At 72.2% G+C, this 54,357-nt stretch carries 51 protein-coding genes and 4 pseudogenes; 31 read left to right on the top strand and 24 right to left on the bottom strand.

Annotated features, from left to right (window positions below; all coding sequences use genetic code 11):
* The first annotated feature begins 127 nt into the window (after positions 1-127).
* Together ABZ693_RS27515 and ABZ693_RS27520 are read left to right on the top strand one after the other, a co-directional pair.
* Positions 128-610: a hypothetical protein gene (locus tag ABZ693_RS27515; RefSeq protein WP_359882480.1), complete on the top strand. Its 483-nt coding sequence runs from the start codon at positions 128-130 to the stop codon at positions 608-610.
* Between the two features lie 143 nt (positions 611-753).
* Entirely contained in the window at positions 754-1,794 is a 1,041-nt protein-coding gene (locus ABZ693_RS27520) for a vWA domain-containing protein (RefSeq protein WP_359882482.1), read from the top strand.
* A gap of 95 nt (positions 1,795-1,889) precedes the next feature.
* Here the strand turns inward: ABZ693_RS27520 and ABZ693_RS27525 are convergent, their stop codons facing one another.
* Positions 1,890-2,426: a hypothetical protein gene (locus tag ABZ693_RS27525; RefSeq protein ID WP_359882485.1), complete on the bottom strand. Its 537-nt coding sequence runs from the start codon at positions 2,424-2,426 to the stop codon at positions 1,890-1,892.
* 400 nt (positions 2,427-2,826) lie between these two features.
* Here ABZ693_RS27525 and ABZ693_RS27530 point away from each other — a divergent pair, with 400 nt between their 5' ends.
* Together ABZ693_RS27530 and ABZ693_RS27535 are read left to right on the top strand one after the other, a co-directional pair.
* Positions 2,827-4,017 carry a cytochrome P450 gene (locus tag ABZ693_RS27530; RefSeq protein ID WP_359882488.1) on the top strand — a complete coding sequence of 397 codons (1,191 nt, stop codon included), beginning with the start codon at positions 2,827-2,829 and terminating at the stop codon, positions 4,015-4,017.
* Positions 4,018-4,031: 14 nt separating this feature from the next.
* The gene (locus ABZ693_RS27535; RefSeq protein WP_359882490.1) at positions 4,032-4,223 is read left to right on the top strand and encodes a ferredoxin; all 192 of its coding nucleotides are present in this window, start codon (positions 4,032-4,034) and stop codon (positions 4,221-4,223) included.
* Positions 4,224-4,311: 88 nt separating this feature from the next.
* On the opposite strand, the gene ABZ693_RS27540 is transcribed toward ABZ693_RS27535, so the two are convergent.
* On the bottom strand, positions 4,312-5,073 hold the full coding sequence (locus ABZ693_RS27540; RefSeq protein WP_359882493.1) for a 2-phosphosulfolactate phosphatase: 762 nt from the start codon (positions 5,071-5,073) through the stop codon (positions 4,312-4,314).
* Positions 5,074-5,166: 93 nt separating this feature from the next.
* Between ABZ693_RS27540 and ABZ693_RS27545 the strand changes: the two genes are divergently transcribed.
* Together ABZ693_RS27545 and ABZ693_RS27550 are read left to right on the top strand one after the other, a co-directional pair.
* Positions 5,167-5,532 carry a hypothetical protein gene (locus tag ABZ693_RS27545; RefSeq protein ID WP_359882494.1) on the top strand — a complete coding sequence of 122 codons (366 nt, stop codon included), beginning with the start codon at positions 5,167-5,169 and terminating at the stop codon, positions 5,530-5,532.
* A gap of 201 nt (positions 5,533-5,733) precedes the next feature.
* The gene (locus tag ABZ693_RS27550) at positions 5,734-6,096 is read left to right on the top strand and encodes a YrdB family protein (RefSeq protein WP_359882496.1); all 363 of its coding nucleotides are present in this window, start codon (positions 5,734-5,736) and stop codon (positions 6,094-6,096) included.
* A gap of 122 nt (positions 6,097-6,218) precedes the next feature.
* Here the strand turns inward: ABZ693_RS27550 and ABZ693_RS27555 are convergent, their stop codons facing one another.
* Positions 6,219-7,463 (bottom strand): MFS transporter, encoded by a 1,245-nt coding sequence (locus ABZ693_RS27555; protein WP_359882499.1) that lies wholly within the window; start codon positions 7,461-7,463, stop codon positions 6,219-6,221.
* A gap of 318 nt (positions 7,464-7,781) precedes the next feature.
* Positions 7,782-8,705: a dihydrodipicolinate synthase family protein gene (locus tag ABZ693_RS27560; protein ID WP_359882501.1), complete on the bottom strand. Its 924-nt coding sequence runs from the start codon at positions 8,703-8,705 to the stop codon at positions 7,782-7,784.
* A 72-nt stretch (positions 8,706-8,777) separates the two neighbouring features.
* On the opposite strand from ABZ693_RS27560, the gene ABZ693_RS27565 reads away from it, so the two are divergent.
* From ABZ693_RS27565 to ABZ693_RS27575, 3 genes are all read left to right on the top strand, one after another.
* Complete coding sequence (locus tag ABZ693_RS27565; protein ID WP_359882504.1) at positions 8,778-9,758, top strand: LysR family transcriptional regulator; 981 nt, start codon at positions 8,778-8,780, stop codon at positions 9,756-9,758.
* A 45-nt stretch (positions 9,759-9,803) separates the two neighbouring features.
* Complete coding sequence (locus tag ABZ693_RS27570) at positions 9,804-10,400, top strand: TetR/AcrR family transcriptional regulator (RefSeq protein ID WP_359882507.1); 597 nt, start codon at positions 9,804-9,806, stop codon at positions 10,398-10,400.
* A gap of 173 nt (positions 10,401-10,573) precedes the next feature.
* On the top strand, positions 10,574-11,773 hold the full coding sequence (locus tag ABZ693_RS27575) for an MFS transporter (RefSeq protein WP_359882509.1): 1,200 nt from the start codon (positions 10,574-10,576) through the stop codon (positions 11,771-11,773).
* 136 nt (positions 11,774-11,909) lie between these two features.
* Here ABZ693_RS27575 and lanL read toward each other — a convergent pair whose 3' ends face one another.
* From lanL to ABZ693_RS27600, 5 genes are all read right to left on the bottom strand, one after another.
* Positions 11,910-14,510 carry a class IV lanthionine synthetase LanL gene (lanL, locus tag ABZ693_RS27580; RefSeq protein ID WP_359882512.1) on the bottom strand — a complete coding sequence of 867 codons (2,601 nt, stop codon included), beginning with the start codon at positions 14,508-14,510 and terminating at the stop codon, positions 11,910-11,912.
* A gap of 2 nt (positions 14,511-14,512) precedes the next feature.
* Positions 14,513-14,695, bottom strand: coding sequence for an SflA family class IV lanthipeptide (locus tag ABZ693_RS27585; RefSeq protein WP_359882514.1), 183 nt, complete (start codon positions 14,693-14,695; stop codon positions 14,513-14,515).
* A 231-nt stretch (positions 14,696-14,926) separates the two neighbouring features.
* Positions 14,927-15,157, bottom strand: coding sequence for a hypothetical protein (locus ABZ693_RS27590; protein WP_359882517.1), 231 nt, complete (start codon positions 15,155-15,157; stop codon positions 14,927-14,929).
* 156 nt (positions 15,158-15,313) lie between these two features.
* Positions 15,314-16,876 (bottom strand): FAD-dependent monooxygenase, encoded by a 1,563-nt coding sequence (locus tag ABZ693_RS27595; RefSeq protein ID WP_359882519.1) that lies wholly within the window; start codon positions 16,874-16,876, stop codon positions 15,314-15,316.
* Between the two features lie 374 nt (positions 16,877-17,250).
* Complete coding sequence (locus ABZ693_RS27600; protein ID WP_359882521.1) at positions 17,251-17,802, bottom strand: LysM peptidoglycan-binding domain-containing protein; 552 nt, start codon at positions 17,800-17,802, stop codon at positions 17,251-17,253.
* 623 nt (positions 17,803-18,425) lie between these two features.
* Between ABZ693_RS27600 and ABZ693_RS27605 the strand changes: the two genes are divergently transcribed.
* Both ABZ693_RS27605 and ABZ693_RS27610 read left to right on the top strand, forming a co-directional pair.
* Positions 18,426-18,839 (top strand): BlaI/MecI/CopY family transcriptional regulator, encoded by a 414-nt coding sequence (locus ABZ693_RS27605; RefSeq protein ID WP_359882603.1) that lies wholly within the window; start codon positions 18,426-18,428, stop codon positions 18,837-18,839.
* 4 nt (positions 18,840-18,843) lie between these two features.
* Positions 18,844-19,776 (top strand): M56 family metallopeptidase, encoded by a 933-nt coding sequence (locus tag ABZ693_RS27610; RefSeq protein WP_359882523.1) that lies wholly within the window; start codon positions 18,844-18,846, stop codon positions 19,774-19,776.
* Between the two features lie 110 nt (positions 19,777-19,886).
* On the opposite strand, the pseudogene ABZ693_RS27615 reads toward ABZ693_RS27610, so the two are convergent.
* Together ABZ693_RS27615 and ABZ693_RS27620 are read right to left on the bottom strand one after the other, a co-directional pair.
* Positions 19,887-20,318 (bottom strand): annotated as a pseudogene (locus ABZ693_RS27615) (sporulation protein); the annotation flags it as partial.
* A 120-nt stretch (positions 20,319-20,438) separates the two neighbouring features.
* Entirely contained in the window at positions 20,439-20,657 is a 219-nt protein-coding gene (locus ABZ693_RS27620) for a hypothetical protein (RefSeq protein ID WP_359882526.1), read from the bottom strand.
* Between the two features lie 501 nt (positions 20,658-21,158).
* Here ABZ693_RS27620 and ABZ693_RS27625 point away from each other — a divergent pair.
* Both ABZ693_RS27625 and ABZ693_RS27630 read left to right on the top strand, forming a co-directional pair.
* Positions 21,159-21,469 (top strand): annotated as a pseudogene (locus ABZ693_RS27625) (CBS domain-containing protein); the annotation flags it as partial.
* Positions 21,470-21,562: 93 nt separating this feature from the next.
* Complete coding sequence (locus tag ABZ693_RS27630) at positions 21,563-22,033, top strand: ArsR/SmtB family transcription factor (protein ID WP_359882528.1); 471 nt, start codon at positions 21,563-21,565, stop codon at positions 22,031-22,033.
* 36 nt (positions 22,034-22,069) lie between these two features.
* On the opposite strand, the gene ABZ693_RS27635 is transcribed toward ABZ693_RS27630, so the two are convergent.
* A complete protein-coding gene (locus tag ABZ693_RS27635) occupies positions 22,070-22,213 on the bottom strand; it encodes a hypothetical protein (protein WP_359882531.1) in 144 nt (47 codons plus the stop codon).
* A 711-nt stretch (positions 22,214-22,924) separates the two neighbouring features.
* On the opposite strand from ABZ693_RS27635, the gene ABZ693_RS27640 reads away from it, so the two are divergent.
* From ABZ693_RS27640 to ABZ693_RS27650, 3 genes are all read left to right on the top strand, one after another.
* The gene (locus ABZ693_RS27640) at positions 22,925-24,196 is read left to right on the top strand and encodes a phage baseplate protein (protein WP_359882534.1); all 1,272 of its coding nucleotides are present in this window, start codon (positions 22,925-22,927) and stop codon (positions 24,194-24,196) included.
* Positions 24,197-24,291: 95 nt separating this feature from the next.
* The gene (locus ABZ693_RS27645; RefSeq protein WP_359882537.1) at positions 24,292-24,753 is read left to right on the top strand and encodes a hypothetical protein; all 462 of its coding nucleotides are present in this window, start codon (positions 24,292-24,294) and stop codon (positions 24,751-24,753) included.
* 39 nt (positions 24,754-24,792) lie between these two features.
* Positions 24,793-25,539: an oxygenase MpaB family protein gene (locus tag ABZ693_RS27650; protein WP_359882540.1), complete on the top strand. Its 747-nt coding sequence runs from the start codon at positions 24,793-24,795 to the stop codon at positions 25,537-25,539.
* 216 nt (positions 25,540-25,755) lie between these two features.
* Here the strand turns inward: ABZ693_RS27650 and ABZ693_RS27655 are convergent, their stop codons facing one another.
* Positions 25,756-27,030 (bottom strand): choice-of-anchor A family protein, encoded by a 1,275-nt coding sequence (locus tag ABZ693_RS27655; RefSeq protein ID WP_359882543.1) that lies wholly within the window; start codon positions 27,028-27,030, stop codon positions 25,756-25,758.
* Positions 27,031-27,447: 417 nt separating this feature from the next.
* Between ABZ693_RS27655 and ABZ693_RS27660 the strand changes: the two are divergent.
* Positions 27,448-27,717 (top strand): annotated as a pseudogene (locus ABZ693_RS27660) (protein-L-isoaspartate O-methyltransferase family protein); the annotation flags it as partial.
* Between the two features lie 83 nt (positions 27,718-27,800).
* Positions 27,801-28,208: a class I SAM-dependent methyltransferase gene (locus tag ABZ693_RS27665; protein ID WP_359882609.1), complete on the top strand. Its 408-nt coding sequence runs from the start codon at positions 27,801-27,803 to the stop codon at positions 28,206-28,208.
* A 186-nt stretch (positions 28,209-28,394) separates the two neighbouring features.
* Here the strand turns inward: ABZ693_RS27665 and ABZ693_RS27670 are convergent, their stop codons facing one another.
* Together ABZ693_RS27670 and ABZ693_RS27675 are read right to left on the bottom strand one after the other, a co-directional pair.
* Positions 28,395-30,923: an excinuclease ABC subunit UvrA gene (locus ABZ693_RS27670; RefSeq protein ID WP_359882545.1), complete on the bottom strand. Its 2,529-nt coding sequence runs from the start codon at positions 30,921-30,923 to the stop codon at positions 28,395-28,397.
* A 23-nt stretch (positions 30,924-30,946) separates the two neighbouring features.
* Positions 30,947-31,480: a pyridoxamine 5'-phosphate oxidase family protein gene (locus ABZ693_RS27675; protein ID WP_359882548.1), complete on the bottom strand. Its 534-nt coding sequence runs from the start codon at positions 31,478-31,480 to the stop codon at positions 30,947-30,949.
* A gap of 246 nt (positions 31,481-31,726) precedes the next feature.
* Between ABZ693_RS27675 and ABZ693_RS36190 the strand changes: the two genes are divergently transcribed.
* The 3 genes from ABZ693_RS36190 (at position 31,727) to ABZ693_RS27690 (ending at position 33,571) form a co-directional block, all read left to right on the top strand.
* A complete protein-coding gene (locus tag ABZ693_RS36190) occupies positions 31,727-32,008 on the top strand; it encodes a transposase (protein WP_435842562.1) in 282 nt (93 codons plus the stop codon).
* Between the two features lie 180 nt (positions 32,009-32,188).
* Complete coding sequence (locus ABZ693_RS27685; protein ID WP_359882606.1) at positions 32,189-32,869, top strand: class I SAM-dependent methyltransferase; 681 nt, start codon at positions 32,189-32,191, stop codon at positions 32,867-32,869.
* Positions 32,870-33,040: 171 nt separating this feature from the next.
* The gene (locus tag ABZ693_RS27690) at positions 33,041-33,571 is read left to right on the top strand and encodes an EF-hand domain-containing protein (RefSeq protein WP_359882550.1); all 531 of its coding nucleotides are present in this window, start codon (positions 33,041-33,043) and stop codon (positions 33,569-33,571) included.
* Positions 33,572-33,781: 210 nt separating this feature from the next.
* Here the strand turns inward: ABZ693_RS27690 and ABZ693_RS27695 are convergent, their stop codons facing one another.
* A complete protein-coding gene (locus tag ABZ693_RS27695) occupies positions 33,782-35,395 on the bottom strand; it encodes an FAD-dependent oxidoreductase (protein ID WP_359882552.1) in 1,614 nt (537 codons plus the stop codon).
* A 66-nt stretch (positions 35,396-35,461) separates the two neighbouring features.
* Here ABZ693_RS27695 and ABZ693_RS27700 point away from each other — a divergent pair, with 66 nt between their 5' ends.
* Both ABZ693_RS27700 and ABZ693_RS27705 read left to right on the top strand, forming a co-directional pair.
* Entirely contained in the window at positions 35,462-36,028 is a 567-nt protein-coding gene (locus tag ABZ693_RS27700) for a helix-turn-helix domain-containing protein (RefSeq protein WP_359882555.1), read from the top strand.
* Between the two features lie 166 nt (positions 36,029-36,194).
* Positions 36,195-36,472: pseudogene (locus ABZ693_RS27705) on the top strand (hypothetical protein); the annotation flags it as partial.
* Positions 36,473-36,503: 31 nt separating this feature from the next.
* Here ABZ693_RS27705 and ABZ693_RS27710 read toward each other — a convergent pair.
* Entirely contained in the window at positions 36,504-36,899 is a 396-nt protein-coding gene (locus ABZ693_RS27710; protein ID WP_359882558.1) for a cupin domain-containing protein, read from the bottom strand.
* A 52-nt stretch (positions 36,900-36,951) separates the two neighbouring features.
* On the opposite strand from ABZ693_RS27710, the gene ABZ693_RS27715 reads away from it, so the two are divergent.
* Complete coding sequence (locus tag ABZ693_RS27715) at positions 36,952-37,944, top strand: GlxA family transcriptional regulator (RefSeq protein WP_359882560.1); 993 nt, start codon at positions 36,952-36,954, stop codon at positions 37,942-37,944.
* A 333-nt stretch (positions 37,945-38,277) separates the two neighbouring features.
* Here ABZ693_RS27715 and ABZ693_RS27720 read toward each other — a convergent pair whose 3' ends face one another.
* Both ABZ693_RS27720 and ABZ693_RS27725 read right to left on the bottom strand, forming a co-directional pair.
* Positions 38,278-39,327 carry a phosphotransferase family protein gene (locus ABZ693_RS27720; RefSeq protein ID WP_359882563.1) on the bottom strand — a complete coding sequence of 350 codons (1,050 nt, stop codon included), beginning with the start codon at positions 39,325-39,327 and terminating at the stop codon, positions 38,278-38,280.
* Between the two features lie 140 nt (positions 39,328-39,467).
* Positions 39,468-39,878 carry a DUF5997 family protein gene (locus tag ABZ693_RS27725; RefSeq protein ID WP_359882566.1) on the bottom strand — a complete coding sequence of 137 codons (411 nt, stop codon included), beginning with the start codon at positions 39,876-39,878 and terminating at the stop codon, positions 39,468-39,470.
* A 235-nt stretch (positions 39,879-40,113) separates the two neighbouring features.
* Here ABZ693_RS27725 and ABZ693_RS27730 point away from each other — a divergent pair, with 235 nt between their 5' ends.
* Complete coding sequence (locus ABZ693_RS27730; protein ID WP_359882569.1) at positions 40,114-40,917, top strand: LysR family transcriptional regulator substrate-binding protein; 804 nt, start codon at positions 40,114-40,116, stop codon at positions 40,915-40,917.
* A gap of 135 nt (positions 40,918-41,052) precedes the next feature.
* Here ABZ693_RS27730 and ABZ693_RS27735 read toward each other — a convergent pair whose 3' ends face one another.
* Entirely contained in the window at positions 41,053-42,516 is a 1,464-nt protein-coding gene (locus ABZ693_RS27735; RefSeq protein ID WP_359882571.1) for an MFS transporter, read from the bottom strand.
* Between the two features lie 286 nt (positions 42,517-42,802).
* Between ABZ693_RS27735 and ABZ693_RS27740 the strand changes: the two genes are divergently transcribed.
* From ABZ693_RS27740 to ABZ693_RS27755, 4 genes are all read left to right on the top strand, one after another.
* On the top strand, positions 42,803-43,258 hold the full coding sequence (locus ABZ693_RS27740; protein ID WP_359882574.1) for a MarR family winged helix-turn-helix transcriptional regulator: 456 nt from the start codon (positions 42,803-42,805) through the stop codon (positions 43,256-43,258).
* Between the two features lie 81 nt (positions 43,259-43,339).
* Positions 43,340-44,062: a (Fe-S)-binding protein gene (locus ABZ693_RS27745; protein WP_359882577.1), complete on the top strand. Its 723-nt coding sequence runs from the start codon at positions 43,340-43,342 to the stop codon at positions 44,060-44,062.
* A complete protein-coding gene (locus tag ABZ693_RS27750) occupies positions 44,059-45,549 on the top strand; it encodes a lactate utilization protein B (RefSeq protein ID WP_359882579.1) in 1,491 nt (496 codons plus the stop codon). The genes ABZ693_RS27745 and ABZ693_RS27750 overlap by 4 nt, the downstream gene beginning before the upstream one ends.
* Positions 45,546-46,229 (top strand): LutC/YkgG family protein, encoded by a 684-nt coding sequence (locus ABZ693_RS27755; RefSeq protein ID WP_359882582.1) that lies wholly within the window; start codon positions 45,546-45,548, stop codon positions 46,227-46,229. Before ABZ693_RS27750 ends, ABZ693_RS27755 begins: the two co-directional genes overlap by 4 nt.
* Here ABZ693_RS27755 and xylB read toward each other — a convergent pair.
* Positions 46,222-47,808 (bottom strand): xylulokinase, encoded by a 1,587-nt coding sequence (xylB, locus tag ABZ693_RS27760; protein ID WP_359882586.1) that lies wholly within the window; start codon positions 47,806-47,808, stop codon positions 46,222-46,224. The genes ABZ693_RS27755 and xylB overlap by 8 nt on opposite strands.
* A gap of 135 nt (positions 47,809-47,943) precedes the next feature.
* Between xylB and xylA the strand changes: the two genes are divergently transcribed.
* Positions 47,944-49,113, top strand: a complete 1,170-nt coding sequence (gene xylA, locus ABZ693_RS27765; protein WP_359882589.1) for a xylose isomerase — start codon at positions 47,944-47,946, stop codon at positions 49,111-49,113.
* Between the two features lie 64 nt (positions 49,114-49,177).
* Here the strand turns inward: xylA and ABZ693_RS27770 are convergent, their stop codons facing one another.
* From ABZ693_RS27770 to ABZ693_RS27780, 3 genes are read right to left on the bottom strand one after another with little or no spacing between them, the layout of a single operon-like run.
* On the bottom strand, positions 49,178-50,554 hold the full coding sequence (locus ABZ693_RS27770) for a cryptochrome/photolyase family protein (RefSeq protein ID WP_359882592.1): 1,377 nt from the start codon (positions 50,552-50,554) through the stop codon (positions 49,178-49,180).
* A gap of 5 nt (positions 50,555-50,559) precedes the next feature.
* Entirely contained in the window at positions 50,560-52,233 is a 1,674-nt protein-coding gene (locus ABZ693_RS27775) for an SDR family oxidoreductase (RefSeq protein ID WP_359882595.1), read from the bottom strand.
* A gap of 25 nt (positions 52,234-52,258) precedes the next feature.
* Positions 52,259-52,957 carry an RNA polymerase sigma factor gene (locus ABZ693_RS27780; RefSeq protein ID WP_359882598.1) on the bottom strand — a complete coding sequence of 233 codons (699 nt, stop codon included), beginning with the start codon at positions 52,955-52,957 and terminating at the stop codon, positions 52,259-52,261.
* Between the two features lie 202 nt (positions 52,958-53,159).
* Here ABZ693_RS27780 and ABZ693_RS27785 point away from each other — a divergent pair, with 202 nt between their 5' ends.
* Positions 53,160-54,212: a MerR family transcriptional regulator gene (locus tag ABZ693_RS27785; RefSeq protein ID WP_359882601.1), complete on the top strand. Its 1,053-nt coding sequence runs from the start codon at positions 53,160-53,162 to the stop codon at positions 54,210-54,212.
* The last annotated feature ends 145 nt before the right edge of the window (positions 54,213-54,357 follow it).

The raw sequence follows: 54,357 nt of genomic DNA on the forward strand, positions 1-54,357 counted from the left end.
CCTCACCCTCTCCACCCTCACCCTCACCCTCATCACCACCCTCCGCCCCAAAATCGACCCCACCACCCCCACCTACCCCCAATACTGGTGGTAACCAGGCTCCGCGGCGTCTGCCAGACTGCGCCCCGTGGAGCTTCTCGACATCCTGACCGCCATGGCGAAGACGGGCCGTCTGGGACCGGTGTCCATCGGCACCGACTGGGACGAGGTGACCGCGGCACTCGGCGAGCCGTGGGACATCGGAACGCTGGGCCATGACGCAGAGTGGCCGCGGCTCTTCGCCTACGGAGACCTCGAGCTGAGTGTCTGTCAGTGCCGCAGGGTCGCCTTCGTCTTCGTCCAGACCTGGCGTGACACCGTCGAGCTCCCGCCGTCAGTCGCCGGAGGGGCCGGCGTGTTCCCCGGGCTCGTCTCGTACGCGGATGTCACGTCCGCCCTGGGCCAAGCCGACTGCCCCTGGCAACCCAACCCCGCCCTGACTTTCGCCGACCAGTGCTCGCTCACTGTCACCTCGTCAGGAGCGGGCTTCACCTTCGAGATTCCCGAGGGCGCAGATCCCCTGCTGAACATCGTGGATCTCCCCGGCGACGGCCACGACTGCGCCGGATAGCCCTCGTGCTCCCGCCCCTGACACACTCCCCCGTCCCCACCCCATCCCCACCCCATCCCAACCCCCAGTTCCCTGCGGCAAGGTCGATTGTCAGTGGTGGGTGAGACGGTAGGGGTGTCGAAACGGAATGAGGGGGAGTTCTCATGTCGGGGAACCAGAACTACATCAATCACGTCGCTCTCGTGCTGGACGCCAGTTCGTCCATGTCGCACCTGCGGAGCAAGGTCATCGAAGTCGCCGATCAGCAGATCGCCTATCTGGCGCGGCGTTCGGGAGAACTCGATCAGGAAACCCGAGTGACGGTGTACGTCTTCTCGGACAAGGTGGAATGCGTCGTCTACGACAAGGACGTCCTGCGGATGCCGTCGCTGAAGCAGTTGTACCGCGTCGGCGGAATGACGGCTCTTCTGGCGGCCACACTGAAGTCGCAGCGGGAACTGGCGCAGACGGCTCAGCTGTACGGTGACCACAGTTTCCTGACGTTCGTTCTCACCGACGGGCAGGAGAACGCGAGTCACCGCGGCCCGGACGCCCCCGCCAAGGATCCGCGGAAGCTGGTCGAGGCCGTCGCCGGGATGATCGAGACCCAGGAGGACAACTGGACGCTGGCCGTCCTGGTGCCCGACCAAATGGGCAAGCGCGAGGCCATGCGGTGCGGTTTCCCGAAGGACAACATCGCCATCTGGGACGCCACGAGCACCCAGGGTCTCGAAGAGGCCGGGCAGGTCATCCGGGCGGCCACCGAGAAGTTCATGGTGGGTCGCGCCCAGGGCATCCGGGGGTCGCGGGCCGTGTTCTCCACGGGCGGGGACGCGGTGAACAAGGACACCATCAAGGCGGCGGGCCTCACGCCGGCGAAGCCGTCGGAGTACGAGCTGATCCCGGTCACGCGGGACGCGGGGATCCGGGACTGGGTCATCGAATCCGGGCACACGTACCGTACGGGCGGTGCGTTCTACCAGCTGAGCAAGTCGGAGAAGATACAGGCGCGCAAGCAGATCGCGGTCCTGGAGAAGAAGACGGACCGGGTGTTCACCGGCCCGGAGGCCCGGGCCCTGCTCGGCCTGCCGGACGCGGAGGTCCGCATCAAGCCGGACCACAACGACGACTTCACCGTCTTCGTCCAGAGCACGAGCGTGAACCGGAAGCTCGTCGCGAACACCAGGCTGCTGCTCATGATCTGACCATTCGTGGCGGACCCGTGCCGGGCGGCTCGACGCCGTCCGGCACGGGTCCGCAGGGGTGTCACGGCGCCGCGTTCCCCGTACTCCGTCCCCGGTCAGTCCTCGTACGCCTCGGACAGAGCCGTGGCGATCAGCCGGGTGGCGAAGTCGGGGTCCTCGGTGATGTTGTTGATGTGCTCCGCGAGCAGGAAAGCGGTCGCTTCCAAGGGGGTCATCTCCTCCTTGGTCCAGTAGCCGTACTGCTTCCGCCACAGGTTGGGACTCAGGCCTGTGCCCGCCGCGATGACCAGGCCCGCCATGGTCGGAATGACCTCGCGTGGAATACTCATGGTCATCATGCGCATCGTCGCCACGAGGTTGGGCACCACGTATTCGATGACGTCCTTGTCGTGATCTTCGTACGCCATCCGCAGCCATTTCATGTACATGTAGATGAGCGTGCAGGCGCCGTCCAGGAGTTCGTCGATTCCCCCGGGGCCGAGAGACGCGGCGAACTGTTCGACCATCTTCTGCTGCTCACGATCGGGTTCCGTCTTACCGCCGTGAACGGCTCGGAGACGGGAATCGATCATCATGAGGGCCGCGCCGACATCACCAGTCGGAGCGTGTTCGGGACCGCAAGGCGATGACACGGAAAGATGCCTCCTCACGCGCCCCCTGACGGGGCGGCACGACATATTCCGTAACAGTAGACCGCCGATCCGGACGCCGGACCCGGAATGCGTTTCCTCCCCGAAGCCGGCAAACACGCACATTCGTTCAGGCCGCCACACCCGCCCCACCCCCTCACCCCCCTCACCCCCCTCACCCGAGAGTCCTCGCGCGGGGGCGAGCCGGTCCTGGGCCCCTTGGCGGCACGATCAACGCCGGCGGTCCGCCGATGAGTGGACCGACCGGCCCTTCCCTTCCGCTGGATGGACCCACTCGTTTCGGCGGTTTGGCCGAAGTGTGTGTAGACCGGATAGATGCCTGGGGCATGTAGTGGGGACGGCACCACGACCAAGACCGACGATCGCCTTCTGCGAGGTCCCCATGACCGAAGCCGTGGCTTTTCCCCAGAGTCGAACCTGCCCCTACCACCCGCCGGCCGCCTACGACACGTTGCGCGAGGAGCGCCCGCTGTCGCGGGTGACCCTGTGGAACGGGCGTGAGGTGTGGGTCGTCACCGGGCACCAGGCCGCACGCGCCCTGCTCGCCGACCAGCGGCTGTCCACCGATTCCACACAGGAGGGGTTCCCGCTGCTGGCCGAGCGGGCCGAAGCCGCGGCACGGCGGCGCAGAGCGGCGCTGCTGGGCTGGGACGACCCGGAGCACAACGTGCAACGGCGCATGCTGATCCCGAGTTTCACGCTACGCCGGGCCGAGGGCCTGCGTCCGCGGATCGAGGCGATCGTCGAGCGGCTGCTGGGCGAGCTGGAGGCCGCAGGGTCGTCGGCGGAGCTGGTGAGCGCGTTCGCGCTGCCGGTGCCGTCCATGGTGATCTGTGAGCTGCTGGGCGTCCCGTACGAGGATCACGAGTTCTTCGAGGAGCAGTCGCGGCGCTTGCTCCGTGGCCCCAAGGCCGCGGACATAGAGGCCGCGCGGCTCCGTCTCGAGGGCTATCTCGGCGAACTGATCGACGGCAAGCAGACGAAGCCGGGTGAGGGCGTCATCGACGATCTGATGACCCGGCAGCGCGAGGAGGGCCGGCCCGACCGCGACGAGCTGATCCAGCTGGCCCTGATACTGCTGGTCGCGGGGCACGAGACCACGGCGAACATGATCTCGCTGGGCACGTTCACCTTGCTGCGGCAGCCCGAGCGGCTGGCGGAGCTGCGGGCCGATCCGTCGCTGCTGCCCGCGGCCGTGGAGGAGCTGCTGCGCTTCCTGTCGATCGCGGACGGGATGGTGCGGGTGGCCCGGGAGGACATCGAGGTCGGGGACGTCGTGATCCGGGCGGGCGAGGGCGTGGTGTTCTCGACGTCGGTGATCAACCGGGACGGCTCGGTGTTCGCGGATCCGGACTCGCTGGATTGGTCGCGTTCCGCCCGCCACCATCTGGCGTTCGGGTTCGGCATCCATCAGTGTCTGGGGCAGAACCTGGCGCGGATGGAACTGGAGATCGCGCTGGGGGCGCTGCTGCGCAGGCTGCCGGGGCTGCGGCTGGCCGCGCCGGCCGAGGAGATCCCTTTCAAGCCGGGGGACACGATCCAGGGGATGCTCAAGCTCCCCGTCGCTTGGTGAGAGGAAGCTGCCGGATGCGTATTTCCGTCGACACGGGTGTGTGTATCGGCGCGGGCCAGTGCGCGCTGGTCGCCCCCGAGGTGTTCACGCAGGACGAGGACGGCTTCAGCATGGTCCTGCCGGGGCGCGAGGACGGGCCGGTCGGGCCGCTCGTGCGGGAGGCGGTGCGGGCCTGTCCCGTGCAGGCGATCACGGTGAACGAGTAGCTTCCCCGCGCACCGCTCCACGGGTCCGGCCGGGTCGATCACATCGACCCGGCCGGACCCGTGTCACCGCTTCACCGCGCCACCGCTCTCAGGTATGCGTCGAGTCCGCCGTGTCCGCGGGGTGCACCGGGCGCAGGACCGTCATGGTGTCCTCTTGTCGTGCCACCATCGCGTACGGGAATCGGTCCAGCTCCAGGCAGAGGGCGGCGTCGTCCTGGTGGATGCCCCGATGCCCGCGCCGCACGCCGTCGGCGAGTCGGGCGGCCCCGCGGGAGGTGCGGGCGCGGTGGAGATACGGCTCCGCGTGCTCGATCTCGCCGGGTTCCGCGTCGCCGCCCACCGGGCCGGCGAGGGCGCGGCGGCTGATGTACTGAGCGCAGGCCAGATCCTCCTCCGCCTGGCCGTCGTCGCCGGTGACCACGAAGGTCACCGGCCGGGTGCCTCCTTCGGCGCGCAGCAGGCGGGCCGTCGCGCCGGCCACCACGAAACTCGCGCACAGGACGAGCGGGGCGCCGGCGACCGCAAGTGCGCCGCGCGTACCGGCCGTCGTCCGCTGGATGAGGGTGCGACCGGTCAGGTCGGCGGAGCGGACGAGTCCGGGCGAGTTCACGAGGTCGAATCCGGGGGCCGGGGCACCGTCTTTCAGCGCGAGCCAGTCGGGATGCGCTTCCTTCCATTCCAGGGCGGACCGATCGGTCCCGGCCAGGACGATCCGTTCGGCGCCGCGCGCGAAGGCCCAGGCGGCGACCGTGAACGCGCGCATCACGTCGATGACGACGGCGACGCTCCCGGTGGTGGCCGTTCCCGGGGACTCGGCGGGGTCGGGGATGCCGGTGAAACGGTGCTTCATGCCGTCATCCTGCCGGTCACCTGCCGCTCGGCTCCAGAGGCCGTCACTATCCTGCTCGAAAAGCACATAAGCGTACGGGGAGAGGGACCTCTGATGGGGAACTGGGTTTGGATACCGCTTGTCCTGTTCTGGACCGGCGGGTTCGCCTGGGCCGCGGACAACGTCCGTACGGCACTGAGGAACCGGCACGAGCGCAAGATGGAGATGCTGGAGGCCCACCGCCAGGAGCGGCTGGCGCTGGACGCCTCGAACCGGACGCCCGAGCCGGTGTGCGGATGCACGCATCATCTGGCCAAGCACGACAAGCAGGGCCGGTGCCACGAGCGGGTGGAGATCCCGGTCGCCTGGGACGAGAACAAGAAGCCGCTGCGGTTCGAGGCCGGGCAGTGCAACTGTCAGCAGTACGTGGGGCCGCAGCCGTTGTCCACGGTCTACGCGGATGAGCTGACCGATCTCTAGACGGCCCCGGGCGACGGTAGCCCTGGCGACGGGACTGCGGGCAGGACTGCTGGGGTGCTCCTCGGCTGACGAGCACCCCATCGCCGTGGAGGACTCCGCGACGGAGGCACGCGTGGTCTCCTCCTGTTGGAGTGTCGAGGTCGGAAGTCCGACCCGCTGCCCCCTCACCTTCGAATGATCTTGTGATGCAGAATGGCCGGCATGAGACTCCCGGCCCCTCTGCATGTGCTCAACGAGGGCATCGCGTTCCTTTTGGAGCTCGCGGCACTCGCGTGCCTTGCCTGGTGGGGCTGGCACAGTGCGGAGAGCATCGCGCTACGGCTGGTTCTCGCCATCGCGGCACCCGTGGCGGCGGCTGTCGTGTGGGGGTTGTTCGCCTCCCCCAAGGCGACGTTCACGCTGCCCCTGGCCGGTGTCCTCGCGGTGAAGGCGCTGGTGTTCGGCGCCGCGGTGGCCGCCCTGTGGGCGGTCGAACGCCCCACGTGGGCCCTGGTGTTCGGAATCGTCGCCGTTGTGAACACGGGCCTCGCGGCCCTGGACTCCCAGGCCGCGATGCACCGCTGAACCCTGAGGCCTGCTGTACGGAGCGGACGTGACCGTGACCGCGTTCGCGACCGAACAGCAGGCCCTCGGTACGCCGCCCAGTCGGCGGGCCGGACGGAAGACGGCGTATCTCCGGCGATTCGCTACTCCCGCCCGCCGGACGCTCCCTCCCACCTGGCGCGCGCCCCGGTGACGTACGCACGGCCGGTCAGCGCCGCCGCCAGCGCCGACAGCACCACGCTGGTCCACAAAGCGCCACGTGGGTCGCCCGCATTGGCGGTCACGGCGGCCGCCAGCAACGGGCCGGCGAATGCTCCGATGTTGAGCGACACCGTTGCGAAGGCGCCCGAGAGGGACGGTGCTTCGGTCGCGAGTCGCAGCACGCGGTTGACGAGTGTCGTGCCGAGCGCGAAGGACAGTGTGCCCTGGACGGCCGCGAGGACGAACAGGGCCACGGGGTGCGCCGCGACCAGGGCGAACAAGGTCCACGCGGCGACGAGGACACCGAGAGCGAGGGGCACTCTGAGGGTGGTGCGGCCCGCGAGGGTGACGCCGGCGAACGCCCCCAGTCCGAAGGTCGCGAGCAGCGCGGGGACGATGCCGGACGGTAGGCGGGTGACGTCGGTGGCGACGAGGGCCAGGAACGCGAAGCCGGCGAAGGTGGCGCCGTTGACAAGGGCGCCGGAGACGAGGGCGGCCCGCAGCGGCCGCGAGCGGAGGGTCCTCAGTTCGTTCCTGAGAACGTGGTGGGCTGGACGCGAGCCGTCGCCGGATGAGGCAGCGGGCGGTGGGGTGGCCGGCACTTCCCCGGCTCCGGGCACGGGGTCGCCTTCCCGGTCGGCGAAGGTGGCGCGGGCCGGGCGCAGGAGCAGGGCGAGCGCCGGCAGGCACAGGGCGGCAACGGCCCGGAACACCCAGCGCCAGCCGAGGTGTTCGCCCAGCGCCGCGCCCGCCGGGACGCCGACGACGCAGGCCAGGGTGACGCCTGACAGGAGGACGGCGGTCGCGCGGGCCTGCCGCGCCGGGCCGGCCAGGGCGGCCGCATAGGGCAGGGCCACCGCGAGGAATCCGGCGTTCGCCATCGCGGCGGCGACCCGGGTCGCGTACAGGACGGCGACGTCCGTCGTCAGCGCCCCGACGACGTGGACGACGACGAAGGCCGTCAGGAATCCGGCCAGTGCGGGGCGCGGGCGTCCGCGCGCTCCGAGCACCGCCATGAGCGGTGCGCCGACGATCATTCCGATCGCGTACGCCGAGGTCAGACCGGCGGCGGTCGAAGGGGACACGGACAGGTCGCGGGCGAGGCCGGGGACCAGTCCGGAGAGCATGAACTCGGAGGTGCCCTGGGCGAAGACGGCGAGACCCAGGACATGGACGAAGAAGGGCACGGGTGTCGGCTCCGGTGACGAGAGTGCGGACCAGATGGATCCGTGGGCCGCGCGCCGCATCGCGCGCAGGTGCCCGTTCGGATCCGGGACGCGTCTGTGGTCACGCGTGGCGGAGCCGGCCGGGAACCTGGCGGTTCCGGCTCAGCTCGGGCTCCGCCGCCGGGTGACCGGCGGCTGGATTCTCTCCGACTCGGGGCTCGTCACGCCGCGAACGGTATCCGTCGTCCGGACGGCGGGACAACCGGTTTTCCGTGCGGAGCGTCCGGGCCGCGCCAAGGGGCCTCGGGCGCGCTCGCCCGTACCCCCGCGACACGGGCCTCAGCGGACGGCTTCCTCCCGTAGCGCCTGCTCCACGGCGGCCAGTTCCTTCAGCGCCCCCGTCACCGACTCCTCCGACGCGGCGACGTGCGGCAGCCGGACGTCCGGCGTGGGGATCCGCCCCTGGGCGTGGAGGACGCCCTTGATCACGGTCGGGTTCGGCTCGGCGAACAGGCGGGCCGACAGGCGCGCCAGGTGATGGCCGAGGGTGCGGGCACGGGGTACGTCGCCGGTACGCCAGGCGTCGACGAGTTCGACGAACCGGCCGGTGGCCAGGTGGGCGGAGGCGAGGATCCCACCGGCCGCGCCGAGCGCGAGCAGCGGCGAGGTGAACACGTCGTCGCCGGCCAGGACGGCGAAGCCGGGCGGCAGGTCGCCGAGGAGGTCGACGGTGTCCTGGTCGACGCCGCCGACGGCGTGCTTGACGCCGACGACGCCGGGGATCCGGCCGAGGGCGCGCAGGGTGGCGGCGTCGACCGGAAGCCCGGTGCGGTACGGGATGTGGTAGACGATCAGCGGTACGGGGCTGTCGGCGGCGAGCCGCGTGAAGTGGGCGATCACGCCGTCCCGGGCCGGGCGGACGAACGCGGGGACGGTCACCAGGGCCGCTCGGATCTCCGGTACGCGGGCCAGGGCGGCGAGTTCCCGGGCCGCCGCGGCCGTGGCGCCGTGGCCTGCGCCGACGACGAGCTGGGCGTCGCGTTCCCGGCAGACCCGGGCGCACGTGTCGACGACGGCCCGCCGTTCGTCGGGGTCGAGGGCGGCGGTCTCGCCGGTGGTGCCGAGCGCGACGAGTCCGGCGGCGCCGTCGTCGAGGGCGGTGTGCGCGAGTCCCGCCAGCGCGTCGAGGTCGGGGCGCCCGTCGGGGGCGAAGGGGGTGACGAGGGGTACGTGGATCCCGTACGGGAGGAAGTCCTGTGCCATGCCGTCGAGCCTGCGGGCGCGGCACCCTCCAGGTCCAGTTCGCATTTTCGACGGGAAGCGTAAGCTGAGCTGATGCTTGATGTACGACGTCTGCGGCTGCTGCGCGAACTGGCCCTGCGCGGAACCATCGCCGCCGTGGCCGAGGCCCTGGCGTTCACTCCGTCGGCGGTGTCGCAGCAGCTCGGCACTCTGGAGCGGGAGGCGGGAGTGGCGCTTCTGGAACGTTTCGGGCGCGGGGTACGGCTGACGCCGGCCGGGCGGAATCTCGTCCGTCACGCGGAGGCGGTCCTGGAGCGTCTCGAACAGGCGGAGGCCGAACTCGCCGAGGCGCGGCACGGCCCGGCGGGGCCGCTGCGGATCGGGGCCTTCCCGACGGCGACGCGGGCGCTCGTGCCGGAGGCGCTCGTGCTGCTCGCGGCCCGGTTTCCGGCGCTGGAGCCGATGGTGAGCGAGATGGATCCGGCCGGAGTGGCGCACGCGTTGCGCGCGGGGGACCTGGATGTGGCCCTCGTCCACGACTACGACCTGGTGCCGGCGCCGCCGGAGCCGGGGCTCGCCGCCGTGCCGCTGTGCGAGGAGGCGATGTACCTGGCCTGCCCCGGCGACGGGGGCGACGTCGATGACGCGGCGGTCGGCTCTGGCGGCCTGGAGTTGCTCGCGCCGCACCGGAGCGTGCCGTGGATCATGGCGGCGCCGGACACGCTGTGCCGGGCGGCGACCGAGCAGATGTGCCGGGCCGCGGGGTTCGTGCCGCGGGTACGGCACCAGGTGGACGAGTTCGCGACGGTGCTGGCGTTCGTGGCGGCGGGCCACGGCATCGCGGTCGTACCCCAGTTGGGGGCGGCGGACCCGCCCGCGGGGGTGCGTCTGACGGCTCTTCCGGTCCGGCGCAGGACCCGGGTCGCGTTCCGTGGCGGCGCCGGCGCCCACCCGGCGGTCGCCGCGCTCACCCGGGCCCTGCGGGACGCCGTACCGGAGTCTCTGCGGATGATCTCCTCCCCCGGCGCGGAGGTCCCCATGCCGTCCCCGCTCCCATCCCCGTCCGCACCCTGACGCGAGATATTGTAACGAGCGATCCAAAACATCTAGGGTGAGGCCATGGCGCGACCGAGGATGTTCGACGAGGAGCGCGCCCTGGGCGCGGCGATGCGCACGTTCTGGGAGAAGGGCTACGAGGCCACCTCCACCCAGGACCTGTGCGACGCCACCGGACTGGGGCGCAGCAGCATCTACAACACCTTCAAGAGCAAGCACGATCTGTTCGCGCGCGCGTTGACCCACTACATCGACACGACGACGGCCACCCAGCTGGTGATCCTGGGGGACAGCCGGCTCAGCGGGGCGGACCGGTTGCGCGCCCTGCTCGCCGTGATCGTGGACGCCGAGACCGAACACCGGACGGGCGGACGCAGTATGGGCTGCCTGACCGTGAACACCACGGTCGAGCTGGCCGGCCGGGACCCGATGGCCGCGAGCCTGCTGGAGCGGGACACGGCCCGCCGGCTGGCGGCCCTGCGCGCGGTGATCGAGGAAGGTCGCCGCGACGGCAGCATCACCTCGCCCCGGGAGGCCGGGGCGCTGGCACGGTTCGTCAACGCGGCCATCGGCGGCATGCGCGTGTCCGGGCAGGGCGGCGCCGACCGGGCCACGCTGGAATCGATCGCCGAGGTCACGCTGGACGCGCTGACGCGCTGACCCGCTCCCCCGCCCTCTCCTCCTTCCCTCTCGTCCGACTCCCCCGCGCTCCGCGCCCGCATCGCGCGATGCATCCGCATGCCCACTTTTTGAACTGATCGATCCAAAACTATCCGACAGCGTCGCCGGCCCGTCCCCGGCCGGCGACGCGTTCCTTTACAAGGAGACCGACCGTGCCCCGTGCCGTATACGTCCTGGCGCTCGGCATCTTCGCCATGGTGACCAGCGAGTTCGTGGTCGCCGGACTGATGCCGCAGATGGCCGACGGACTGAACGTGACTGTCGGTCAAGTCGGCTATCTCATCAGCGCGTTCGCCGTCGCGATGTCGGCGGGTGGGCCGTTCCTGACCGTCGCGTTGATGAGATTCTCGCCGCGTACGGCCCTGATGGTGCTGTTCGCGGTGTTCCTGGCGGGCAACGTGCTGGCCGCCACCGCGACCGGATACGCCACGATGATGGCCGCGCGTATCGTCACGGGCATCGCCTCCCAGGCCTTCTTCGGCGTGGCCGTCTCGCTGTGCGCCACGCTCACCCGCCCCGAGGTGCGCGGCCGCGCCATCGCCGTGGCGATGAACGGCCTCATGCTGGGCACCTTGCTCGGACTGCCGATGTCCACCCTGATCGGCGACCGCTTCGGCTGGCGCGCCGCCTTCTGGACCATCAACCTGATCACCGTGATCGCCGCGCCGGCCACGGCCTTCGGCATCCCGCGCACCGCACGCCCCGAGGCGGGCGTCGGCTTCCGCCGCGAACTGGTCGTCTTCCGCAAACCCCGGCTGTGGCTGACGCTGTCCACGAGCACCCTCGTCATCGGCGCCACGTTCTCCGCCTTCAGCTACGTCAACCCGATCCTCACCGAGGTCACCGGCTTCTCGACCGGCACCGTGCCCCTCCTGCTCATCGCCTACGGCGCCGCCACCCTCGTGGGCAACACCGTCGTCGGCCGGCTCGCCGACCGCCACACAGCGGTGGTCCTCACCGCCGGACTCGCCCTCAACGCGGTCTTCCTCACCGGCTTCGCCCTCTTCACCGACCTTCCCGGCCCGGCGGTGGCCTGCCTGATGGGCATCGGCCTGGTCGGCGTCACCATGAACCCGGCGATGGCGACCCGCGTCCAGCGCGCGGGCAACCCCGGGCCGCTGGTCAACACGGTCCACTCCTCGTTCATCACACTCGGCGTCATCATCGGCTCCTCGGTCGGCGCCGCCCTGATCGGCCGGTGGGGTCTGCGTGCCCCGCTGTGGCTCGGTGCCGCCCTGGCCCTGACCGGACTGGCCACCGTCCTGCCCGACCTGCTCCGCCGTCCCGCCTCCCCCGTACGACCGCTCCCCGCGCCCCGGCCTGAGGAGCACGCGCCGCGCGTCGACGCCTGAACCAGTGCCGGGCGGCTGCCCGCGTCCGCCAACACGCCGTCCCCGGCGCCGCGTTCGGAGCCGGGAACGGTGCCCACGCGGCCGACCGCGCCGGCGCCGCGGCGGGCGTTCCGGCTCAGGAAGCGGTCAGAAGCGGTCAGGAGGGGAGACCCAGTCGCGGGCCGCCCTGGTCGCGCAGTCGCCGAAAGAAGGCCAGCACACCCGCGGAACCGCCGGCCCACGTGGCACTCGGCCGGGCGAGACCGGGGTCCGGGAACACGGGCCGGGACCACGGGCCGCCGCTGCGGCTCAGGATGAGCAGGGCGACGGTCTCGGCGGCGGCCCGGAACTCCTCGGCCGAGGTCGCCTCCGCCGCGTCCACCATCAACTCGCCCACCCCGGCCAGGCCGCAGCACTGGGTGACCAGCGGCATCCGGGGCGCCAGCGCGGCGCAGGCGCGCGCGGCCCGCAGGCCGAGGTCAAGATACCCAGGCTCGTCCAGGAGGCCGCCGGCCCGGACGAGTACGGATCCGATCCCGGCCAGGCCACGGCACCACGAGCCGTAGCGACGCGTCGCCCCCGGCGCGGAGGCCGCCGCGATGATGCCCGGTGTCACGGCGGCCAGCCGGGCGACGGCCTTCCCGGAGCGGCTGATCGCGTCCGGGTCCCCGACCGCCCCGCCGTACTCCAGCAGGAAGCAGACGACACCCGCCTCGCCGTGCGCGATGCCCTCACGGAGCGCGGCGTCGCCGGCCGATTCCCCGCCGGTCGGGGTGAGTCGGGCGGTTCCCGACGCCAGCATCCGGTCGCAGTCGGCGGCGACGGCGAGGTGCCGGTCCGCGGCGTGCGGGTGACCGGACCGGAGGGCGTGGCGGGCGAGCAGCAGCCGGCCGAGGCCGATTCCGGCGGCGCCCGCGATCAGGTCCGCCTCCGGCGGGCCGCCGTCCGGTGCGCGGTCCGGCAGGACGGGGTAGCCGAAGCCGGCGTCCGGGCCCGTGTCCGTATCCGCGTCCAGGCCCGTTCTCGTATCCGCGTCCGGTCCCGCGTCCCACCCCGCCTCCGCGAGGAAGAGTTCGACGCCGGTGCGTCCGGTGTAGAAGCCGGGTGGCAGGTTCCTGGACTGTTCCGCCGTCCACCGCGCCAACGCGGCGACGGTCGCCCGCACCCGAGGCCGGTCCGCGTGATGAAGGAGTTCCAGTCCGAGCCCCGCGCTCCCGCCGTACACGTCGATCGGCGTCGGGACGTTCAGCCGCGCGGCCCGGACCGGGTCCATGATCGCGTGTGCTTCCCGCACGCAGTACGCGACCGTGTGCTCGACGATCTCGTCCAGCAGGTCGCTGTCGATCCGGGGACGCGCGGGCCGGAGTACGGGCCCGGGCACCGTGGTGGCCGCCGCACCGGTGCGCAGGCGGTCGGCGGCGGCATTCCGTACGGTCGGGTCGAAGCTCAGGAGGCCGGCGATCGACGACCGGATCCCCCGGTGGGCGCGCCCGGGCAGGGCCCATTCCAGGCAGGCCAGGGTCCGGTCCCGGTTGACCTCGTGGTCGGAGTCGACGATCACCGGGTCCAGGCCGGTGGCGGCGAAGAAGAGACTGGCGCCGAGGGCGTAGTGGTCGTCGGCGGGGGTGGCCGGGCCCGTCGCGCGCAGCACCGGCTCGCTGTATCCGGGGGTCGCGCCTCCCGGGCCGACGCCGTCTCGCTCGCTGATCCCGAAGTCGATCACATGGCAGTGGCCGGGGCCGGAGGCGTCGAGCACGACGTTGTCGGGCTTGAGATCGCGGACGACCACGCCCCGGTCGTGGATCGCGTCCAGTACCCGCACGAGCCGGGTGGCGAGGGCGGACAGGGCGCCCGCCTGCCGGGGGTCGTCGTCTCGGAAAGGCCCATTCCGCAGGACCTCCTTGCGCAGGTCCCGGTCGCCGCAGCTGCTCGTCACCAGGTACTCGTCCGACCGGTGGGCGAAGTAGTCCCGTACGTAGGGCACGCCCGTGACGCCGTCGAGCGCGGTGAGGACCGCGTGCTCGTTGCGGAGCCGGTGGCGGGCGTCCGCACCGGACGCGTCCTCGCCCACGTAGGCCCTCGCCTGTTTGACGACCACCGACTGCCCGACCGCGCGGTCGACCGCGCGGTAGACATTGCCTCCGGGGGCGCGGGTGATGCCGGCCGTGACCGCGTAGCGTCCACCGCCGAGACCTGGCGCGGACGGCTCGTCCCGGTGTCCGGGGCCGGTCGTGAAGGGGTCCTCGGCCCAGGGCGGGCACCGGTAGCGGCCGACGGCCAAGCCGTCGAAGATCCGGCCGTCCGGCCCGGTCATGACGGATTCGATCCGCCCGCTCCGGCCGGTCCGGTAGTCGCCCGTGAAGGGGCCGTAGCGGTAGTAGACCGGGGCCCTCGGGTCGACCCGCCGGTCGCTGACGATCCGTGGGCCCTCCCGGTCGCGGAGCGCGGCGGCGAGTTCCCGGGCGACCTCGACCACGGTGCCGGGCGGAGGGTAGACGGTGATCGCCTTGCCGACGGCTCCGGCGCTCACCACACCGGAGTTGAGGCGGTGCAGGATCTCCGGATCGCGGGCGAACTTCGCGTGGCAGACGTGCCGGGACAACACCGCCGCGACGAGCCGGATCACATCGTCGAGGTCTCCGGCACGCGCCGAGACATGCAGTTTCCAGCCGTGTTCCATCGCCGGCATCCGCGGATCGTTCTGGTAGACCCACGTGTCGTCCGACCAACCGCTGCGGCCGGCGATGGAGACGGCCACCGCTACGAGTTCAGGTCGCAGGCGAAGCGGGTGGTGGCGGTCACCCAGGGGTCGGCGAGACACGCCGTGTGCTCACGGTCGGCGCGGTCGTCGTCCTCGAACGCGATCGCGTCGTCGTCGATCTCCAGCGGACCCGCGTCGCGGAATCCGTCGGTTCTCGGAAGATCCTGCACGGCTACGGGCATGGGGTGCCTCCTTGGTCGGTCGTGCGCTGGGGGGTAGGCAGAAGCCGGCCCCGGGAGTGGTGAACCCACTCGGCCGGGGACTCGCTGCACAAAAGGTAGGGAGGGGTGCGGTCGCTGACAAGAGGGCCGGAGCCGCCACTCTCGGACACCGTCGTCACACTGGCCCCTGACCCCGACCTCGTACGCGGCCGGAGTCGGGGTCCAGGTCGACCGCGACGACGAACTGTGCGGTCACCTTCGGCCGACGAGTCCCGACCCCGTCTGTCCGCCTGGCCACGAGGAGGGGGAACGGGGCGCGGCCAGGGCCTTGTCCGCTTCGTCCGACACCACGAGCCGGTCGCCGCCGAGCAGCGCCACGCCGACGAGCGCGGCGACGAATCCCGCGGGCGCGCGGCCGTCGTGCGCGCCGCCCGCAGTGAGCGGCACGCCGAAGGACACTCCCAGGACCGAGACCTTGGACAAGCTCCGTATGCGGCCGCCGAGTTGCCCCGCTTCGACCTCTGGTGGCCGGGTGGTTCCGCCGGGCCCCCGAGACTGCGTGCGGCCGCTGCACCGGGTGGGTGCGGTGGCTGTGGGTGGGGTCGGCTCGTGGTTCGAGTCGGTCATCGGAGCGGCGGATCAGCCCGGCGTCACCGCACCCTCTGGCACGCCGAACCACTCGTCCAGCGCCTCCGCCAGCCCGGCCGTCGACATCGGCGCCCCCGCGTCGGCCGCCCAGGCCGTGAAGCCGTCCGGCCGGACGAGGACCGCCGCCAGGTCCGGGCGGTCCGGGCAGCCGGCCGTCAGGGTGTCGACGCGGCCCGCATACCCCGCGGCGAGGGCCCGGAGCTCCGGGTCGTCGGTGAGGTCGAGCAGGAGCGCCCGGCCGCCGTGGAGGTGGTCCGCGAGGCGGCTGCCGTCGGTGAGTTCGAGGTCCGGGACGCTGCGGCCGGTCAGAGGGTGCTCGCCCGGCAGTCCGTACCGCACCCCGCCACCGTTGAGCCGCGCGGTGAGGTACGTGGTGCCCACCACCGTCCCCGCCAGGTCGCTGACGATCCCGCGCAGGGCCCGGGACTGCGGGTCCGGGCGCATGGCCGCGACCTGGGAGCGGGTCCAGTCCAGGACCCACGCACCGACCGGGTGCCGTTCGGAGGTGTACGTGTCCAGCAGCCCTTGCGGCGCCCGGCCGCCGATCACCGCGGCGAGCTTCCAGCCGAGGTTCATCGCGTCCCCGATACCCAGGCTCAGACCCTGACTCCCGAACGCGGAGTGCACGTGCGCCGCGTCGCCGGCCAGCAGAACCCGGCCCTTGCGGTACTCGGTGACCTGGCGGGCGTGGTCGGTGAAGCGGGTCGCGGTCAGCACCCCGGTGATCGTGACGTCCACGCCGGATACGCGGCGCAGCCGAGCCTGGAGGTCCTCGGCGGTGACCGGAGCGTCCCGGTCGGCCGGCGGGCCGTCGAACTCCACGGTGACGACGCGGCCCGGCATCGGCCCGTAGGCGTACACCCCGGTGTCCGTGGCGGTCCAGCCGATCTTCAGGTCCTCGGCGCCGGTCATCTCCACGACCGCCTGGTGACAGGTGATCTCCGGGTCCGTACCGGGAAATTCGAACCCCGCGAGCTTGCGGACCGCACTGCGGCCACCGTCACAGCCGACGAGCCAGCCGGCACGTAAGGTCCCGTGGCTGGTCCGCACGGTGACGGCCCCGTCGTCCGCGGTGAAGCCGGTCAGCTCCACCCCCCGGCGCACGTCGACGCCGAGCTCGTCCGCCCTCCCGCCGAGCAGCCGCTCGATGTCCTGCTGCGCCACGAAGGCGACCTCGGCGGCGGGTCCGGCGTCGCCGAGGCCCGGTTCCGTATGGTCGACCAGGTCGGCGCGCAGCATGATTCCGGCGAAGTGCCCGACGATGCCGAGCCCTTGGCCCGCGGCCCCGCCTCCGTCCCCGCCGTTCCGCTCGCGCACGAATGCCTGGAAGCGGTCCGTCGCCTGCCGCTGCAGCTCGGCCAGGGCGGGCAGCATGCCCCTGCGGTAGAGCGCCTCGGCGCTGGGCGTGGTGATCGCCCCGCCCTTGATCGTCGGGTTCACTTCGGTGAGGCGCTCCAGGACGGCCACCCGCGCGCCTCCGAGCCGGAGCTCGCAGGCCAGCATCAGTCCGACCGGGCCGCCTCCGGCCACCACTACGTCCACGTCATAGTCCATGGCGCCGACTATGACCGAGGGCCGCAGAAGCCAAAAAGGCGCTGAGGTGTCAAGGGACCAGTCCCGCACGGAGAATGGGGCCGGCAACGACCCGAGCGGCGGGTGACTGTCCGGACGCGGAGCACGCAGGCACGGGCCCCGCCGCATCCGGGCCGGAAGGCCGACGAATGCCCGGCACCGCGCCCGGCTCGCACGGACCGGGGCAGGCCAAGGACGGACGGCCTGTCGGATCGGCGTTCCCGCAGGCCGCGGCCGTGACAGTTTCGGGCTTCGCGAGCAGCTGCATGAGGGCGGAGGCCGCCTCGTCCCGGTGGAGCACCCCGCGCGGCACCGGGGCGACGGTCTCGGTGTGCGCAGCCGCTGCCGCGATCAGGTCAGGGAATAGTCAGCACCTGGCCGACGTCCACCAGATCCGGGTTGTCGATGCCGCTGGCAGCAGCGATGTCGTGGTAACGGTTCCCGTCGCCGTAGAAGCGTTCGGCGATGTCCCACAGGGTGTCGCCGGGTTCCACGGCGTACGTGCGCGGCTCCGGCATGAACACCGATACCTCTTCATCGGCAGACGCAGCGGGCGGTTCCTCTACGTAGACGGGTGTGTCGGTGTTGGTGTCCGAGGCCCACAGTGCACTGCCGTCGCTGGCGTACAGCACCACATTGCGGTCAGCCTGTACGACGAGGTGGCTGACATCACTGCCGTCGGTATCGGTGGCCCACACGGGTCCGTCGTCGGTGTAGAGCACGAAGTTGCCGTCGTGCTGGAGTACGGCTCGCTGGACTCCCTGCTCGTGGGTGTCGGTCGCCCACACGACGCCGGTCGGCTCGGAGAGCACCAGGTTCCCATCGCTCTGCAGCGTCAGGATGTAGGCGCCGCCCTGCAGGGATTGGCCGAGACCGATTTCGTCACCCGGGTACAGGGTGTCACTCATGGACGTTCCTCTCGATGAAGGGGGGCCGATTCGCTGTGGACAGCGCAAAGGGGCCCTGACCAGCAGGCGCCCGAGGCGCCCCGACTTCTACAGTTCTGTAGAAGTTACCAGCAGGGGTGGGGAGTTGAGAAATTCGGCGAGGGCACACTCGCCGGGCGTCACAGTGCCGCTCTTGGCGCAGACCTTGCGTGCGACCCGCTCCCCGTCGCAGCCCCATGGCGGGGCCGCATCGACGGCGAGGGGCGGGTCCGAGGGCGGAGCCGGGAGCGGCCGGGCGGAGTACAGGCATGGCGGCGCCCGCGTGGCGGTGTTCGCTCCGGCGGCGGCCAAGACGCCGCCGATCCAGTTCGGGTGCGCCCCATCGGTGGCCCGCGAGGTGGGATGCCGGGGCTTGTGAGCTCTGGTGCGTGACCTCGCTTCCGAGGGTATGGCCGCCGACTTTTCTGGGGGCGGGCGAGTTCGGGGAGATCCCGGGCCCGGAGCGCCAGGATGACGGGATCTCACTGATGCCTGTCGCGCGGTCCCTCTCGCCGGCTTGGCCGGGATTGGCGCCCGGCGCCGTGAATCCACGCCACTGCAGAAGAGGTTGCGGTCAGTACGATGCGCTTGTTGTGAACAGGAGGTTGACGACGGCGAGAGACTACGTAAACGGCGGTGCCGGGCAGGCGTCCCGCCGTCGAGGCCAGGGCGAGCTGGAGGCTCGCGTGCTGGCCGCCCTGGTGCAGGAGGCAGGTCCGGTCACAGCCGGCTGTGTGCAGGAGCGCATCGGTGGCGGGATCACCTATACAACGGTGATGACGATCCTGACGCGGTTGCACGCCAAGGGCGCTGTGGCGAGGGAGCGAGTGGGACGTTCGTTCGCGTGGACGGCTGTCGCGGACGAATCGGGGCTGGCGGCGCTGCGGATGCGCAAGGTGCTGGACGCGGAGTCGGACCGGCAGGCCGTTCTGGCGAGCTTCGTGACGGCGCTGTCGCCGGGGGACGAGCAACTGTTGCGGGATCTGCTGGCGCAGGCGGCCGAAACGGGTGAAGGCTGACGGCATGGGGGTTTTCGTCTTCCTGCCGCTGGTGCTGCCGTTGACCGCCTGGCCTATTGCCCGGCTGCCCGAGCACCGGCTCCACCCGCGGACGGCCACCTGGCTGCTGACGTGGACGGCCGCGCTGCTCGCGGTGTGCAGCACGCTGTGCCTGGCTCTGCTGATGGTCGTGGGGACCGCGCAGTTGCCGGGCAATCCGCTGCCGGACGGCTGGTCGGATCCGGAGGTCCGCGAGGCGGTCCCGTACGACGAGGTCGCCGGGCGGGCGGCGATCCCCGCTCTGCTGTCCGTGCTGGTGTCGTGCCTGGCGGCGGGGTGGCGGCACTACCGGGTGCGCAAACAGGCCACACGTGCTGTGGCGGGGCTGGCCGGCAGGTCGGTTGCGGTGCTGCCCGATGAGGTTCCCTACGCGTACGCGCTGCCCGGCCGGCCAGACGGGGGGCAGGTCGTGGTCAGTACCGGCATGCTGTCCGGACTTACCCCGGGTGAGAGGCGGGCGCTGTTCGCCCACGAGCGGGCTCATCTGTCCTGCCGACACCACCGGTTTCTCCTGGCGGTGCAGTTCGCGGCGCGGGCGAACCCGTTCCTGCGTCCGTTGCGGACAGCGGTGGGGTTTACCACGGAGCGGTGGGCGGACGAGGAGGCGGCGGTCCGGACCGTCGACCGCCGCACCGTCGCTCTGGCAGTGGGCAGGGCTGCCCTGATTTCCAGGGGAGCTCCCGTCGCGTCCTTGGCGCACTTCGCCGCCGGGCCGGTGCCGCGCCGGGTGGCGGCCCTGCTGGGCCCGGCTCCTGTCGCCAGGAACTGGCTGTCGGTGTTCACGACATTGGGCCTTGCCATGTGGACTGCGACCGCCGGGATGACGGTGTCGGCCCTGTCGTCGGCCAACTCGGCCGTGACGCTGTTCTTCATCCTCCATGCCGCGCTCGACTCGTAGCCGAAGAGCACAGCTCCCGCCTGCGCATGGGCGGGTGAGGCGCACCCGCGCGCTGGGCGGATGCGCCTTCCGGGCCCGGGGCCGGGATCCACACCGCGGTAGAGGTCGGACACTTCGGCCGGAACGGACAGCGGGCGCACGGCCAGGGCATCGAGATCGCCCTTGTCCCCGGCACCCGCCACTCCGAGCTCGGCCCGCACTCCGAGCACGGCCCGCACCCCGAGCACGATGCCCAGCGGCTGTCCGTACAGCTCGATGATCGGGGTCTCCCACGGCAGAGCGACCGTGAAGGGCACGCTGCGATTCTCGCCCTCATGGAGGCGGAAGTCGCCGCCGATGGTGAAGCGTTCGAAGGCGATGGTGCCGTCGTGCTCTCCGTGCTCGGTCTCGGCCTCGACGCGGGCGACGAGTTCGAGCGTGATGTGCTCGATGCCGAAGTCCGCGCGCCCTCCGGTCAGGCGGACCTCGCCGGTCAGGCTGCCACCGGGGGTGACGCCCGCGGGGTCAAGGACCGAGTCCACGGCCGGGCCACCGACCTCCATCGAGCCGAGCAGTCACTTGAACACCGTCGTGGCGCTCACCCCTTCAGCCATGGTTCACAAAGGCAGTCGCCCCGGCGGTCCGCCGCCGGGGCGAAAGAGGCGCGCCAGCGGCGCGGGTTACTACTTCGCGGCGTCCAGCGCAGCGAGCGCCTGGGCCCAGCGGGCGAACTTCAGGTCGGCCAGGTCGGCGACGGTCTTGATCCCGAACGCCTCGTTCAGCAGCGCCCCCTGCCGCTCACTGACGCCCTTGAGCGCGTCCACGGGAGCCGCCAGGACCTCCGCCACACTCTTGTCCGCCCACGCCTTGTCCAGCACCTTGTCGAGATCGATCGAAGCCATGGAACAGTCCCTCCCAGAAGAACAAGCAACCAACACGCAGTCCGCCAACAGGTAGGACTCCACGCCCCGTTACAGGCATGCGGGCATACATGAGAACGGGCGCGTGAAGATCACCACTAGCGAAATCTACACACGCGTAGAAGTATAGGAGTAGCCGGGGCTGCCTCGAAGTGTCGTCACCGAAACGGCACATAAGGCTCCTCCGGCCGCCTCGCGCCGCCCCGCCAAGCGGGGGGGGCGACAAGCGAAGATTTACTTGCCGCTCGCCGAAGAGCGCGGACACTGTCCGTAGTCAAAGAACGTGTGCGAACTCGGACTCGCGGGTTCGCCAAGAAGGAAACGGAGCAGCAGACCCGCAAGGGGTGAACCCCCCAGTCCCTGCCGTGCCACGCCCTGCCCGAAGACGCTTGAGCCGGGAGCGGGGTGGCACGGTGACCGAGGTCCTGTTGCTGATCCTGGCGCCCGCCCTCACCTTGGCGTGCGCGGTGTTCGTCGCCGCCGGAGCGGGCCGCCTCCGAACACGGCTTCTCGCGCCTGGTCGTCACCGGCGTCGGCGGCGAGATCCTGGGCTTCCTGCACGTCAAGGACGCCTTGCCGCCACCGACCGCACCTCTCCGTTCCCGCGTACGGGCTTCCATACGGTCACCAGGGTCGGCAAGGACACGCCCCCGGACGACACGATGACCGCCATGCGTACCGCCGGCACCCACTTGGCCGCCGTCACCGGCGACAACGCTGCTGTCGTCCGCTTCGTCACCATGGAGGACGTACTCGAGGAACTCGTCGGCGAGGCCGCCGCCCCCGGCGCCTGACCAGCGGGCCCCGATCAGCACCGCCGTGACGGCCGCGCACGGCAGCGCGGGAGCCGGATACCGCAGTCCTCGCGCGCTGCAGGGATCGGCCGCGTGACCTTCTACAAACATGTAAAATCATTGGGATGGGATGCGCGGCGGAACATGCGCGGCGCCGGTCGAACGTATCCGGACAGCGGGCTGTGTTCGAAGAGGGATGAGCGGGTGGCGAGCACGGACGACCTCAACGATGCGGCCGACGACTCTCTGGACGAAGCGGCCCTGGCCTTCGGCTTGCTGGCTTCCCCAGTGCGTCTGCGCATCCTCCGAGTCCTGACACGGGGCGAGAGTAGCGTGGCGAGCATCGCGGACGAGGTGGGCGGAGCGCTGTCCACGATCAGTCAGCACCTGTCCGTCCTCAAGCGCTCCGGGCTGGTCGGCTCACGCAGGGACGGACGGCGACAGATGTACTTCGTCAAAGACCGTGACGCTGTCTCCGCGGTAAGCGTCATGATCGGAGCGCTCACCGCACGGACGAGAGCGTGGCCCGCGCGTTCGCACGGGCCGATCCAGGACGACCGCTGACCGCGCGGCGAGCGATGCCTGGCGCCGAACGATGCGTCAGCGGTCGGTGGCTTCCAACCCGACGAAGCGGATGTGCTCGCCCGCGGTGCGGAAGGCGGGGGTGAGGCCGTCGACCGTGAAGCCCATGAAGCGGCACGATGCTCGTGCGGAGCAGGGGTACCAGCGGGCGTAGTCGACCATGAGCCGCACGCCTTCCACCGGTGTGAGAAACCATGCGTGACCGCGTGGTATCGGCGGCCCCACTGGACCGTTGCCGGAGGAGTGCTGCGGAGGTTCCGGTACCACTGGGAATCCGGGCCGAAGCCGTGCGCGACGATCCAGGCGTCGCGGGGCGGGTGCGCCGTTCCGGGCAGGAGGACCGCGCGCTGAAGGCTGATCCCGGGATCAGGCGCTGTGGCGCACTCATGTCCGCTCCGGGCCGTGAGCACCCGCTCCAAGACGAAGCCGAACCCCCTGCCTCCGAACATGCCGCGCTACTGTCGAACAACCCTGCCGTCGCGGCGCCTTGGACCGCCCAGCTCCGCGTCCGTCTCCTCTCACGGTGTGAAATGATCTCCAAAGCCGCAGGGACGGCAGCCCCAACACCACGTAGAAGTCGCTGGTCAGAGGATCGAGTCGGTGGGCCGCGGCCGACAAGGCCGGTGGTCTCGGTGCGCGAGACGGCGAACCAGCGGCTGTGGGACACCCTGTAAGGGCTGCTGAACGCCGGGCAGCGGGCGGTGCATTCTCGAAAGATCGGTGCCTGGCTGACAGGAGGGCATCCCCCGCCAGGTGACCGTCGGCCCCGTATCCGTACGGCGGGGGCTTTGGCAGACTGGCGCGGTCCGGTCCCGTACCGGCCGCGCGCGCCGAAGGGACATTGTGCCCGAATCCTCCCGAGGAGTCGCTCCGTTGAGCGTCATCGTCCCAGGACACATCGACATTGCGGGTCCGGTGGGCAAGCTGCTCCACCGGCGCCCGCTCCACAACATCACCGTCATGCAGTCGTTCGGCCTCGACCCGGTCGGCGGCGACATCTTCGTGCTGCAGATCATGGGCGGCGGCATCCGGCTCGGCGGCGAGGCCGCCGCCTTGGACTACCTCACTCGCAAGGCCCACGGCGATCTGTGCCTGACCCGGCTCAACGAGGCCGGGACGATCACCGGGCACATGTATCTACGCGGATTCGGACACGGCGTCAACCTCGGGGTGGAAAACCGCGCCGGGAAGATCTGGCTGTGGACCGAGACCGCCTCCAGGCCCAACGGCAGCAACCAGGGCTATGGCACCGCGGTGACCAGCTTCACGTACGCCGACGGCGATGTCGTCGACTACGGCACCACGCGCCACACCCCGCCCCACACCCCGGACAAGGACGCCCTCTTCGTCACCCCCACCATCGACCAGGGTGCTGGCGAGCTCATCGTGCGCTTCTACTTGAACGGCGCCACGCACTGGGAGCGATACGACCTGGCCAAGGCAACGGCCGGGGTGTGGGAGCCGATCCAGCGGATGACCCCCGCCCTGCCGGCCGCCACCTTCCAGGGGTACGCCTCGCACGCCGGGGTGCTGTACACGCTCCAGGGCGACGCCTACGGCCCCACCAACCCCGAGCCCGGCAACACGTACATCACCGCCATCTCGTGGGAAACCGGTGAGCTGCTGGACCGCCGGCTGATCACCGCCGCTCCCGGCCTGTCCTGGCGCGAGCCCGAGGGCATGGCCGTCTCCGTCCGCTCCGGGGTGCCGTCCCTGCACTTCGGCTTCGCCTGCGAGGAACCCGGTCCCCGGACCTGCACCCTCATGACGCTGCCCGGGGATCCGGAGACCGACGGCGTGAAGGTCCTCACCGACTGGCGGGCCATCACGCTCGCCGCCGGGGTGAGAGCGGATCAGAACGCCCCGCGCGGCCGGCTGATCAGCCTCGCCGGCACCACATTTCTCCAGCTCTCCGGCGGCGTCGCCGGCCCTTTCACCGCGGACGCCGTGCTCGGCACCCTGCCCGACGCGCTCACCCCGAGCATCCCGGCCCGCGCCACCGTCCCCCGCGACACCGCCGGTGGCGGACCCGCCGTCGCCCGGGTCGAGGTGGGCAGCGACCGTGTCCTACGGCTCTTCGGCGCGCGTACCACCAGCCCGATCGCCTGGGCGCAGCTCGACAACTTCAGCGCGGTCTGGCGCTGACCACCGCCGCCGGACCCGACCTCGCTCTCCCCGGCCCCCGGGGCCCTTCTCCGAGTCCCCACGAATCCGCCCCTGACCCAAGGAGCCGACCGCCCATGTCCCACGACCGCCGCAGCGTCCTCGGCGCAGCCCTCGCCCTGCCCGCCGCCCTCACCGTCGGCGGCCTCGCCGCCGCCACCCCGGCGTCCGCCGCCGCCGGTGCTGCCACCGTCGACGCCGGCGCCTGGACCGCGCTCGTCCTGGAGCCCGGGATCACCCCGCTCGCGGGCGCGACCCCCGAGGTCCGGCTCGTGACCATCGCCGGCACCGTCTTCCTCCAGGGCCGCGGCCTGGTCTCCTGCGATCTCACCGCCGACAGCAGGATCGGCCGACTGCCCGACGGCTTCCCGCTGCCGACCGGCTATGTGCGGGCCGCCGCTCCCCGTAACAACAGCCAGGGCATCAACGCCTGCCGCTTCGAGATCAACCCCAGTGGCGCCGTCAGCGTCTACGGCGGCAACGCCGGCAACCCGATCACCTGGTTGCAGTTCGACCCGGTCCAGACGATCTGGCGCTGAACGTTTCCCCCGGGCAGGACGGCTACTGGCCTGTGAGGCATGCGGACCCCGGACGGCGGTGCGACGGGTCACCAGCCCGGCGATCCGGGGCTCTTCGGCCCCGGATCCGTCACCTGGCAGCTCCACGGCGACCCCGTCATGTGGATCGGCGGGGTGTGCGCCCTGTACCTCCAGGCGCTGCACCCCGCCGCCGACCGCAATGTCGTGATCAACAGCGACTTCCGCCGGGACGCGTGGAGCCGTCTGATGCGCACCGCGCGCCTCGTCGGCACCCTCACCTACGGCACTGCCGAGGCCGCCGGCGCCCGGGTCCGCCGGATCCACCGGCTGCTCGGCATCGACGACCCCGTGCTGCTGTGGGTGCACTGCGCCGAGATCGGCTCCCCCACTGTGTACGGCTTCGACGCGGCGAAGCTGCGGGCCGCCCGCACGGCCGCCGGTGCCTCGGTCGCCCACATGGCCCGCGAGGTCCGCGTCGCGGAGCGGGCGGTGAGCCTCTACCTGGCCGGGACGCGCGTGCCGAAGCCGGAGGTGCTACCGCGCCTGGCGAAGGCGGTCGGCGTCTCCCCGGCGGATCTGTGCACCGTCGAGCACGAGCGCCTGGTCCGCCTGCGAGTGTTCGCCGCCGCAGCCGCGCCGAGATGGCACAGCGGCTCGGCGTCGCCGAAAAAAACGTACCGGCAGCTGGAGACCACCGGGCGCCGCGGAACCCTCGCCCACTACGACCGTGCGCGCGATGAGTGGATCGCCTGGGACGACTGGGCCGCGTCCTCCGCCGCCGGCTGACCGGGGCCGGGCGCCAGGATCCGTCTGTGCCACCGCGATCCGCCGCGCCCGCGCCGAACGCCGCGCTGCCCAGACCGTGGCAGCTCCAGCGCTTGCCGTGCCCGGGCCCACCGGGCAGGTCCGGGCACGGGGTTCGGCCCGGAGTCCAGGAACGTCGGCGTCTGTCGAACGCCCTGTCACACCACGAGGGTGCGGCGGATCGGGGTGGACCCGGTGTCAGGCTCGTCCGGAGCGGCGGCGGGCCGCGATGACGAGGCCGGCGCCTGCGGCGAGGACCACGACGGTGCCGATCACCAGCGGGACGGTGCCGCTGCTGCCGGTGGAGGCGAGATCTCCGTCCTTCTTGCCGGGCGGGGTGCTGTCGGCGGGGGCGGGGGTGCCCGGCGCGGCGGGGGTGGAGGTGCTCGTGTCCGGGGTGTCGCTCGCCGACGGCGTCGCGGGGGTGGAGGGCGTGGCGGTGGTGGGAGGCGGGGTCGTGGGGGTGCTGGACGGCGTGGTGGGAGGCGGGGTCTCGCCGGTCTCCGGGAGGCAGCCGGTGAACGGGAAGTGGTGCGTCTCGGCGCCGCCCGAGCCGCGCAGCGAGGCGACCCACACCGATCCGTTGACCGGGGCGCCAGTGCCCAGGTCCAGGTGCGCCTTGGGGGCCAGCACGCTGCCGGGCCAGGCGGCCTTGCTGCTCTTGGTGACCGTGGTGGCCTCGGGGAAGTTCCACAGCAGGCGGGCGCGGACCTTGCCGTCGGAGGCACTCTGGAGTTTGTCGTCGAGTACGTAGTCCTGGCCGCCGGAGAGGAAGAAGCCGGTGGTGCCGGCCTTGGCCATGTCGTACGTCGTGCCGCTGACGTTGACGATCGCGGTGGCGCCGGCGGGGACCTTGAGGTAGATGTCCTTGGCCTTCTCCAGTTGGTCGGCCGTCACCTTGAAGACGTTGCGGGTGGTGTTCCCGCCCTCCAGGGTGAGTTTGCTGCCGCTCGGGGTCACTTCGGTGCCGGCAGACGCCGGTTGCTTCGCCAGTGCGGCGGAGTAGGACCGGAGCTTGCGGAACTCGGCGTCGAAGTCGATCAGGTCGGCGTTCTTGCCGAAGGTGCCGGAGTGCATTTCGAGGGCTCGGTCCTTGACCCTGCCGCCGACGACCGCGTTGCCCTTCATCACCGCGGTGACCGAGTCGTCGTTGAGCAGTTCGCCCCGGACGACGAGTGACGCCCGGCCGGGCAGGGCGTCGACCTCTGCGGTCGTCAGTTCGTTGGCGACGCTGAAGCCGCCGCGGAAGTCGGCGTTGCCGCCTACGGCCACCGCGCCTTCCGCGTCGGGGGTGTGGGCGTTGTCACCGAGGACGAACTCGCCGTACTTTCCGGCGATCCCGAAGACGTCGGTGGTGCAGCCCGCCGTGTCGGCGGCGGGTGTGGCCTGTGCGGCGGGGACGGCCGCGAGGCCGAGGACGAGGGCTCCGCCGAGCGCTGCGGACGCGGCAGCGGCGGTTGCGGATATGCGCATAGGGGGTGTCTCTCCAACGGAGGCGCTTACGAAGATTCCGTGGTAATTCCGGTCATAGTCTTCACGAAATCACGCATTGGTCAAGACCAATCCGCAGGGTAATCCTTTGTCCCGTTGTCGGTACCTGCCCGCGCGGTGTCGCCACGGGCGCGGTCGTGACGGTCCGGCAGCACCGTGGACCACGCCGCGAACACGTGTGCCGCGCATCCCGTGCCGAAGAAGCAGACCACCGTCTCGAAGAAGGCCCGGACCGACGCCCGCGAGGGCGAGAAGTTCACCACGGCCTACCGCCGCCACGACCGGCCCCAGCTGTCTCCTGCCGAGCTCCTTGCGCTCGGAGTCGCCAACGAGCGCAAGCACGCTGCGAAGTACGCCGACGATGAACGGAGCCGGGAGGCCCGCACCGCCCAGAACCGGATGCAGGAGCTGCACATCGACCCGCATGTCACCGAGGCCACCCGCGAGCGGCTGTCGACCCTCGGCTTCCGGCCGGCCGTGGTGACCGGGGACGGCACCACCGGGTGGTCCGACGCGGGCCCGTACGACCGGAACTTCGTCTCCTTCGCCGTCCGCCACGTGCCGCAGGCCCTGGTGAAGCAGCCGGCGCCGGGCGGGCGCGCGCTGATGACGCTCGGGACGTCGTCGCCGTCGTGGCCGGGCCTCGCCGTGCTCGAAAGACGGCCGGACGGGAGCGTGGAAGCGGAGCTGCGCGCAGTCGAGTTCGGCCACCGCGCCGGTGCCGGCTTCTCCCGGCCGCCACCCAGCACGGTGTGCCCGCCCCCGTCCTCCTGGACCTGGGGACCGGCACCGGCCAGGCCCCCCGCGCACTGCTGCCCGTACTGCACCGCATGGTGCACATCGACCTGGTCGACGTGCACAAGTCGACGCTGGAGGCGGCCCGCGCCGCGCTCGTACCGGTCCGCAGAGCATGCACGGTCGACGTCTTCACCGGCTCCGCCCACCTCTTCGCCCCCGGCGCGCCCGGCCGGGCGCCCACGCTGATCACCAGCTGTAGGTCGTTCCACCGGATGTCCCGCTCGGAGGTCCTGTCGATGGCCGGCCGAGTGGCCGCGCCGCACGCCGTCGTGGCGATCATGGGCGACGGCAGCCTCTGGACCCGCCAGGCCGACTGGACGGCCGCCCTGCGGGAGCTGATGCAGTGTGACGTTGATCGGTAGTTGGCGGGTTTGATCGATAGTTGGCGAGCCGTGGTTTGGTGACTGTGAGTTGGTGGTGGTGACGGAGATACGCGGCGGCTCGGGCTAGCCCCGGTCCCGGGGCAAGCCATGCGTGGCCCGTGGCGAACGGTCAGCCGCTGCGGACCACGCATGCGACCCCGCCGGTCGCGCCAGGCTCGCCGTACGTCAGCGCCGTGCGTCCTCCGAGGCGTCCAGGAGCGGCAGGCCGGCCGCGTACCGGCGGAGGTATCCGGCGGTGGGAGTGTCCGCGCCGGCGACGGTGTCGGGGGTGCCCTGCGCGACCACCGCGCCTCCGTTGGGGCCGGCTCCCGGTCCGAGGTCGATCACCCAGTCCGCGGACGCGGCGACGGGGATGTCGTGTTCGGCCACGACGACGGTGTTGCCGGAGTCGAGCAGCATGTCGAGCGCCTCGACGACCCGTTGGATGTCGGACGGGTGCAGGCCCGAGACGGGTTCGTCGAGGACGACGAGGCCGGCCTTGCGGCTCGCCGCGCCGCGCTGGATCGCGGACGCGAGTTTGAGGCGCTGGGCCTCGCCGCCGGATAGCTCGGTGGCGCTCTGGCCGAGTCGGAGGTAGCCGAGCCCGACCCGGTCGAGCGCAGCGAGGGTCTCCGTGAGCTGCCGGGGTTCGGTGAAGACCTCCCCGGCCTCGGCGACGGTCAGGTCCAGCACCTGGTCGATGGACAGCCCCCGGTAGGTGACCTTCAGGGCCTCGGGCCCGTAGCGCCGGCCGTCGCACGTGTCGCACACCACCCACATGTCGGGGAGGAAGTGCATGTCGACGAGCCTGCGGCCGTAGCCGGTGCAGGTATCGCAGCGGCCGCCGGTGGTGTTGAAGCTGAACCAGGAGGCGTCGACGCCGCGCGCGCGTGCCGTGTCGGTGGCGGCGAACAGTTTGCGGACGATGTCGAACGCCTTGCTGTACGTGGCCGGGTTGGACCGCGGCGTGCGCCCGAGGGGTTCCTGGTCGACCACGGCGACCCAGCCGAATCCGTCGAGTCCGGTCACCTCGCGCACGGTGTCGGCGGCCGTGCCTCTGAGGGCGGCCGCCGCGCCCGCGGCGAGTGCGCCCAGGACGCTGCTCTTGCCGCTGCCGCTGACCCCGGTCAGGCAGGTGAGTCGCCCGGCAGGGAGGCGCAGCAGCTCCGCGGCCGCGTTGTGGGCGTGGAGGCCGTGCAGTTCCACCCAGTCGGCGTCATCGCGGACCGGGCGGGGGGTACGGCGCAGTCGCGGCCCGTTGCCGGCCAGGTAGCGGCCGGTGACCGAGGCGGGGTTGGCGGCGGCCAGGGCGGGTGAGCCAGAGACCAGGACCTCGCCGCCGAGGCGGCCCGCGCCGGGTCCCATATCGACGATCCAGTCGGCGCGGGCGATCAGTTCGGGGTCGTGTTCGACGAGGAGGACGGTGTTGCCGGCTTCGCGCAACTCCAGGGCGATGTCAAGGAGGTGTTTCTTGTCCGCCGGGTGCAGCCCGGCGGAGGGTTCGTCCAGGACGAAGATGATGTCGCTCAGCTCGGTGCCGAGCTGAGCGACGAGCCGGGTGCGCTGCAACTCACCGCCGGACAGAGTGGCGGCGCTGCGGGACAGCTGCAGGTGGGCCAGGCCGAGCCGGTCCAGGAGGCGGAGCCGGCGTCCGAGGTCTTGCAGCAGGGGCTCGCCGACGGTGCGCTGCCGGGTGTCAAGGGAGTCGGCGACGTGCCCGGCCCAGCGGCGGACTTCGCGTACGTCCACGTCCAGCAGATCGGGGTAGGTCAGGCCGCCGAGACGTACGGACCGGGCGACCCGATCGAATCCGCTGCCGTGGCAGGTGTCGCAGGGCTGCTTGCGCATGTACGGCAGGTAACGCTGCTTGGCGTCGGCCGTCTGGGCGTTGACGAACACCCGTTCCACCTCGGCAAGCGCGCCGCGCAGCGGTTGGCTGGAGGTGTAGGTCATGCGGGCCGTCTCGTTCTTGTTCGGGATGTCGACGGTGGCCTCGACCGCCTCGTCGCCGGTGCCGTACAGGACGTCGTGCCGGAACGCCGCGGGCAGCGACTGCCAGGGCCCGCCGAGGTCCACGCCGCGTTTGGCGGCGAGTGCGGGGACGAACACGTGCTCTCCGGACCTCCATTTGGCATACCAGGGGGAGGCGCCTTCGAAGAGGGGGAGGTCCGGGCGGGTGATGACGAGCTCTTCCTGGGCTTGCCAGCGTCCGCCGGCGCCGTGGCAGTCCGGGCAGCTGCCTTCCGGGGTGTGGCGGTCGAAGTGCGCGGTGGTCAGGGGCCCGGCGCCGGTGTCCGCGGCCGGGCCCGTGCTCGTGTCCGGGCCGATCCGCGGGAGGCGCGAGTAGAGCAGGCCGAGGTGCCCGTCGATCCCGGTGATGGTGGCGACAGTGGAGCGGGGGTTGCGGTTCAGGCGACGCTGGTCGACCGCGAGCGTGGCGCCGAGGCCGAGGATGCGGTCGACCTTGGGGCGGTTGCGCTGGGTGATGTACTGGCGTACGAACGGCGAAAGGCCCTCCAGATACCGCAGTTGGGCCTCGCTGTGCAGGGTGTCGATGGCGAGTGAAGTCTTGCCGCTGCCGCTGACGCCGGTGAAGGCGACGAGCCGGCCTTTGGGGATGCTGACGGACACGTCGCGCAGGTTGTTGGTGCGGGCGCCCACGACGTCGATGGTGTCGCGCGTCTTGCCGGCCCCGGCAGCGTGTGGGGCCGGCATGCGCGTGTCCGGTACGGGTGGGGTCACGCCTCGGCCGCCTTCCCGCCGAGCTTGGCGAGGTCGGGGGCGAACACGGTCATCCACTGCGGGTGCAGCCGGTAGAAGACCACGTCGTTGTCCCAGTCGAAGGCGTCGTCGCCGTAGAAGTCCCGGAAGTACGCGAGCAGGTCCGGCCAGTCGGCGGCCGGCTCGCCGCGGTGGGGGTTGAGGACCTCCGCGGTGCCGTGTGTGAACACGCCCAGGTCTTCCCCGCGCATGTGCGCGGCGCTGACGGCGGGACGGGCGGCGAGGTGCCGGGCTTTGGCGGCGCCGCGCGAGGTGCCGAAGTGCCACTTTCCGTGCAGGAAGTGCCCGTCCACGCCGCTGATCCGCGGCTCGCCCTTCGCCGTCACGGTGGACAACGCAAGCGTGCACATGCCGGTGAGCACGCGAGTGAGCTGCTCGGCGGTGAGCGTGCGCTCGCTGCTGATGATCGACCGCAGGTGCGCCGTGGAGCGGGAGAGCGAGGCGTCGAGAAGGGCTTGGAGCCGGTGGAGATCGTCGGGTGTTTCGCGCATGAGGGTCCTTGTCTGTCCGTCGTCCCGGCCCGCGCCACCACGACACCGACCGGCGCCCCCACTGTCTCCACAAAACCCGACATCCTCTGTCGTATTTCTTGCGGTGTCCTCTGCACCCTGCCATCGGGGTGTGGGCAGGCGTACAGGCGACGACCGGCTGCGGACACGCCGCGACCCTGCGCCGCGCCCGCGGCTGGGCGGTGCCGGAATGTTCCGGACGGGTTGTGGGAGACCGCCAAGCTGTTCATGACGCTGTTCGCGGCGATCATCTACGTGCTGGTCAGCGGCTGTGCCTGGCGGGCTCTGCCGCCCTGCTTCGGCGTCTCCAAGTCATGCCCGTCGTCGGTTCCGCAGGTTCACCACGGAACGTGCACCCGCTTCGAGGCTGTTTGTGGCTCGATCGAACACATCGAGGGGCATCGCGAGGCAGAAGCCCGTCAACTCGCCTGCGCGTCGCTCACGCGCTCGACCTCACCCTCATTCGGGCGAGATTCCATATCCTTTGCGCATTTTATCGGGATTCCGTAAATAGGCTCCCTGTACACCCGAACGGCTTTCCTTTTCGAAGGAGAATTCGACATCACCGCGGCATACGAAATCGAGCGTTACGGAGAAAAGCTCTTCTCGGCTTCCCACAGCAACGAGGGCGAACGGCTGGAATGCCTGGCCGGCGCGCTCGACCCGGTCAGCCGGCGGAACCTGCTCGCGCTGGGCCTCGAAGCCCAGTGGACATGCCTGGACGTCGGCCCGGGCGCGGGCACGTTAAGTGAGTGGCTGGCGTCCGTCGCCGGATCGGCCGGGCAGATCGCGGCTGTCGACCGCGACACCCGGCTCCTCGGCCACCTCGCCGCCAAGGGCGTGAAGGTCATCGAGGCGGACATCACCGACCCGGCCTTCCATCCGGCGGGCCGGTTCGACCTCGTACACGCCCGGTTGGTCCTGATGCATCTGCGGGACCGGGAAGAGGTGTTGCGCCGCCTGGTCTCCTGGCTCAAGCCCGGCGGTCTGCTGGTGGTCTCCGACGCCCTCGCGGTCGGCGGTGAAACCTCCCCTCACGAGGCGTACCGACGCACGATGACCGCCTATTGGCGCTTGCTGGCCGAGACAATCGGCAGCGACAGGCACTGCGTCGCGCATTACCCCAGGATGTTCACCGAGCTCGGGCTACGGGACATCGGCATGGACACGCACCTGCCGGCCGTGGGCCTCGACACCAGGTTCGGCCGCTTCCTCGCACTGTCGTTGGAGCAGACCAGGGAGCGGCTCATGGCGGCCGGGCTGCCCGCGGCCGTCTACAACGCGGCGATCCAGCACCTGGACAACCCCATGACCAGGGAGATGTTCTTCGCCATGGCCACCTGCTGGGGCCGGACCCCGACCGTCCCATAACGGCCTACCGGGGGCAGGCACAGGCCGGCCCCCTTCCCACGCTTTCCTGATAATTCACTCCTCAGAGTGAAGAAGCGTTAACCCGGCCAATGGCCGACGGAATTCCCCAAGAATGCCTCCAAGTCCGGGTGCGGATCCTGGACTCGGCACCCTATAAAGAGAGACGGAATCATGCGAAACGAAGCCGTTCAGCGTGCCGCGCTGATTTTCCAGCTGCTCGACGCCAACGGGAACGGGGTGCTCGACGCCAAGGACTTCGAACTCAACGCCGACCGGGTGCTGGCCGTCGCGACGGACTCGCGGCCGGAGGCCAGGAATGCGCTGGCCGACAGCATGCGCCGCTGGTGGGAGGTGCTGGTGGGGGCGCTGGACACGAACGGTGACGGCGTGATCAGCCCACAGGAGTTCGAGGCATCCGTGCTCAATCCCGAGCTGTTCGGCCCGGCCGCCGACGACTTCGCCAACGCGCTCGCCGCACTCGGCGACCCGGACGATGACGGCCTGATCGAGCGGACCCGCTTCCTCGCCCTGATGACCGCATGGGGCTTCGCCGCACCGAACATCGACTCGCTGTTCGACGCATTCCGACCGGACCCCGACGACCGGATCACGGTGACCTCCTGGGCCGATGGCATCCGCGACTACTACACACCCGGCCTGGCCGGAATCCCCGGCGACCGCCTGGTCTCGATCCCGGCCTGACCCACCGATCGACGCTCTGATGGCCCGGCCCAGCAGCCGCTACGAATCGCACGGTGCGGCCCGTCGAGGACATCGTCACGCAGGGCCCCAGGGGCCGGGCCCGCAGGCCGACAGCGTCTGTGCCATCTGAGCGCACGCGCTTTGTCCACGCGGCCCGCGTTCGTGCTTCGACACGGACGCGGGCCGTTGCCGTGTGCTGGTGGCGGCGGCTCAGCTCGCCCGGCGGGCGCGCAGTACCCGGTCGTCGGCGTGGTGGGCTGCGCCGGCCGAGCCCGGGGGACGGGGGCGCTTGTCGTCGACCTCGATGGTCCAGCCGGCTGTGGCCTTGATCGCGGTCACGAAGTCGTCGATGTGCAGGTAGGCGTCGGGGTCGAACGGGCGATGCCCGTGCTGTGGGTCGCGCATCGCGTCGAGGTCGTGGCCGAGGATGACCAGGGAACCGCCGGGGGCGACGGCGTCGAGCACATTGTGGACGCCGCGCAGGTCGGGCGTACGAGGGATCGACGCGTACGCCGCCGAGACAAGGTCGAACCCGCCCTGTGCCGACCTCTGGGTAAACGGCTCCCAGGCGTTGGCATCGGCCGGCTCGCACGTGACAGTCAGGTCGCGCCGCTCGGCCTCGACCCGGATCCGGTCGAGCGCGCGCGAGGAGATGTCACTCGCGGTCACCTCCCAGCCCTGTTCGGCCAGCCAGAGCGCGTCACCGCCCTCGCCGGCGCCGACGTCGAGCGCACGGCCGACGGGCAAGCCGGTCACTTCCGCGACCAGCGAGCCGTTCGGGTTGCCGCTCCAGAGCGGGTCGCCGGAGTAGCGGTGATCCCAGTCGGCGACGGAGCCGGACAGGCGGGCCGCGGTGCGCACGTCCTCGGCGGCGAGACTCATCGCGACGGCGCCACCGACGCGGCCGCCGTGGGCGGCGGCCTGGAGCACCTGCTGACTGGGATCCGTGACGCTGCCGACCGCGTAGACCCCGTCGATGGCGGTGGCGCCCATCGCGTCGGCCTCGATCACCTCACCCATGCCGGTCGGGTGGGGCGAGGGCCGCAGGCCGAGTCCGGTGAACGGCTCGGCGCGTGGCGAGAAGCGCGGGTTGATCAGGATCGCGTCGGCACCGATCGTCGAGCCATCGATCAGCCCGATCCCGGTGAGGCGGCCGTCCGCACCAGTGAGGACACGGTGCGCGGTGGTGGCGAGGCGTACGTCGACACCCGCGGAGACGAGGGTGGGGATCTCGGACTCGTCGACCTCCACACCGTCCGCGACGAGCACGGTCAGACGCGCGGACAGCTGGCGCAGCAGTGGCGTGACGTGCAGCCCCATCGGATGGGCGACGAGCTGGACGAGTCGCTGGTCGCGGGCCTCGTAGCCGTGGCAGAACGGGCAGTGGATCACCGCCCCGCCCCAGTGGTCCGCCAGCCCCTCGACCTCGGGGAGGTCGTCGACCAAGCCGGTCGCGACGACGATCCGGCGGGCGACGACGGAGGTGCCCTCGGCGAGCTCGACGACGAAGAGTTCGCCGTCCCCGGCCACCCGCACGGCGCGGCCGGACAGCACTTCGCCCCCGTAGCGGCGCACCTCCGTGCGACCGGTGGCGAGCAGCTCCGCCGGGTCGGTGCCGTCGCGTCCCAGGAAGCTGTGCATGTGCGCCGCGGGCGCGTTGCGCGGCTCGCCCGAGTCGACCACGATCACCGACCGGCGCTGCCGGCCGAGCTGCAGGGCGGTGGCGAGGCCGGCGGCCGATCCGCCGATGACGGCGACGTCGCAGTGGCGGATGACGGCCGGAGCGGCAGATGTGTGTGAGGGGGCGGTGTGGTGATGGCTCATGTCCGCCACCGTAGAAACCTCTGGCGTTATGTGCCAGACTCCTTGCGGAATTCGCAAGGAGGAACCGTGAGCCGACTCGCCGACATCGAGCACGTCGTCCGGACCCGGCTGCGCAGCCTGCGCACCACGCTCGGACTTTCCCTCGACGAACTCGCCGCGCGCACCAACCTGAGCCCGTCGACGATCAGTCGCGTCGAAACCGGGAAGCGCACCATCAGCCTCGACGTACTGCTTCCGCTCGCTGCCGGCCTCCAGGTCGGCCTGGACGCACTGCTCGATGTGAGCGGCGACGACGACGTGGTCATCCGCCCCACGTCGAGCCGGATCGAGGGGCGCACGACGTGGGCACTGAGCAGGCCGGACAGCAGCACGGTCGCGGTGAAGGCGCTGATCGAGCCCACCGCGGCCCGGCCACAACAGCGGGTCCACCCCGGCCACGACTGGCTGTTCGTGCTCAGCGGGCGACTCCTGCTCCTGCTCGGCGATCGCGAGATCGCCGTCGAGGCCGGCGAGGCGGCCGAGTTCGCCACCATGACCCCGCACGCGTTCGCCGCGGTCGACGGTCCGGCCGAGCTGTTGATGATCTTCGACCGCGACGGGCAGCGCGCGCACGTGCATCGCGGGAAGGAGTGAGCGGCGGGCCCACCACGGTCCGATGCGGGTAGCGCTGCACCGCAGGAACAGCCAGCGCCGTATTCGCGGTGCACGGACTTCGGCTCCACCCCGGACGGACGAGGCCGTACGGAGCGCGCTGCTGTCGCTGCCGGAGCTGATGGAGCTGATGGAGCTGATGGAGCGGCCGTACCGGATGCTGCGAAGCCGGCAGGTGTTCGCGAGGAACTCCTCGAGTGAGGTGACCCGCGGGCGAAGCTGCCGGCCGGCCAGGAGTGGCGGCCGACCGTGCCGGCCTCGCTGAACCTGCCCGGAGAGGCGGGCGGGTACCTGGCGGCGCGGGCCGCGCTACTGGACGGCACCTACCGTGAGGGCGCCGGCCGGGTCACGGACAACGTGCAGGTCGTCTTCGACGGCGGCCGGCTGCACTTCGCCGCCATGGAGCTGGAGCCCGAGCCGGCCTCCAGCGGCACGGGCGTGTACGAGGCATGTCGAATCAGGTACCGAGTGCGTGTCCGGTCGTTGCGTCGACGTGCTCTGGGATCTCGTCGTGGCGATCGCCCACAGTCGGTGTCCCTGTGGGCTCGAACATGAGGATCGCGGCGCCGGAGGGAGCATGCGGCTTGTGCTCTGTGCCCCGGGGGACGGTGAAAACCGCCCCCTGCGGGAGCAGGACCGTGCGCTCCCCGTCGGGCTCGCGCAGGGAGATGCTCAGCTCGCCGTCGAGTACCAGGAAGAACTCGTCGGTGTCGTCGTGAACGTGCCAGATGTGTTCACCCTCGACCTTGGCGATGCGGACGTCGTAGTCATTGACGCGCGTGACGATGCGGGGGCTCCACAAGGCATCGAAGGAGGCCAGAGCCTTGCCAAGGGGGATGGGTTCGCTGCTCATGGGCTCATACTGAGCCGTTTCGCATGGCCGCCGTGAGTGCTAGGAATCGCATATGCCGAAAGAATCCTCGCAAGCAGCTCACGTGGCGGGCGTACACCGGGTCGTCGTGATCGTGGACGAGAACTCGAACCCCTTCGAGCTCGGCTGCGCGACCGAGGTCTTCGGTCTGCGCAGACCGGAAATCGGCCGTGATCTCTACGACTTCAGGCTCTGCTCCCCCGAGCCCCGCACCCTGATGAGAGACGGATTCTTCACGCTCACGGGAGTCGCCGATCTCGAAGCGGCCGACACAGCGGACACCTTGATCGTCCCCAACCGCCCGGACACCGAAGTGCCCCGACGTCCCGCGGTGCTCGATGCCATCCGTCGGGCACACTCCCGGGGTGCGCGCCTGGTCGGCTTCTGCAGCGGCGCCTTCACGCTGGCCGAGGCCGGTGTCCTCGACGGGCGCCGGGCCACGGCGCACTGGCAGTGGGCAGATGCCTTCCGGGCCCGCTTTCCCTCTGTGCGGCTCGAAGCAGACGTGCTGTTCGTGGATGACGGTGACATCCTCACCGCGGCAGGCAGTGCAGCCGCGCTCGATCTCGGACTGCATGTGGTCCGCCGCGACTACGGCGCGGAGGTCGCCAACTCGGTGAGCCGACGGCTGGTCTTCGCGGCGCACCGGGATGGTGGGCAGCGGCAGTTCGTGGAGCGTCCCATGCCTGATCTGCCAGACGAGTCCTTGGCGCCTGTCCTGGCCTGGGCTCAGGAACGGTTGGACTCACCGCTCACTGTGTCTGGCCTTGCGGCGCGCGCGGCGGTCAGTCCGGCGACTCTGCATCGCCGCTTCCAGGCGCAGCTGGGAACGACGCCGCTGGCGTGGCTGACGGGGGAGCGGCTCGCCCTGGCGTGCCGGTTGATCGAGCGAGGTGAGTCCCGGTTCGAGGTGGTCGCGCGACGCAGCGGGCTTGGCACAGCCGCCAATCTGCGCACGCTGATGCGCCGGGAGACCGGCATCACGCCATCTGCGTACGAGCGTCGGTTCGGGCCGGAGGCACACTGACGACGGGATCCCGCACGCTCACGTGCCGGCCCTGGCCGATCCCCGAAGGTGTCGCACTGCGTCGTTCCGGATCAGGTTGCCGGACAGATCGTCTCCGTGAGTCGAAGGGATGCCGGCGACGGCCGGCGGTGCCCGATGCCCGCTTACTCCCCAGGAGCGGAGAGGGCATGAGGCTCGGGCCCCCGAGTCGCCCTCATAGGAGGCGACGAGGGTGTGGACTGCCGATGCAACACTCCAGTGCTGCCCTATCGCCGGTCTCTATATGCATCTCTGACCTGCAACGATGCCATCACGGAATCTTCAACTCGCAGAGTCTTCAGGGCGGTTGGCACGTCAAGGCAGGTCGGGTGCGGTGAACAGCTCGTCGAGCCAGGCGGCGCTCGCCTCGTGGCAGTCGTCCGCCGGGCTGCCGGGGAAGAGCCGGCCCCAGGAGACGGCGCGGCTGAGGGCGCCGAGCCGGACGGCGAGTGTGGCGGCGCGGCGCAGGGCCGGCATCGGGGTTCCCTGCTCGGCCCAGGGTTCCAGGTACGCGTCGCGGGCGCGGGCCATGGCCTCGGGCCCGTACTGCTCGTGTACGGCCCGGGCGGGGACGAGCAGGCTGGTGAAGGGGTGCGCCACGGCGGCGTCGCCCCAATCGAAGAAGGTGTAGCGGCCGGGCGCGGGAGCGAGGATCTGGCCGTCGTGCAGGTCGCTGTGGTCGAGCGTGTCGGGGATCGCGTACGTGTCGAGTTCGGCGCACCAGTCGAGGAGCCGGGGGCGGCGCTCCAACAGCGCGCGGCGGGTGTCCGGGGCCAGGGTGGGATGGTCCTCGACGAGGCGGTCGAAGATCCCGGGCAGGTCGGCGGTGCGGGCGCCGGGGACGCCGAGGCGCGTCATCCGCTCGGCGTGCGGGGTCAGGGCGCGCTGCATACGGGCGTACTGGCCGAGGGCCACCGTCCAGTCGTCGGGTCCGGCGACACCGTCGTCGAGGGCATTCCGGAACAGTGGGCCGCCGTCGGGGAACAGGATCCAGCCGCGGTCGGCGTCCACCGCCAGCGGGGTCATGACATGGCCGGGGGTCCACTCGGCGAGCGCCTGGCCGAGCGCCGCCTCGAAGGCGGCGGCCGGGGCACTCGCCTTGAACCAGACGGCGTCGCGCGAGCCCGGGCCGGTCCGGAAACGGATGAGCACCGACCAGGGCCGGATGCGCGCCTCGCGCGGCCCGGTCTCCCGCAGACCGTGTTCCGCGATCGCCCGCTCGGCCCAGTGCAGCGCGGCGGCGCGCCAGGCGGCGTCCTCCCAGGGGGTGACGGCGCCGGCGAACCGGCCGCGGTCGACGATCGTGCGTATCCCGTGGCCGCTCGCCGCCCCGGTGTCCACCTGGGTCCCGCTCTCGTGTCGCATGCGGCGATCAGATCATCGCGGGCGAGGGGCGGGCACGTGATTTACCGGCCGGCCGGATGCCGCCGGGGCGGGTGCGTCCCCGCACCGGACGCCCGCGGGGGCGTCCGGCACACAGGACGGACGCGACGAGGACGCGACGGTCAGTCGCGCTGGTCGTTCGTGTCGGCGCGGGCGGCCTTCTCGGCCTGCGCCTCCTTGATGCGGACGGCTTCCTTGCGCACCTCGGCCTGGGTCGCCCGCTCCTTCTGCAGCCACTCGGGGTTCTCGGTCTTGAGGGCCTCGATCTGCTCGGTGGTGAGGGCCTCGGTGACGCCGCCGCGGGCGAGACCGGAGATCGAGACACCGAGCTTGGCCGCCACGACGGGGCGGGGGTGCGGGCCGTCGCGGCGCAGGTCGCGCAGCCACTCCGGCGGGTCGGTCTGGAGGGCGTTCAGCTCGGCGCGGGAGACGGCACCCGCACGGAACTCGTCAGGGGTGGCGTCGAGGTACACGCCCAGCTTCTTCGCCGCCGTGGCGGGCTTCATCGTCTGGGCGCTCTGGTGCTGGGTCATGCCGACAAGAATATCGGCCAAGGCCGCCCTCGCCGACCACGGCCGGTAATCTGGCCTGGTGACAGGCTCGGACGCATCTTCCCCCAGCTCCCCCGCCCCTTCCCCGGCCTCGGCAGCCGCCGCGGAGCCCGCCGATTCCCCGGCGCCCGCGACGTCTTCGGAGCCCTCGGCTGCCCCGGAGCCCTCGGCGGCCCCGGCAGCCCCGGTCTCCTTCCGGCTGGCGTACGTGCCCGGGGTGACGCCCGCGAAGTGGGTGCGGATCTGGCGGGAGCGGCTGCCCGGCGTGGTCCTCGAGCTGGTGCAGGTCACGGCCGGCGAGGCGGACGGGCTGCTGCGGGAGCGCGGCGCCGACGCCGGTCTCGTCCGCCTTCCGGTGGACCGTACGGTGCTCAGCGCGATCCCCCTCTACGAGGAGACGACCGTCGTCGTCTGCCCCAAGGACCACCTGGTGGCCGCGACGGACGAAGCGGACGAGGTGCGCGTCGAGGACATCGCCGACGAGATCGTGCTGCATCCGCTGGACGACACGCTGGACTGGGCGGCCGAGGGGCGCGAGGGCCCGCCGGGACTGCCCGCGTTCGAGCGGCCGGCGACGACGGGGGACGCGATCGAGCTGGTGGCCGCCGGGATCGGGCTGCTCGTCGTACCGCAGTCGCTGGCCCGGCTGCACCATCGCAAGGACCTCACGTACCGGACGATCACCGGCACGCCGCAGTCGCGGGTGGCGCTGGCATGGCCGGAGGACGCCACCACCGATCTGGTGGAGGACTTCATCGGGATCGTGCGCGGGCGCACCGTGAACAGCTCGCGCGGCCGGCGGCCGGAGGAGCGGGCGAAGGACGGGGCCAAGGGCGGCGCGCAGGGCGCGGCCAAGGGTGCGAAGGCCGGGAGCGCGAAGGCCGGGGGCACCGGCCAGCGCAAGAGCCGGCAGCAGCCGCAGCCCGGCCGTCAGGGCCAGAAGGCGGGCGGCGGGCGGCGGACCGGAGGCGGCGCCCCGAAGAGCGGCGGCCGCTCCGGGAAGCCGCGCCGCCACTCCTGACCGCACGAACCGCACGAACCGCACGGACCGCACGAACCGCACGAACCGCACGGAGGAACGTCGCCGTCGTCCGCACTGGGCGACGGCGACGGCTCCCCCGGTCCCTTCGCGTACCGGCCCGTGTGCGCGGGACGGTCAGGCCGTGGTCTCCCGCACCGCCGGGGCGGGCTGGGCGCCGGCCGGCTCCGGGGCGGCGGCGAGCGGTCGTACGGGGATGAACGCCGCGACGACGGAGGCCAGCAGCGCGACGCCGCAGCCGATCATCAGGGCCACCTTGAAGCCGTCCTCGGAGGGCAGGACGTGGCCGCCGAGGTCGATGGTCAGCTGGGCGAGGACGACACCGATGACGGCGGCGGACACGGAGCTGCCGATGGAACGCATCAGGGTGTTGAAGCTGTTCGCGGAGGCCGTCTCGTGCTGCGGCACGGCGCCCATGATGAGGGCGGGCATCGCGCCGTACGCGAGGCCGACACCGGTGTTGCAGACGAGGGTGACCACGAGCAGACCCCAGGTGGAGCCCATGAGGAACATCGAGGAGCCGTAGCCGAGGGCGATGACGAGGCTGCCGACGGACAGGGTCACCTTGGGGCCGCGGGCGGCGGAGAGCTTCGCGCCGAGCGGGGCGAGGGCCATCATCATGAGGCCGGCCGGGGCCATCCACAGGCCCATCCCCATCATCGACTGGCCGAGGCCGTAGCCGGTCGCCTCGGGAAGCTGCAGCAGCTGCGGGACGACCAGGGACTGCGCGTACATCGCGAAGCCGACCAGGATCGACGCGAGGTTGGTCACCAGGACCTGCGGGCGGGCGGTGGTGCGCAGGTCGACCAGCGGGTCGCGGGTGCGCAGTTCCCAGACGCCCCACGCGAGCAGGATCACGGCCGCGGCGGCGAACAGGCCGAGGGTGGTGGCGCTGCCCCAGCCCCAGCCGGAGCCCTTGGAAACGGCGAGGAGCAGGGCGACGAGTCCGCCGCCGAGGCCGACGGCGCCGAGCACGTCGAAGCGGCCCGCCTTGGCGCTGGTCACGCCCGCAGGGACGAGCAGGAAGACGAGGACGCCGACGAGCAGGCTGAGGCCGGCGGCGACCCAGAACAGCACGCGCCAGCTGGCGTGTTCGGCGACGGCAGCCGAGAACGGCAGGCCGAGCGCGCCGCCGACGCCCATGGAGGCGCTCATCAGGGCGATGGACGAGCCGAGCCTCTCGGGCGGCAGGACGTCGCGCAGCAGGCTGATGCCGAGCGGGACGATGCCCATGCCGAGGCCCTGCAGACCGCGTCCGACGATCATCGGGACGACGGCGGAGGACAGGGCGCAGACGACCGAGCCGACGACGAGCGGGGCGGTGGAGGCGAGCAGCAGGCGGCGCTTGCCGAACATGTCGCCGAGCCGTCCGGCGACGGGGGTGGCGACGGCCGCGGCGAGGAGCGTCGCGGTGATCACCCAGGAGGCGTTGGAGGCGGAGGTGTGCAGAAGGGTGGGCAGGTCGCCGATGAGGGGGACGACGAGCGTCTGCATGAGGGCGGCGACGATGCCCGCGAGGGCGAGGACGCCGACGATGCCGCCGCCCCCTTGGGGGCGAACGGCGGGGGCGCTGGCGGACATGAAGTCTCCTGGGTCGGGACAAGGCCGGATCGGCCGGTCGGGTGGTGCCGTGATCACGCGGTACGAGCCGTCGCCCGGCGGACGGGCGGGCCGGCGGGCGAGACGTCGGAGGGCGACGCGGCGGCACGAGCGTTGTGTAACGTACACAGAATGTGCATCATGCACAAGTGTGCTCGAGTCATGGCGGAGCCACGGACGGGGCTGCCTATGCTGAGCAGGACCTCTGTTCCTCCGCCCGGCGGTTCCCCTCCGCCCCGACGACCCCACCCGCTGCGACAGGATCCCGATGGACAAGCCCACGCATCTGATCGAGTTCGAGACCATGCTCCTGGCGCGGCACTCCCTCCTGCACACACCGCGCGCCCGGTCGGCGGGCTGGCAGCTCGACCGCAGCGCGTATCTGCTGCTGAGCCGGATCAGCATGGACGGGCCGATGTCCATCAGCCAGCTGAGCGAGGCCTTCGGCCTGGACGCCTCGACGCTGAACCGGCAGACGGCGGCGATGCTGCGCGCCGGGCTCGTCGAGCGGATCCCCGACCCTGACGGCGGCATCGCGCGCAAGTTCCGGATCACTGAGGAGGGGCTGCTACGGCTGGACACCGACCGGGCGTACAACATCGAGGGACTGGAGCGGGTGCTCTCCGCCTGGACGCCCGAAGAGGTGGCCGATTTCGCCGCCGTGCTGGAACGTTTCAACCGGGACATCGAACGACTCGACGGGCGGCCCTGGCCCCGCCCCTGACCCCGGCCCGGTCCCGGCCCAGGCACCCGGCCCCGGCGGCCCCGCCCCTGGACCGGCCGGAGAAGCGGAGGAAGCGCGCACATGCGTGTCGCCCTGTTCGTCACCTGCGTCAACGACGCCCTGTATCCGGCGACGGGGGTGGCGACCGTCCGGCTACTCGAACGCCTCGGCGTCACCGTCGACTTCCCGGCCGCGCAGACCTGCTGCGGGCAGCCCCAGTTCAACACCGGCTACCGGGCCGAGACCGCCCCGCTCGTCCGGCGCACGGTGCGCGCCTTCGAGGGGTACGAGTACGTGGTCACCCCCTCCGGTTCCTGCGCCGCGATGCTCCGCCGCCACTACGGGCAGTTCGGCCCCGAGGCGGCCGAACTCGGGCCACGCACATACGAGTTGACCGAGTTCCTGGTGGACGTGCTGGGCGTGACCGATGTCGGCGCGTACTACCCGCACCGGGTGACGTACCATCCCTCCTGCCACGGACTGCGGCTCCTCGGCCTCGGCGACCGGCCGCGCCGGCTCCTGGAGGCGGTCAAGGGCCTGGAGCTGGTGGAACTGCCCGGCGCGGAGGAGTGCTGTGGCTTCGGCGGCACCTTCGCGGTGAAGAACCCCGACGTGTCGGCGGCGATGGGCACCGACAAGGTGCGGAACGCGCTCGCGTCCGGGGCCGGGGTGCTGTGCGGCGCGGACAACTCCTGTCTGATGCACCTGGGCGGCACGATGAGCCGGATGGGGGTGCTGCCGCGGCTGCGGCCGGTGCACCTCGCGGAGATCCTGGCGAGCACGGAAGAGGAGCCCCTGACATGAGCGGTACGTTCCTGGGCATGCCCGGGTTCGCGTCGGGCGCCCGCCGCCGCGGCGCGGCGGAGAACGGGAACACGGGGGCGGACCCCGGCTTCCCGGCCTTCCCGGAGGCCGCGCACACGTCCGTGCACGACGAGCGGCTGCGCGGCAATCTGCGGCACGCCACCCACACCATCCGCGACAAGCGGGCGCGGGCGGTCGCCGAGCTGGCCGACTGGGCGGAGCTGCGGGAGGCGGGCCGGCGGATCAAGGACCGGACACTGCGTCATCTCGACCGCTATCTGCTGCAGTTGGAGGAGGCGGTGACGGTGGCGGGCGGCACGGTGCACTGGGCGGCGGACGCCGCCGAGGCCAACCGGATCGTCGCGGACCTGATCCGGGAGACCGGCGAGACCGAGGTCGTGAAGATCAAGTCGATGGCCACCCAGGAGATCGGCCTCAACGAGGCCCTGGAGGCCGAGGGCATCCACGCCTACGAGACCGATCTCGCCGAGCTCATCGTCCAGTTGGGCGACGACCGGCCCTCGCACATCCTCGTCCCGGCGATCCACCGCAACCGGGGCGAGATCCGCGACATCTTCCGGGACCGGATGGGTGATTGGGGGCGGGCGGCGCCCGAGGGACTCACCGACACGCCCGCCGATCTCGCCGAGGCCGCCCGGCTCCATCTGCGCGAGAAGTTCCTGCGGGCCAAAGTCGCCGTCTCCGGCGCCAACTTCATGGTGGCGGAGACCGGCACGCTCGTCGTGGTCGAGTCCGAGGGCAACGGGCGGATGTGCCTCACCCTCCCCGAGACCCTGATCTCGGTCGTCGGCATCGAGAAGGTCGTGCCGACCTGGCGGGACCTGGAGGTGTTCCTGCAGACCCTGCCGCGCTCCTCGACCGCCGAGCGGATGAACCCGTACACCTCGATGTGGACCGGCACCACCGACGGCGACGGGCCGTCCCGCTTCCATCTGGTGCTGCTCGACGCGGGGCGCACCGACACCCTCGCCGACGCGACCGGCCGGCAGGCGCTGCGCTGCATCCGCTGCTCGGCCTGCCTGAACGTGTGCCCGGTGTACGAGCGGGCCGGCGGGCACGCGTACGGCTCGGTGTACCCGGGGCCGATCGGCGCCATCCTCACGCCCCAACTGCGGGGTACGGAAAGCGAGATCGACGCGTCGCTGCCGTACGCCTCCTCGCTGTGCGGTGCCTGCTACGAGGTGTGTCCGGTCGCCATCGACATCCCCGAGGTGCTGGTCCATCTGCGCGAGCGGGTCGCCGCGCGGGGCGGCCCGGGGCACCGGCTCGAACGCGCGGCGATCAAGGCGGCGGGCTGGGTGCTCGACCGGCCCGGGGTGCTCGCCGCGGGCGAGCGGCTCGCGCACCGGACGCGCGCGCTGCACCCGGGGAACGTGCCGGGCGCCGGGGCCTGGACCGACAGCCGCGACCTGCCCGAGATGCCGGCGGAGTCGTTCCGCGACTGGTGGAGGAAGAACCGCACATGACCGCCTCACCCACCCCCGCCTCCGCCGCCGCGTCCGGTTCCCGGGAGCGGATCCTGGCCCGGATCCGGGCCGCCGTCGCCGGCGCGCCGGAGGCTCCCGAGCCGGACCGCGGCTATCTGCGGCAGCACGCGCCCGACGACCCGGCGGCGCTCACCGCTCTGCTGCACGAGAACCTCGCCGACTACCGGGCCGTCGTCCACCGCACCGCGCCCGGCGGGCTGCCGGGGCTCGTCGCACGGCTGCTCGCCGCGCACGGGGCCCGCAGTGTCGCCGTACCGCCCGGGCTGGACGATCAGTGGCTCTCCGCCACACCCGACGAGGTCGAACGGCGGCCGGACGACGGCTCCCTGACGGCCCGTCGGCTGGACGCGACGGACGCGGTGCTCACCGGCTGCGCCGTGGCCGTCGCCGAGACCGGCACGCTCGTGCTGGACGCCGGGCCGGGCCAGGGGCGGCGCGCGCTGACCCTCGTACCCGATCTGCATCTGTGCGTCGTACGGGTTCCGGACCAGGTGGTGGCCTCGGTGCCGCTGGCCCTGCCCCGGCTGGACCCGGCCCGCCCGCTCACCTGGATCTCCGGGCCGTCCGCGACCAGCGACATCGAACTCGACCGGGTGGAGGGCGTGCACGGCCCGCGCCGCCTGGAGGTGATCCTGCTGGAGGGGCCCGCCGTCAGCTGAGGAGGGCCGGTGTCGCCCGGTCCAGGACGTCCGCGACGCGCCGCCAGGTCGCCTCGTCCCGCTCGACGGGCTCCAGGGTCTCCCCCGCGCCGGTCCCCCAGGCGCCGGCGATCGCGACCGGGTCGGCCCCGTCGTGCGAGGTGTCGCCGGACGCGGCCGCGGCGGCGAGGGCGGCGGCGCCGAGGGCGACGAGTTCGGTGGCGGCGGGGACGATCAGCGGGCGGCCGGAGAGCCGGCGCACGGTCTTCGTCCAGAGCTTCCCGCGCGCGCCGCCGCCGATCAGCCGCAGCGGCCGGTCCCGTACGGCCGGGTCGGCGGGGTCGAGGCCGCAGGTGGCGAGGAGTTCGTCGAGGGCGCGCAGGACGGTGAAGACGGCGCCTTCGTAGGCGGCGCCGAGCAGTGCCTGCGGGGTGCTGGCGTGCCGCAGGCCGGTGAGCAGTCCGGCGGCGTGTGGCAGATCGGGGGTGCGTTCGCCGTCGAGGTACGGCAGGAGGACGAGGCCGTCGCCGGGGGTGGCGTCCTCGCGGTCGAGGCCGAGCAGGGCGGCCACCTTGTTGACGGCGAGGGTGCAGTTCAGGGTGCAGCCGAGGGGCAGGTAGGTGCCGTCGGTGGCGGCGAAGCCGGCGATGCCGGGGCTCGCGGGGCGGGTGCGGGTGGCGGCGAAGACGGTGCCGGAGGTGCCGAGGCTGACCACCGGGTGGTCGAGGAGGCCCCGGGCGCCGAGGCCGAGGCCGACGGCGGCGGCCATGTTGTCGCCGGTGCCGGCGGCGACGGCGATGCCGGCGGGCAGTCCGAGGACGTCGGCGGCGGCGCGGGTGAGGGTGCCGGCCCGGGTGCCGCCGGTGGGGGCGACGGCCGGGAGCAGGGCGGGGTCGAGGCCGAGGAGCGTGAGCAGGTCGGGGTCGTGGGCGGCGCGGCCGGTGTCGTACCAGCCGGTTCCGGAGGCGTCGCCGGGGTCGGTGACGGCTTCGCCGCAGAGCCGTTCGGTGAGGAAGTCGTGCGGGAGGCGGACGGCGCCCGTGCGGGAGGCGACGGCGGGTTCGTGTTCACGCAGCCATTGCCATTTCGCGGCGGTGACGGAGGCGACGGGGACCGATCCGGTGCGTTCCAGCCAGGCGTCGGGGCCGCCGAACGCGCCGGTGAGGGCGGCGGCTTGGGGCGCGGAGCGGGTGTCGTTCCAGAGCAGGGCGGGGCGCAGGGGCCGGCCGCCCGGGGTGTCGAGGGTGACGAGGCCGTGCTGCTGGCCGGCGACGGCGATGCCGGTGACGGCGCGGGCGGGGACGTCCGCCTGGGCGAGGGCGTCGGCGACGGCGTGGGCGAGGGCGGTCCACCAGGTCTCGGGGTCGCTCTCGCGGGCGCCGTGCGTGCCGGTGACGGTGTGCGGGGCGCGGCCGAGGCCGAGGAGCGCGCCGGTGGCGGTGTCGACGACGACGGCCTTGGCGGACTGGGTGGAGCTGTCCACGCCGACGACCACGGGACGGTGAGGGCGGGCGGTGCCGCGGGGGTGCGGGGCCGCCCCGCGCTGGGGGGCCGTCGCGTGTCGCGGGTGGTGCGGCGCGGGCTCCGGGTGGTCGGCCATGGGTGGGCACCTCTCCTTCCCCGGGTGCGGGCTCTGGCGCCCGACGGCACCCCGGGGGTATTAGTTATCGCAGAAAACAAATCCGGCGGCCAGCCTCGCCGCCGGATCTGGCACCCCCGTGCGAAGGAGCCGGACATGCCCCAGCATCTCCTCCCCACCCCCGACGACCGTTTCACCTTCGGTCTGTGGACGGTCGGCTGGCAGGGCCGCGACCCGTTCGGCGACGCCACCCGGCCGGCGCTCGACCCGGTCGAGTCGGTCGAGCGGCTGGCCGCCCTCGGCGCGTACGGCGTCACCTTCCACGACGACGACCTCATCCCGTTCGGGGCGTCGGAGGCCGAGCGGGAGACGGCCGTCAAGCGGTTCCGGGCCGCGCTCGACCGCACGGGCCTGAAGGTGCCGATGGCCACCACCAACCTCTTCACCCACCCGGTGTTCAAGGACGGCGCGTTCACCGCCAACGACCGGGACGTGCGCCGGTTCGCGCTGCGCAAGGCGATCCGCAACATCGACCTGGCGGTGGAGCTGGGCGCCTCGGTGTACGTGGCCTGGGGCGGGCGCGAGGGCGCCGAGTCGGGTGCGGCGAAGGACGTACGGCTGGCGCTCGACCGGATGAAGGAGGCGTTCGATCTGCTCGGCCAGTACGTGACCGAGCAGGGGTACGAGCTCCGCTTCGCCATCGAGCCGAAGCCGAACGAGCCGCGCGGCGACATCCTGCTGCCGACGATCGGGCACGCACTGGCTTTCATCGAGCGCCTGGAGCGGCCGGAACTGGTCGGCGTGAACCCGGAGACGGGGCACGAGCAGATGGCCGGGCTCAACTTCCCGCACGGCATCGCGCAGGCGCTGTGGGCGGGCAAGCTGTTCCACATCGACCTCAACGGCCAGTCGGGCATCAAGTACGACCAGGACTTCCGCTTCGGCGCGGGCGATCTGCGCCAGGCGTTCTGGCTGGTCGACCTGCTGGAGTCGGCCGGGTACACGGGCCCGCGCCACTTCGACTTCAAGCCGGTGCGCACCGACGGCTTCGACGGGGTGTGGGAGTCGGCCAAGAACTGCATGCGCAACTACCTGATCCTCAAGGAGCGGGCGGCCGCCTTCCGGGCCGACCCCGAGGTCGCCGCCGCGCTCGCCGTGTCCCGGCTGGACGAGCTGGCACTGCCGACGGCCCCGCACGGTCTCGCGGAACTGCTCGCCGACCCGACGGCGTACGAGAGCTTCGACGCGGACGCGGCGGCGGAGCGTTCGATGGCCTTCGAGCGACTGGACCAGCTCGCGCTCGAACATCTGCTCGCGGTGCGCTGAGCCGGCCGGCGGACAGGGTTCCGCCCGGCCACTGCCCCCGGCCGGCGGCCGTGACCGGCGTCGGTCACGGCCGGGTGCCGCGGGCGCGGCGGAAGCGTCCCAGTCCGTCGGCGAGGTCGACGACCGGGGCCGGGTAGCCGAGTCCGGCGCGGTCGGCTTCGGGAAGCCGCCAGGGCACGTGCACCAACGGGGCCTCAAGCTCGGCGAGTTCGGGAACCCACCGGCGTACGTAGGCGCCCCGCGGGTCGTACTTCCGGGCCTGCGTCACCGGGTTGAGGACCCGATTGGGCCGAGTGTCGTTGCCGGTGCCGGCCATCCACTGCCAGTTGAGCTGGTTGTTGGCGAGGTCGCCGTCGACCAGCCAGTGCAGGAAGTGGGCCGCGCCGATCCGCCAGTCGACGTAGAGGGACTTGGTCAGGAAACTGGCGGTGAGGAGCCGGGCGCGGTTGTGCATCCAGCCCTCGTGCCGCAGTTGCCGCATGGCGGCGTCGACGACCGGATAGCCGGTGCGGCCCTCGCGCCAGGCGTCGATGTCGCCGCTCGCGGTGTCCTCGGTACGCCACCGGTCGTGCCGGGTGCGGTAGTCGGCGTGCGCGGCGGCCGGGCGCGCGGCGAGCACCTGGCGGTGGAAGTCGCGCCAGGCGAGCTGCCGTACGAACGCCTCGGCGCCCGGACCGCCGTGCCGGCGGGCCCGGTGCACCACCTCCACCGGTGACAGGGTGCCGAAGTGGAGGTGGGCGGAGAGGCGCGAGGTGGCGTCGGCGGACAGGTCGTCGTGCGTCGTGTCGTAGGAATCCAGTCCATGGCGCCCGTACGCGGTCAGGGCCGCGCGGGCCCGGGTCTCGCCGCCGGGCGGGAGGCCGGGCGACGTCCCGTCGGTCCCCCGGTGCGCGGGGAGCGGTTCGCCGCGCGCCTCTTCCGGCACGGGTACGGTGCGCGGCGCGCCGTACACCTGCCGCAGCGGCACGCGCGCCCACTGCCGGTGATACGGGGTGAAGACGGCGTAGTGGTCGGAGGCGGCGGGGGTCACCAGACCAGGCGGGACGACGACGGTGACCGCGTCGTGCACGACCAGCCAGCGACCGGACCGTTCCAGGGCGGTGCGCAGCCGCCGTTCCCTGCGGGTGGCGAACGCGCTGCCGTCGGCCGCCATGTGCACGCTGTCGGCGCCCGTCTCGGTCGCCACCCGGCACACCTCCTCGACCAGGTCGCCGGAGCGGACCACGAGCCGGCCGCCCCGCTTCCGCAGCCCGGCGTCGAGGTCGGCCAGGCAGTCGTCGAGGAAGGCGCGGCGGTTGGGCGCGGCAAAACCGGCCGCCTCGACGCCCCGGTCCCGTACGAACAGCGGCACCACCGCGTCGGCCGACGCCAGGGCGGCCCGCAGCGGCGGATGGTCGTGCAGGCGCAGGTCGGCGGTGAACAGAACGACGGACACGTGCATGCGGGTCAGCTTCCTCCGGGTGCGCGGCGCGGGCCGGTGCCGGCGTCGCCGTCCGCGGCAGGGGTCCGGGCGTCGGGCGCGCCCGCGCCCCGCCGGTCCCGCTGCTCGGCGGCACGCACGATGTTGCGGGCCATGCCGCCGAAGACGACGGCGTGGAACGGGGAGACGCTCCACCAGTACAGGTGGCCGAGCAGCCCGTGCGGATGGAACAGGGCGCGCTGCCGGTAGCGAACGGGCCCGTGCGCGCCCAGGGCGCGGTCGCGAGCGCCGGCGTCGTCCTCGGCGGCGTCGTCCTCGGCGGCGTCGTCACCCTCCTCGTCGCAGACGCGCAGCTCCAGCCAGGCGAGGCCGGGCAGGCGCATCTCGGCCCGTAGCCGGAGCAGACGGCCGCGTTCGATCTCCTCCACCCGCCAGAAGTCGAGCGAGTCGCCCACTCTCAGCCGCCGGGCGTCCCGGCGTCCCCGGCGCAGGCCGACGCCGCCGGCGAAACGGTCGAGCAGCCCGCGGACCACCCAGGCGGACGGGAAGGAGTACCAGCCGTTCTCCCCGCCGACCCCTTCGATGACCTCCCACAAAGCCTCGGGCGCGGCGTGGGCCTCGCGTTCGCGCACATCGGTGTAGAGGCTGCCGCCCGCCCAGTCGGGGTCGGTGGGGAGCGGGTCGCTCGGTGCGCCGGGGACGGCGGCCGACGACCAGCGGGTGGCGACCTGGGCGTCGCGGACGCGGCGCAGGGCGAGGGCGACGGCCCGGTCGAAGCGGATGGGGTGGCCGGGCGGGCTCGACACGTACCGCTCGATGTCGTTCTCGCGGCACACCACCTCGTAGCGCAGGGACTCGGTGAGGGGACGCGCGAGGGAGGCCGGCACCGGGGTCACCAGACCGACCCAGTGGCTGGACAGACCAGGGGTCAGGACGGGCACGGGCAGGATCATCCGGCGGGGCAGGCCGGCCACCGCGGCGTAACGGAGCATCATGTCCCGGTAGGTCAGCACCTCCGGTCCGCCGATGTCGAAGGCGCGGTTCACCTCGGGGGGCAGGTGCGCGCAGCCGACGAGCAGCCGCAGGACGTCCCGTACGGCGATCGGCTGGATCCGGGTGTGCACCCAGCGGGGAGTGACCATCACCGGAAGCCGCTCGGTGAGGTAGCGCAGCATCTCGAAACTCGCGGAGCCGGAGCCGATGATCACCGCGGCGCGCAGGACCGCCGTCGGTACCCCCGAGGCGAGGAGGATCCGGCCGACCTCGGCACGGGAACGCAGGTGGGGCGACAGATCCCGCTCAGGCACGGATCCGGGGGTGAGTCCGCCCAGGTAGACGATGCGGCCGACGCCGGCCCGGCGGGCCTCCTCGCCGAAGACGCGGGCGGCCATGCGGTCGGTGCGCTCGAAGTCGCGCCCGCTGCCGAGCGCGTGGACAAGGTAGTAGGCCACGTCCACGCCGTCCATCGCCCGGGCGACGGACGCGGCGTCGGTCACGTCGCCTCGGACCGTCTCCACCCGGTCGGCCCACGGCTGGTCGCGCAGCTTTTCCGGGCTGCGGACGAGGCAGCGCACCCGGTGTCCCCGGTCGAGCAGCTCCGGCACCAGACGGCCGCCGATGTATCCGGTCGCGCCGGTGACCAGGCAGGCCGGCGGGGTGTCCGCGGGCCGTGAGGCCCTCGTGGTGCCGTCCGTGTCCATGCTCGTCTCCGTCCTCCACCGCTCGTCACCGGACGTCTTCGTCCGGCCGTGCCGCGGCCGCGCGTCCCCCCGCGGCCGTCCCCGGGTCGAGGCTGTCCCGCAGGCGGTCCAGACCCCGTCGGGTGTGACTCTTCACCGTACCCAGGGGCCAGCCGGTGACCTGGGAGATCTGGGTCTGTGTCAGGTCCTGGTAGAAGGCCAGTGTCAGCACCCGGCGCTGAGGTGCGCTGAGGAGGTCCAGGGCGCGGCCGACGTCGAGCCGGTCGAGCACCGTCCCTTCCTGGTCCTCGTCCGGGCAGGGCTCCAGCAGGGTGGGCAACCCCGCGGCGGCCGCGGCCAGTTCGGCCCGCAGCGCGTGTGCGGCCAGCGCGTCGGCGATCTTCCGGCGGGTGATGCCGGCCAGCCACGCGGGGAGGGTCACCCGTTCGGGGGAGAATCCGCTCCACTCCCGCCACGCTTCGGCGAACACCTGTTGGACGACGTCCTCGGCGTCTCCCGGATCCCCGAGCGCCTGCCGGGCCAGTGCGTGCACGAGCCCGCTCCACCGGGTGTGCAGGTCCGTCCAGTCGGCGGGGGACGTGAGAGGCGCGGGGGCGGCGGTGTCCCCGGCGGCGGGCATCCGCCGCGGTGCGGTGCCGGGTCGCACGCTCCCGGTGACGGGCTCGTCACCGGCAACGGAGCCCGGAGAGGCCGGCCCGTCCGGCACCGCCGTGAAGGGGTTCACCGTCTCGCCTCCTCGCTCGGCACGGGTGGGGGCGAGCGCCGCCGGGCCGTCACGCCGGGCGGCTCGCCCCGCGTGATCCAGCCTCGGGTCCGCTGGACTCGGCGACAACTCGCATCGGTTGCGCATCGAGTAGCCTCCGGACGAGGGCCGCGGAACCGGCCTCCGCACACACGTGCCGTGTCCCGCCGGAGGGTTGGCAGCCATGACCGAACCGACCCCGGGGGCGACGGCTCCGGGACTCACCACGGGTGCCGTCGCCCGTCGTCTGGGGGTCTCGCCCACGACCCTGCGTTCCTGGGACCGGCGCTACGGCCTTGGGCCCACGGCGCGCTCCCCCGGCCGGCACCGGCGCTGGAGTCCGGCGGACATCGCGCGGGTGGAGCGGATGTGCCGCCTGACGGCCGGGGGCGTGCCGCCGGCCGAGGCGGCCCGGGTGGCCCTCACGACGCGCGGGGAGGACACCGGCCTCACCACGGCGGACCGGCCGGCCCCGGCGGCGACGCGCCGTGGCGGAGCCGGCGGCGGCCTCCCTCTGGGTGACGTACGGCGGGAATGCCGGGGTCTGGCCCGGGCCGCGGTGCGGCTGGACTCCGCCGAACTGGAGTCCAGGCTGTCGGCGGCGATCCGGGACCACGGACTGGTCGTGGCCTGGGAGGAGGTCGTGGTGCCGACCCTGCGCGCGGTGGGCCGCAAGTGGGCGTCCTCCGCCGACCGTTACGTGGAGGTGGAGCATCTGCTGTCCTGGCACGTCTCCACGGCGCTGCGCCGCGCGCCTCTGCTCCTGCCCCGCGCGGCGTCGCCGGCCGGGGCGCCGCCGGTCGTCCTGGCCTGTGCGCCCGGTGAGCAGCACGCGCTCCCCCTCGAGGCCCTGCACGCCGCGCTGGACGAGCGGGGTGTGCCGTGTCTGATGCTCGGGGCGGCGGTTCCCCCGGAGGCACTCCTGGCCGCTGTGCGGCGGACCGGTCCGGCGGCCGTGGTGGTCTGGTCGCAGGCCCGCACCACGGCGGCGTCCGCCCTGGCGCGGCGGATCGACGGCCTGCGGTGGGGCGCGGCGGGCGCGCGGGGACGTCCCTTCGTCCTGCCCGCGGGGCCGGGCTGGGACCGGCGGGCGCTCCGCGGTTTCCCCCGCTGCTCAGGGCTCGGCGACGCCGTCGGGCTGCTCCGGGCGCTGTACGCGCCGGACGGCACGGTCCGCCGTATGCCCCACGTACAGGAGGCCGGGGGCGGCCCGTCGGCGCCCCGTACCCGTTCCTGACACACGGCCGGGAACCACCTCCGGGCAGCGTGCGGCCGGGCGGCCCCCGTCGCGGGGCCAATCGGAAGAGCACAACACTCAACTCCAGTCACAGGTATTACTATCTCGGATGCAGACTACAGCCAGTAAACACGCAGTGGCGGGC

Source organism: Streptomyces laurentii, from assembly GCF_040635425.1.
GTDB lineage: Bacteria > Actinomycetota > Actinomycetes > Streptomycetales > Streptomycetaceae > Streptomyces > Streptomyces laurentii.

Excerpts from the sequence above, each read along its gene's own strand:
- ABZ693_RS27610 (WP_359882523.1), top strand. The coding sequence starts at position 18,844 with ATGGGGGTTTTCGTCTTCCTGCCGCTGGTGCTGCCGTTGACCGCCTGG.
- ABZ693_RS27635 (WP_359882531.1), bottom strand. The coding sequence starts at position 22,213 with ATGGTCGACTACGCCCGCTGGTACCCCTGCTCCGCACGAGCATCGTGC.
- ABZ693_RS27545 (WP_359882494.1), top strand. The coding sequence starts at position 5,167 with ATGGGGAACTGGGTTTGGATACCGCTTGTCCTGTTCTGGACCGGCGGG.
- ABZ693_RS27785 (WP_359882601.1), top strand. The coding sequence starts at position 53,160 with ATGACCGAACCGACCCCGGGGGCGACGGCTCCGGGACTCACCACGGGT.
- ABZ693_RS27540 (WP_359882493.1), bottom strand. The coding sequence starts at position 5,073 with ATGAAGCACCGTTTCACCGGCATCCCCGACCCCGCCGAGTCCCCGGGA.
- ABZ693_RS27725 (WP_359882566.1), bottom strand. The coding sequence starts at position 39,878 with ATGACCCAGCACCAGAGCGCCCAGACGATGAAGCCCGCCACGGCGGCG.
- ABZ693_RS27695 (WP_359882552.1), bottom strand. The coding sequence starts at position 35,395 with ATGAGCCATCACCACACCGCCCCCTCACACACATCTGCCGCTCCGGCC.
- ABZ693_RS27560 (WP_359882501.1), bottom strand. The coding sequence starts at position 8,705 with ATGGCACAGGACTTCCTCCCGTACGGGATCCACGTACCCCTCGTCACC.
- xylA (WP_359882589.1), top strand. The coding sequence starts at position 47,944 with ATGCCCCAGCATCTCCTCCCCACCCCCGACGACCGTTTCACCTTCGGT.
- ABZ693_RS27670 (WP_359882545.1), bottom strand. The coding sequence starts at position 30,923 with ATGCCGGCCCCACACGCTGCCGGGGCCGGCAAGACGCGCGACACCATC.
- ABZ693_RS27585 (WP_359882514.1), bottom strand. The coding sequence starts at position 14,695 with ATGCCCGTAGCCGTGCAGGATCTTCCGAGAACCGACGGATTCCGCGAC.
- ABZ693_RS27770 (WP_359882592.1), bottom strand. The coding sequence starts at position 50,554 with ATGCACGTGTCCGTCGTTCTGTTCACCGCCGACCTGCGCCTGCACGAC.
- ABZ693_RS27745 (WP_359882577.1), top strand. The coding sequence starts at position 43,340 with ATGCGTGTCGCCCTGTTCGTCACCTGCGTCAACGACGCCCTGTATCCG.
- ABZ693_RS27520 (WP_359882482.1), top strand. The coding sequence starts at position 754 with ATGTCGGGGAACCAGAACTACATCAATCACGTCGCTCTCGTGCTGGAC.
- ABZ693_RS27595 (WP_359882519.1), bottom strand. The coding sequence starts at position 16,876 with ATGGACTATGACGTGGACGTAGTGGTGGCCGGAGGCGGCCCGGTCGGA.
- ABZ693_RS27710 (WP_359882558.1), bottom strand. The coding sequence starts at position 36,899 with ATGAGCAGCGAACCCATCCCCCTTGGCAAGGCTCTGGCCTCCTTCGAT.
- ABZ693_RS27655 (WP_359882543.1), bottom strand. The coding sequence starts at position 27,030 with ATGCGCATATCCGCAACCGCCGCTGCCGCGTCCGCAGCGCTCGGCGGA.
- ABZ693_RS27690 (WP_359882550.1), top strand. The coding sequence starts at position 33,041 with ATGCGAAACGAAGCCGTTCAGCGTGCCGCGCTGATTTTCCAGCTGCTC.
- ABZ693_RS27715 (WP_359882560.1), top strand. The coding sequence starts at position 36,952 with ATGCCGAAAGAATCCTCGCAAGCAGCTCACGTGGCGGGCGTACACCGG.
- ABZ693_RS27720 (WP_359882563.1), bottom strand. The coding sequence starts at position 39,327 with ATGCGACACGAGAGCGGGACCCAGGTGGACACCGGGGCGGCGAGCGGC.
- ABZ693_RS27675 (WP_359882548.1), bottom strand. The coding sequence starts at position 31,480 with ATGCGCGAAACACCCGACGATCTCCACCGGCTCCAAGCCCTTCTCGAC.
- ABZ693_RS27775 (WP_359882595.1), bottom strand. The coding sequence starts at position 52,233 with ATGGACACGGACGGCACCACGAGGGCCTCACGGCCCGCGGACACCCCG.
- ABZ693_RS27550 (WP_359882496.1), top strand. The coding sequence starts at position 5,734 with ATGAGACTCCCGGCCCCTCTGCATGTGCTCAACGAGGGCATCGCGTTC.
- ABZ693_RS27620 (WP_359882526.1), bottom strand. The coding sequence starts at position 20,657 with ATGGCTTCGATCGATCTCGACAAGGTGCTGGACAAGGCGTGGGCGGAC.
- ABZ693_RS27565 (WP_359882504.1), top strand. The coding sequence starts at position 8,778 with ATGCTTGATGTACGACGTCTGCGGCTGCTGCGCGAACTGGCCCTGCGC.
- ABZ693_RS27650 (WP_359882540.1), top strand. The coding sequence starts at position 24,793 with ATGCGGACCCCGGACGGCGGTGCGACGGGTCACCAGCCCGGCGATCCG.
- ABZ693_RS27535 (WP_359882490.1), top strand. The coding sequence starts at position 4,032 with ATGCGTATTTCCGTCGACACGGGTGTGTGTATCGGCGCGGGCCAGTGC.
- ABZ693_RS27750 (WP_359882579.1), top strand. The coding sequence starts at position 44,059 with ATGAGCGGTACGTTCCTGGGCATGCCCGGGTTCGCGTCGGGCGCCCGC.
- ABZ693_RS27755 (WP_359882582.1), top strand. The coding sequence starts at position 45,546 with ATGACCGCCTCACCCACCCCCGCCTCCGCCGCCGCGTCCGGTTCCCGG.
- ABZ693_RS27645 (WP_359882537.1), top strand. The coding sequence starts at position 24,292 with ATGTCCCACGACCGCCGCAGCGTCCTCGGCGCAGCCCTCGCCCTGCCC.
- ABZ693_RS27570 (WP_359882507.1), top strand. The coding sequence starts at position 9,804 with ATGGCGCGACCGAGGATGTTCGACGAGGAGCGCGCCCTGGGCGCGGCG.
- ABZ693_RS27740 (WP_359882574.1), top strand. The coding sequence starts at position 42,803 with ATGGACAAGCCCACGCATCTGATCGAGTTCGAGACCATGCTCCTGGCG.
- ABZ693_RS27530 (WP_359882488.1), top strand. The coding sequence starts at position 2,827 with ATGACCGAAGCCGTGGCTTTTCCCCAGAGTCGAACCTGCCCCTACCAC.
- ABZ693_RS27735 (WP_359882571.1), bottom strand. The coding sequence starts at position 42,516 with ATGTCCGCCAGCGCCCCCGCCGTTCGCCCCCAAGGGGGCGGCGGCATC.
- ABZ693_RS27600 (WP_359882521.1), bottom strand. The coding sequence starts at position 17,802 with ATGAGTGACACCCTGTACCCGGGTGACGAAATCGGTCTCGGCCAATCC.
- ABZ693_RS36190 (WP_435842562.1), top strand. The coding sequence starts at position 31,727 with ATGACGCTGTTCGCGGCGATCATCTACGTGCTGGTCAGCGGCTGTGCC.
- xylB (WP_359882586.1), bottom strand. The coding sequence starts at position 47,808 with ATGGCCGACCACCCGGAGCCCGCGCCGCACCACCCGCGACACGCGACG.